The organism is Alexandriicola marinus (genome assembly GCF_004000435.1).
Lineage (GTDB): Bacteria > Pseudomonadota > Alphaproteobacteria > Rhodobacterales > Rhodobacteraceae > Alexandriicola > Alexandriicola marinus.
In genome coordinates this window covers 789,875-845,028 of record NZ_RBVZ01000001.1, presented here as the reverse complement: position 1 = coordinate 845,028, position 55,154 = coordinate 789,875, and the positions used below count along the sequence as shown (strand labels likewise).

The window sequence follows — 55,154 nt, the reverse complement described above, 5'->3', positions numbered from 1 at the left end:
GTCCCGGCGGGACGGGACAATGCTCAATCGCGCGCATGACGGACGCCGCCGCACAGGCAGTCAGCGTTGCGGCTGCATCGGCGTCGTTCAGCCCCGAGACCGCACTTTGCAGATCCGGCCAGGCGTCGCGGTCCAGCGATTTTGGCGGTATCCGGGAAAAAAAGACATGCTCGAGAAACTGGTTCAGAACATCGGCATCGACCGTTCCACGGCGCGCCAGCGCGCCGCCCGCATCATGGGCCTGCCCCAGCCGGGACTGCATCAGATCGTTCAGCGGCGCGTTCGCGGGCCCGGTATCAAAGGCCAGAAGCGCGCCATCCTCTTCGGGGCGGTCGCGACCCGGATCGACCCAGGTCAGGTTTCCGACGCCGCCCAGATTGAGAAACGCGACCGGACCCTGCGCGCCGATGCGGCGGGCCAGCGCGTGGTGATAGAAGGGCGCAAGCGGCGCCCCTTCCCCCCCCAGCTGCACATCCGCGCTCCGGAAATCCCACACGACGGGCAATTCGATCAGGTCGGCCAGAAGCGCGCCGTCTCCGGCCTGATGGGTTCCGCGACCGCGCGGATCATGGGCGAGCGTCTGTCCATGGAACCCCACCAGCGCGATATCATCGAAGGTCGAGGCCAGTTCGGCCGTGGCCAGAACGACGACCTCACCCGCCTCGATCACCGCCGGCCCGTCCCATTTGCCAAGGGCGCCACGAAGGATCGCGCGTTCCTCGTCGCTATAGGGCCGGAAGGTGCTTGGCCCGAAACTTGTAATTCCCTCGCCATCCGTCTCGATAACGGCGGCATCGACCCCGTCGAGAGAGGTGCCCGACATCGTGCCCAGAATGCGCCCTGCCTGCCCCTTGCGCATGTCTTTCAACATCCGCTTCCCCTTCCCTGCCCCGCGTCCTATAGAGTGCCCCGACCGCTGAGCAGGGGCAAGACGATGACCTACCATCCGAAATCCGAATTCATGGCCACGATCATGGAGCGCGGCTTCCTTGCCGATTGCACGGATTACCAGGCGCTGGACGAGGCGTTCCGGGCCGGTGTGGTTCCGGGCTATATCGGCTATGATGCAACCGCCAGTTCGCTTCACGTGGGCCACCTGCTGAACGTCATGTTGTTGCGCTGGTTCCAGAAGCTGGGCGGCAAGCCGATCACCCTGATGGGCGGCGGCACGACGAAGGTGGGCGATCCGTCCTTCCGCGCCGATGAGCGCCCGCTTCTGAGCAATGAACAGATCGACGCCAATATCGCGGGGATGCAGAAGGTGTTCGACCGCTACCTCGCCTATGGCGACGGGCCGAACGATGCGATCATGCTGAACAATGCCGAATGGCTGGACGGGCTCAACTACCTCGATTTCCTGCGCGATATCGGGCGGCATTTCTCGGTCAACCGGATGCTGTCGTTCGAAAGCGTGAAATCGCGACTCGACCGGGAACAATCCCTGTCCTTCCTCGAATTCAACTACATGATCCTTCAGGCCTATGACTTTCTCGAGCTGAACCGCCGCTACGGCTGCCTGTTGCAGATGGGCGGGTCGGACCAGTGGGGCAATATCGTCAACGGGATCGACCTGACGCGCCGCGTGCTCGATACCGAGATCTTCGGCTTGACCACGCCGCTTCTGACCACGTCTGACGGCCGCAAGATGGGCAAGAGCCAAGGCGGTGCGATCTGGCTCAATGGCGACATGCTGAGCCCTTATGAATTCTGGCAATTCTGGCGCAACACCACCGATGCAGATACGGGCCGGTTCCTGAAGCTCTATACAGAGTTGCCGGTCGAGGAATGCAATCGGCTGGGCGCGCTTGAAGGATCCGAGATCAACGAGGCCAAGATCATCCTTGCCAACGAGGTCACGACCCTGCTTCACGGCGCCGAGGCGGCTCAGGCGGCCGAGGCCACCGCGCGCGAAGTGTTCGAAAAGGGCGGCGTGGGCGACGATCTGCCGACACTGACCCTTTCCGCAGACGAAGTGGCGGACGGTATCTCGATCACGCAGCTCTTCGTGCGGTCGGGCCTTGCCGGCAGCGGCAAGGAGGCCAAGCGCCTGATCGCCGAGAACGGCGCACGGATGGACGACGAACCCGTCACCGACGCAGGCCTGATGGTCGATGCCGAAACGCTGGCCCGTTCGGTCAAGCTGAGTGCCGGGAAAAAACGCCATGCACTGGTGAAGCTGGGCTAGCCACGAACAATCGCCACGAAGGCAAGGACGACCCAGAACGGCAGGGACAGGCCCAGCACGATCAGTGCGGCGCCAAATGGCGTGAGCCTTGGCCCCGGGGCGCGATGGCCCAGAACGGAATGTGACGGCGGGGTCCTCTGTTGCATGGCCCCATTAACCCGCGCTTAGGTTTCCACCGAATTAATACGGGAATGTCCTTCGCACCGACCCCCATCGCCCTGACGCAATCCTCCGTCTTTGAGCAAGCGCTCTCCCCGCTGGGCCTCGAGGGGCAGCGCGAAACGCTGAGGCTGAACGGGCAGGACGTGGGCCACGCGCTCGTGCTGTCTCGCAAGGTGCCGATGCTGGGCCGGATTCGCGCGCTGGTTCGCGGGCCCGTCTGGAGTGCGGACCTGTCCGCCCCTGCCCGGCTCGAGGCCTTGCACGGCCTGGGCGGCTCCCTGCCCCATCTGATCGAGGCCGATGCGCCTGATCCGATCTTTCGAGGCGCCGGATACCGGATGGTGATGTCGCCTGGGGCGACGGGCTGGCTCGATATCGGGGCCGGCGACACCGCCCGCGACATGCCGCGCGCGCATCCGAAATGGCGCGCAAACCTCGCCCGGGCGCGGAACGCAGGGTTCAGGACAATCGCGGGCCCGTTCGGGGGTACACGCGGGCAATGGCTGCTGACGCAGGAGGCTGGGCTGCGCAAGTCGCGAGGCTACCGCTCGGTCGCGAACCCGATCAGCCGGGCGCTGGTCGCCGGCGCTCCAGATGCGCTTTGCCTGATAAGTGCGGAAACACGCGGACCGACCCCCGAAACCCTCGCCGCGATGCTCTTCGTCCGACATGGGCAGTCCGCCACCTACCTGATCGGCGCCACGACCGACGCGGGGCGCGCCGCCTGCGCCCATCACCTGTTGCTGGCAGAGGCCGCCGAAAGGCTCTCTCGCGAAGACGTCCGCTGGATCGACCTCGGCCAGATCGACACCGAGGCCAACCCCGGCCTTGCCCGGTTCAAGCTGGGCACCGGGGCGGAGCTTCATTCTCTGGGCGGAAGCTGGCTTTGCCTGCCCATCGTCGCGCGCGCACGGTTCACAGGAAAGGCTGGATCACCGATGGTCGAGCCGTTAAAGCGGTAAACCCAAAGATGCGGGCAATTGACCATGACAGATACCATTCTCGAACGCTGCACGGCCAGCGGGCTGCGCATGACCGATCAGCGCAAGACGATCGCGCAGGTGCTTGAAGATGCGGTCGATCACCCGGATGTCGAGGAACTCTATGCCCGGGCCTCGGCGATCGATCCACGCATCTCGATCGCGACGGTCTATCGCACGGTCAAGCTGTTCGAAGAATCGGGTATCCTCGAAAAGCACGAATTCGGCGACGGCCGCGCCCGATATGAGACCGCCGATCGCGACCACCACGATCACCTGATCGACATGCATTCCGGCGAGGTCATCGAATTCGTCGACCCCGAGATCGAGGCGCTTCAGGAAAAGATCGCCGAACGGCTGGGATACCGGCTCAAGGGTCACCGGCTTGAACTTTACGGCGTTCCGCTGTCGAAACGCACGAAAGACTGAACGCCCTCTCCAAGGTCGCTTCAATTCCGCCTGAGGGGTGGGTAAGGATTGGAGAACATCTTTCGAAAGTCCCTCGATGGAAAACCTCCGTGGCGCCCTGATGATGACAGCCGCGATGGCCTCGTTCGCCATCGAGGACACGTTGATCAAGTTGATGACCGGCCGCGTGCCGCCGGGCCAGATCATTTCCGTCATCGGGTTCGGCGGGGCCACTGTCCTGATCCTGTGGCTGCTGGCCACGCGCCAGCCGATCGTCGTGCCGGTGATGCGCTCCCCCGCCGCGCTCCTGAGGATGGCATTCGAGATCGGCGGGACCTTGTTCTTTGTCTCCTCGCTCGCGCTGATCCCGATCACGACGGTCTCGGCCGTGATCCAGGCGACGCCGCTGGTCGTTGCGATGGGGGGCGCGATCTTTCTGGCGCAACCGGTGGGCTGGCGACGGTGGAGCGCGATCCTCGTGGGGCTTGCCGGGGTGCTGATGATCCTGCGACCGGGCTTGGGCGAATTCCAGTCCGCGACGCTTCTGACGGTGGTGGGCATGCTGGGCCTTGCGGCGCGGGATATCGTGACCCGGGCCATCGGGCTCAGGGCATCGGGGGTTCAACTGACGCTCATGGCCTTCGTGGCGCTGGTACCGTCGGGGATGTTTCTCGCGGCCATTACCGGCACGCCGCTGGTGTTCCTCGCGTTCCGCGATGTCCTGATCCTTCTGGGCTGCGTCGTGGTGGGGCTTGCGGGCTATCTGGCCATTGTCGGCGCGACCCGGGCCGGCGACATCGCCTTCATCTCGTCGTTTCGCTATACGCGGATGGTCTTTGCCGTGATCCTCGGCGGGCTCGTCTTCGGAGAGCGGCCCGATCTGTGGACGGTGCTTGGCACGACGATCGTGATCTGCGCGGGGATTTATGTTCTGATCCGGGAACGGCGGGTCCGAGCAGCCGCTTCCCCCCCACCCGGACCCGCGTTATAGAGCGCGCGACACATGTCTTAACCCAAGGACCCGTTTTCATGAGCATCATCATCGACCTTCACGCCCGCGAGATTCTCGACAGTCGGGGCAATCCGACAGTCGAAGTCGACGTCACGCTGGAAGACGGCAGCATCGGTCGCGCAGCCGTGCCCTCGGGCGCGTCGACGGGCGTGCACGAGGCGGTGGAAAAGCGCGATGGCGACAAGAGCCGCTACAAGGGCAAGGGCGTTCTTGAGGCCGTGACATCGGTCAATGGCGAGATCGCCGAGGCCGTGATCGGGCTGGACGCGACCGAACAGGTCGAGGTCGACGAGCTGATGATCGAGCTGGACGGCACCGACAACAAGGGGCGTCTGGGCGCCAACGCGATCCTCGGCGTGTCGCTGGCCGTGGCCAAGGCGGCTGCGGATTACACGGGCCAGTCGCTCTACCGCTATGTCGGCGGCACGTCGGCCCGGGTTCTGCCGGTCCCGATGATGAACATCATCAACGGCGGCGAACATGCCGACAACCCGATCGACATCCAGGAATTCATGATCATGCCGGTCAGCGCGGACAACATTCGCGAGGCCGTTCGCATGGGCTCCGAGGTGTTCCACACACTCAAGAAAGAGCTGTCGGACGCGGGCCTTGCCACCGGCGTGGGCGACGAAGGCGGCTTTGCGCCAAACCTTTCGTCCACCCGCGACGCGCTGGATTTCATCCTGAAGTCCATCGAAAAGGCCGGCTACAAGCCCGGCGAAGACATTCACCTGGCGCTCGATTGTGCGGCGACGGAATATTTCCGCGACGGCAAGTATCACATGGCGGGCGAAGACAAGATCTTCAGCGCCGATGAGAATGTCGCCTATCTGCAGGCGCTGGTTCAGGATTATCCCATCATCTCGATCGAGGACGGCATGTCCGAGGACGACTGGGACGGCTGGCGCACGTTGACCGATGTGCTGGGCGACAAGGTTCAGCTGGTGGGCGACGATCTCTTCGTCACCAACCCCACGCGCCTCAAGCAGGGCATCGACACCGGCACCGCGAATTCGCTTCTCGTGAAGGTCAACCAGATCGGCACGCTGACCGAAACGCTCAAGGCCGTCGATATGGCGCATCGCGCGGGCTATACCTCGGTCATGTCGCATCGCTCGGGCGAGACAGAAGATGCGACCATCGCCGATCTGGCCGTCGCCACGAATTGCGGGCAGATCAAGACCGGCTCTCTTGCCCGGTCGGACCGGTTGGCGAAGTACAACCAGCTGATCCGGATCGAGGAAATGCTGGGCGCAAGCGCCGAATACGCGGGCCGCGGTATCCTCAAGTCCTGAGCCATGCCGCGCGGCATAGGGGGGTGTCCGGTCGCCGGACGCCCTTTGCTCTTTTGCTTGTGGGTCGGCACTGCCCGCACTAGCGTGCGCAGATGACAGCAGACGACATCATCAACCACCTGAACCTGTCCCCCCATCCAGAGGGCGGCTGGTATCGCCAGACCTGGAGCGGTTCGGAACAGCCCCGTCCTTCGGGAACCTGCATCTATTACCTTCTCAAGCCCGGCGAGCAGAGCCGCTGGCACAGGGTTGACGCGACCGAGATCTGGCATTTCTATGCCGGAAGCGCGCTGAAACTCAGCATTTCGCCGACCGATTCCGGACCGGCCAAGGATTACCTGCTCGGCGCTGATCTGGCCCGGGGTCAACACCCCCAGCAGATCGTGCCCGAAGGGCACTGGCAGACCGCCCGAGCGGGCGACGGGTGGAGCCTTGTGGGCTGCACCGTCAGCCCCGGCTTCCGGTTCGAGGGCTTTCAACTGGCCGACGAAGAATTCGACATTCCCCGCGCCTGACGCGGGCTGAATGAAAAAGGCCGGCCCCGAAGGACCGGCCCTTTCCTCAAATCACAGGCGCTGCGATCAGCGGCCCATCGCCCACCAACCGCGCTTTTTCGGTTTCGCCGGCTTTTCCTCGGCGGCCTCAGCCGGGGCAGCGGGCTCCGGTTCAGGCACGGCTTCGGCACCGACCGGCGCCGGTTCGGCGGCTTGCGGCTCCGCAGGGGCCTCGACGGTTTCGGGCGCCGCTGTAGCCTCAGCCGCCACGGGTTCGGCGACGGCTTCCGCGACTGCGGGTTCCTCGACCTTCTTGGCGCGTGGCTTGCGGGTCCGCTTGGGCTTGGGCGCCTCTTCGGCGGCCGGAGCTTCCTCGGTGACCGCTTCGGCGGCAGGCGCGGCTTCCTCGGCCACGGGCTCGGGCGCCTTCTTGCGCCGTGTGCGCTTGGGCTTGGGGGCGGGTTCGGCCTCTGCCTCGGCAGGCGCCTCGACCTCGGCCACGGGCTCCGCAGCGGGAGTTGCCTCGGATGACGTCTCTGCCTCGGCCGGTGCGGCCTCTTCGGCGGCGGGCGTCTCCGCCTCGTCAGCCTTGGGCTTGCGGCTGCGGCTGCGGCGACGCTTGGGCTTTTCTTCCGTGCTTTCCGCATCGGCGGGTGCCGGTTCGGTCGACGCCGGCTGTTCGGCCGCCTCTACAGAGGGTGCCTCGGCATCGGCGTCAGCCTCGCCGTCCTGCGTTGTCTCGGTATCCCCATTGGTTTCGGCACCGTTGGCACCACCCCTGCGCCTGCGCCGGCGACGGCGCTTCTTTCGGGGACGATCCTCGCCCTGCGCCTCTTCCGAGGTGGGCTGTTCGGACGCGGCCTCGACCGTGTCGTCCTCGTCCTCTTCCTCGGGCTCGATCAGGGCGGCATCGGCCGACACGACGATTTCGGACACATCCGGCACGGCCCGTGTCGCGGTCTTGAATTTCTCAAGCTTGTAGTCGGGCGAGACCAACGTGGGATCCCCCTCGACCCGAACTGCCAGTCCGAACCGCTGTTCGATCTGGGCGATATGTTCGCGCTTGAAGTTCATCAGGTAGTTCATGATGCCGAAGGGCACCTTGACCAGAACCTCGCGGGTGCGGCCACGCACGCCCTCTTCCTCGAGCTGGCGCAGAATGGCGAGCGCCACGTTGTCGTCGGAGCGCAGGAGGCCCGTGCCATGACAATGCGGGCACGGCTGGGTCGTCGCCTCGAGCATGCCCGGGCGGAGACGCTGACGGCTCATCTCGAGAAGGCCGAAGCCCGAGATCCGGCCGACCTGGATGCGGGCCCGATCGGTCTTGAGCTTGTCCTTGAAGCGCTTTTCAACAGCGGTGTTGTTGCGCCGCTCGTCCATGTCGATGAAGTCGATGACGATCAGGCCTGCCAGATCGCGCAGGCGCAACTGGCGGGCGACCTCTTCGGCGGCCTCGAGGTTGGTCTTGAGCGCGGTCTGCTCGATCGAGCCTTCCTTGGTGGCCCGACCCGAGTTCACGTCGATCGCGACCAGCGCCTCGGTGACCCCGATCACGATATAGCCGCCCGAAGGCAGTTGAACCGTCGGGTTGAACATCGCCGAGAGGTAGCTTTCGACCTGGTAGCGCGCGAAGAGCGGCAGGCTTTCGGCATAGGCTTTCACGTTCTTGGCGTGGGACGGCATGATCATTTTCATGAAGTCCTTGGCCGTCCGGTAGCCTTCGGCACCCTCGACGATCACTTCGTCGATCTCCTTGGAATAGAGATCGCGGATCGACCGTTTGATCAGATCGCCTTCCTCGTAGATCTTGGCAGGCGCGACGCTGCGCAGGGTCAGTTCACGGATCTGTTCCCACAGCCGTTGCAGATATTCGTAGTCGCGCTTGATCTCGGACTTGGTGCGCTGCGATCCGGCGGTGCGGATGATCAGGCCCGCGCCCTCGGGCACGTCCATCGAATTTGCGATTTCCTTGAGCTTCTTGCGGTCGACGGCGTTGGTGATCTTGCGGCTGATGCCGCCGCCACGCGCCGTGTTGGGCATGAGCACGCAATAGCGGCCGGCAAGCGACAGATAGGTGGTCAGCGCCGCACCCTTGTTTCCGCGCTCTTCCTTGACGACCTGCACCAGCATGATCTGCCGGACCTTGATCACTTCCTGGATCTTGTAGCGGCGCGGGCGCGGCTTGCGCACGGGGCGCACGTCTTCGCTGTCGTCGTCGTCGGCCACGGATTCGATGCCGTCGTCATCGTCCGATCCGGCCTCGTCGGCTGACTGTGTTTCATCGTCGGCTGATTTGGAACGCGACCGGCGACGGCTGCGCCGACGGGGCGCCTCGGCTTCGGCGGTCTCGGTCTCTGCCTCGGTGGTATCGCCATCCGCCCCGGCCGTTGCGTCGTCACCTTCGGCGAGGTCTTCATCGGCGGCGGGCGTCTCGACGGGGGTTTCGCTCACCAGTTCCATCGGTGACGAGCCCTCGAGCGGATCGGCTCCGTCATCACCGTCACCTTCGTCGAGGTCTATCGTTTCCATCCCGTCGACATCTGCGGTCGCCACGGCGTCCGCGCCCGTCTCGGCAGCCTTGGTCCGGCTGCGCGACCGGCGGCGGGAGCGTGACTTGGAGCCGGATTTCTCTTCCTCTTCGCTCTCGGCGGCGAGGCTTTCGGCATAGGCCTTTTCCTCGGCCAGAAGCGCCTCGCGGTCCGCGATCGGGATCTGGTAATAATCGGGATGGATTTCCGAGAATGCGAGGAACCCGTGGCGGTTGCCACCGTAATCTATGAAGGCGGCCTGAAGGGACGGTTCGACCCGTGTCACCTTTGCCAGATAGATGTTTCCTGCCAGTTGCCGCCTTGCGGCACTCTCGAAATCAAACTCCTCGACTTTGTTTCCGTCCACCACCACGACGCGGGTTTCTTCCGCGTGGGTGGCATCGATAAGCATTTTCTTCGCCATGTTTTCCGTTTGCATGACGCCGCAGGTCCTCACCCGGGGGTGCAAGAGGTGCAGGGTCATGTCTGATTGGGGCGAGAGGGTCGCGGAACGAAGTGGCGCGGCCTGTTCGGCCTGCCTCCTTACTGCTCCTGAGATGCGTTCCCTGCATCGCGTTCTTGCTCCGGCCTTCCGAACGGAAGACCAATATTTGGCCCGGCGCGATGTGAAAAGTAGCGCGCTCGAGGGCGTTCAAATGACCCAGAAGGTCAAATCAGCTGCGTATCGGGGCGCTTGTTTTTCGCTCTGATCCGCAGAGAAACTCACCGGTCCGGTCTGCTCAGCGTCGAGCAGTCGACCGTTCTTCCTACATAAGGGAGCGAAGTGGCCCCTGACAATGGGCAAATCGTCAAAGTTGCAATTTGCCTCGCGCGCCGTGACTTCAGGTCGCGGCGCAGCCCTCGAACCAGACATCGTCGTGGCCTAGAGGCTCGCAGGTGCCCGATAGAAGCCGCTCGATCCGGTTGATCCGCTCTTCGAGCGGGGGGCCGGGATTGGCCAGCTGCAAATCGGTGGGCGCGATCATCACCGCCAGAAGGGCAAGGAAATCCCTCTCGCCGATGTCGCCGGGATCCCCACCGAAATAGGCCTGTGAGGCCGGCCAGAATCCGTTGATCCCGTCCCCGTCGGGGCCCGGCCCCATGGGAACAATATCAAGATACAGCGCGAGGATCTGCGGTTTGGTCAGTTCCTGCTCGAGTGCGAGCGCAAAACCGGTCTTGCGCAGCCAGCTGATCGCGTGCTGCCGCCCTTCGAGCCCGAGCCACGACGCGACGGATTGGGTGATGGTGGCAGACCCGGCCCCGGGCGTCGTGAAATCCACGCCCACATGGGCGAGGAAAGCGGGGTCTTCGACGTCGATCAGCATCTGGCGTCGATTGACGCCAAGCCCGACCCCGCCCCTGTCGGCCTCGATCAGGGCATCGGCGCGGGCGCGCAGCGTTTCTGCGTCGGCATGGGCATCGCGAAACCCCAGCCAGCCATAGCCCAGTGCCAATGCAAGGACGAGGACCGCCAGGATCAGCAGGCGTCGGAAGAATCTCTTCATCTCAAACCGTCAGAGATAATCGGAGCGTTGAAGCCCGTATTTCGCCATTTTCTCGTTCAGGGTCCGTCGCGGAAGGCACAGCTCTTCCATGACATTGACGATCGCGCCCCGGTGGCGACGCATCGTGTTGTCGATCAGCATCCGCTCGAATGCCTCGACGAATTCCTTGAGCGGCTTGCCCTCGGTCGTCATCGCAACCTCGTTCTCGTCGCTGTCGGCCATCAACAGCGAGGCGATCGTGCCGGTGCCGCGCCGGTTCTGCAAGACAGCGCGTTCGGCCACGTTGATCAGCTGGCGCACATTGCCGGGCCACGGCGCCTGCAGAAGCTGGGCCGCCTCCTGTGCCGTGACCTCGGGCGCATCGCAGCCGTATTCGTCGGCATATTGCTCGGAAAGGCGGGTGAACAGGGTCAGGATATCCTCGCCCCGCTGGCGCAGCGGCGGGACGGTGATCCGAAGCGCGGCGAGCCTGTAGAACAGATCCGAGCGCATCTCGGTCTCGATCGTCTTACCCTCGTCCTGCAGGTTCGAGATGGCGACGATCCGGGTCTCGGACGGACTGCCCTGTTCGTTGATCGCGGTCAGAAGCCGGGCCTGAAGGGCCGCGCCCATCGCCTCGATATCCTCCAGAACCAGCGTGCCCCCGCGCGCCTCTTCCATGGCGGGCAGGCCCTGATCCTCGTCGGTCGGCCCGAACAGGCGCCGCGACAGGGTGTCGTCGTCGAAGGCCGAACAGGCCACGAGGACGAATTTCTTGGACGCCCGCGCCCCCACGGCATGAAGCGCGTGGGCGACGAGTGTCTTGCCCGTTCCGGTTTCGCCTTCGATCAGCACATGGCCGTCGGCCTGCCCCAGATCGAGGATGTCTTCCTTGAGCCGTTCCATCGCGGGGCTCGATCCGATCAGCTTGTTCATGATCGCCGAGCCGTCCGACAATTCCCGCCGAAGCGCCCGGTTATCGAGCGTGAGCCTGCGGGCCTGGGTGGCCTTCTTGGCCAGTTCGGTCATCCGGTCGGGATTGAACGGCTTTTCAAGAAAATCGAAGGCGCCGATGCGCATCGCTTCGACCGCCATAGGCACGTCGCCATGGCCGGTGATCATGATCACGGGCAGCGCGGAATCAACGCTCTTGAGCTTCTTGAGGAATTGCATCCCGTCCATGCCCGGCATCTTGATGTCGCTGACCACGATGCCCGGGTAATCGGACGACATGCCCTTGAGCGCCTCTTCGGCGCTCTCATAGGTTTCGGTATCGAATCCCGACAGTGCCAGCCACTGGCTGATCGACTGGCGCATGTCCTTTTCGTCATCGACGATGGCCACCTTCATCGACTTGCTCATCGGTCTTCTCTCCTTATTCCGCCGCGGCGACCCTGTCGCCAAGGGCGGGCAACTGCACCTCGAATACCGCGCCGCCATTCTGGCCGTTCCTTGCGGTCAGGCGACCGCCAAGGTCGTTGACGATACCCGACGAAATGGCAAGGCCCAGTCCGACGCCGTCGCCGGGGGCCTTGGTCGTGTAGAACGGCTCGAACAGCGCATCGAGGTCTTCGATGCCCGGCCCGTTGTCGCGCAATGTCAGCCGGACGGTCTCTCCCGCGGCAAGCAGGATATCGATCGCCGGCTCTTTTTCAGACTTGGTGGCGTCAAGCGCATTGCGCAACAGGTTGACGATAACCTGTTCAAGGCGAAGCCGGTCCCCCAGCACCATGGCGGGTTCGGCCGGCAGGGTCCGGGTGATCCGGACCGAGCGGGTCTTGAGCTGAGGCTCCATCATGGCCAGCGCCGCAGAGACGCAATCGCGTGCATCCATGGGCTCGAACGCCTCCGCCCCCTTGCGCGCGTAGGATTTCAGCTGCCGGGTGATCGCGCCCATCCTGTCGATCAGGTCGTCGATCCGCTGGAACGAGGACAGCGCCTCTTCGGGCCGCTTGCGCATCAACAGAAGCCGCGCCCCCGCAAGATAGGTCTTCATCGCAGCAAGCGGCTGGTTCAGTTCGTGGCTGACAGCGGCCGACATCTCGCCCAGCACCGCGAGTTTCGAGGATTGCGCGATGGTCTGTTCCGCCACTTCGAGCGTCTTTTCGACCTTTTCCCGCTCGGCGATTTCCCGCTGCAAGCGTTCGTTCAATGCGCGCAGTTCCGCCGACTCCCGCTGGAAGATCATCAGCCGAGACGCCGTTTTCCGGGAGGTCAGCCAGAACCCCCCGGCCAGCAGAATCGCAAAGCCCATGATCTCGAGCGCGAGGATGCCGTTAACCCGCTCGCGAACCGAGGCATAGGCGGTGAAACTGACGATCGTCCAGCCCTGAAACGGGATGCGCAGATCGCGGCGCAGCACGGCCTCGCCACGCAGGTAGGCGTCGATCGGAAGGGCCGTCCAGTCCTGCGTCGCCCGGATCGCGCGTTCGATGGCCGATGGGGCCGACTGGACGGCCAGAGCGCTTTCGATCGTCTGGCCGCGCCAGCGCGGCTCGGTCGCAAGGATGATCTCGCCCGCGCTGTTGGTCACCAGAACCGCGTCGGCGGTCCCGGCCCAGTTGCGCTCCAGCTTGGCGAGGTCGACCTCGACGGCAATCACGCCGAGGTTGGTTCCGCCTTCGGCAATCGCGCGGGAATAGATGAATGAAAAACCGCCCGTATCTGTCTGGGAAGACGTGAAAATCGTGGCGGACGAGCGTTGCGCGTCAAGGAAATACCGGGCCCCGCGATGGTTCTCGCCCAGCCGGTTACGATCGGTCGCGGCGACGACCCGACCGTCCTTGTCGAACAGCATGATCGAGGCGGCCCCGATCTCGTCGACGAAGGTCAGAAGCCGAAGCGTCGTCTGCGAATAATCCGACGAGGTCAGCGCGCCGATCAGTTCGGGGTCGCGCGACAGAAGCTGCGGGACGATGGAATTTCGCTGCAATTCGGACAACAGGTTGCCGGCATAGATCGTCAGGCGAACCTCGGCCCTGTTGCGGGTCGTTTCGGTGAACCTCTCGGTCAGGTAGGAATTCGTCGTGATGATGACCGCGATCGCCGTGACGCAGAACAGGGCAAGCGCAATGCGCAGGCGCCAGCGGCGCAGACCGCGCCGAATACGTCTGGAGATCGTATGCGTCGTCATGGCCCGAGATTAGGCCCCGACCCCGCCCGCGACAAGCGCGCTCAGCCAGAGACGAGCGCGCCCACAAGTCCCGCGAACAAGGCTGCGCCGTCCGTCGCGCCATGGGCAGGCTCGATCGCGCGTTCGGGATGGGGCATCATGCCCAGCACGCGCCTGTTTTCGGACAGGACGCCCGCGATATCATCGACGGACCCGTTCGGGTTCCCGACATAGCGGAAGGCAACCCGATCCTCGGCCCGCAGCGCCGCGAGCGTTTCGGCATCGGCAAAGTAATTGCCGTCGTGATGGGCGATCGGCAGGGCGATCTCGGCACCCGCCGCGTAACCCGAGGTGAAGGCCGAGGCATTGGTCTCGACCCGCAGCGGCTGAGAGCGGCAGACAAAGCGGATGGACCCGTTGCGCATCAAGGCCCCCGGCAGAAGGCCGGTTTCGGTCAGCACCTGAAACCCGTTGCAAACGCCAAGGACAAAGCCGCCCCGCCCCGCATGATCGACAACCGCACGGCAGATCGGCGATTGCGCGGCAATCGCTCCGCAACGCAGATAATCGCCGAAGGAGAACCCGCCCGGAACGGCGATCAGATCGAGCCCCGACGGAAGTTCTGCCTCCTTGTGCCAGACCATCGACACGTCGGCACCGGCCGCGCGCAACGCCACGGCCATGTCACGGTCGCAGTTCGACCCGGGAAATACGATGACGGCAGCTTTCATGTGGCGCCCTTTCGAAAGAACAGCAGTGACAGGACGATCCAGATCAGACCGGCCAGAACCCATGCAACCGCAGCGAACCCCGCAAGAGCCACCGGCATGAACCACAGGCCCTGCCAGGTGTTCATCTTGACGTTGCCCCGGTTGCCGGGGATATGCCGGATCTCGGCGGTGTCGCCAACCACCATCTTGAACGAGGAATGTGCGGATCCCACGCTGGCCCGACGTTCCTCGCCCGCATCCTGATAGGTGAAAACCGGCTCATAATTGATCTGGCCCCGGTCGAAGGGCGTCGTGCCCTCCCATTCGTAGACCTGCACAGCGGTGCCCGTCACCACATCCGAGCGCAGAACATAGACCGCGCTTGCCACGCCAAAGCCCAGTGTTGCCAAGGTGAACAGAACCGGCGCGCAAAACACGATGATCAAAAGCCGCGCCCGCCATTTCATGCCCCGGGTCAACCGGTTCACGATTTGCTGGATGATGGCGCCGCGTCCGATCATGGCGGCCTCAGGCGATTTCGACCCGGAAGCTTTCGATCACCGTATTCGCCAGGAGTTTCTCGCACATCTCGCGCACGGTGGCCTCGGCCGCGTCGCGGTCCGTCTCGGCCAGGTCCAGCTCGATCACTTTGCCCTGCCGCACCCCTTCGACGCCGCCGAACCCAAGCGCGCCAAGCGCATGGCGCACGGCCTCGCCCTGGGGATCGAGAACCCCCTGCTTCAGCATGACGTGAACCACAGCTTTCATCGGCCGACCCCCGGTTGTCCTGTCTCTTACAGATCGGGAGCGGACCTCTCGCCCCGTCCCGTCATCTTTCAATAATCCGGCAGCCGAGCTCAGTTGATGAGCGTGGGCTTGGGCCGGTGCGTCACGTTCGAAGGCAGAACGCCCAGTCGCCGCGCCACTTCCGTATAGGCATCGGTAAGCGAGCCCAGATCGCGGCGGAACACGTCCTTGTCCAGCTTGGCGCCGGTTTCGATATCCCACAGGCGGCAGCTGTCGGGGCTGATCTCGTCGGCAATGACGAGCCGCGGGAAATCGCCGTCCCAGATGCGGCCGATCTCGATCTTGAAATCGACCAGCTTTATCCCGACCCCGTGCATCACGCCGGACATGAAATCATTGACCCGAAGCGCCAGCGCCACGATGTCGTCCAGATCCTGCTGCGACGCCCAGCCGAAGGCGATGATGTATTCTTCGGGCACCAGCGGATCGCCAAGGGAATCATCCTTGTAGGAAAACTCCACGATCGGCCGGGGCAGGATCGTGCCCTCTTCGATGCCCATACGCTTGGCCATCGAGCCTGCGGCATAGTTCCGCACGATGACCTCGAGCGGGATGATCTCGACCTGGCGGATCAGCTGCTCGCGCATGTTGAGCCGGCGGATGAAATGTGTGGGAACGCCGATCGACTGCAGACCGGTCATGAAAAACTCGCTCAGGCGGTTGTTCAACACGCCCTTGCCGTCGATCACGTCTTTCTTTTCTCCGTTTCCGGCCGTTGCGTCATCCTTGAAATACTGGACGAGCGTGCCCGGTTCCGGCCCTTCGTAAAGAACCTTCGCCTTGCCTTCATAGACCTTCTTGCGACGTGCCATATGCGCTCCGATTGTCGCGGGCCCCGCGTGCCGCTCGGCGTGGCGGACGATCCCGTTTGAACGCCTCTTACGACAAGCCCCCCTTGCGGGCAAGCCATGCGAAAGGCATATCAGAGATGACAGCCTTTCAGACAGGAATCCTGCCATGACCACCTTCGACGATCGCGAGAACGCATTCGAAGCCAAATTCGCCCACGATGCAGAGATGAATTTCAAGGCCGAAGCACGGCGCAACAGGCTGGTTGGCCTCTGGGCGGCCGACCTGATGGGCAAGACGGGCGACGATGCCGATGCCTATGCGCGCGAAGTGATCCACGCCGATTTCGAAGAGGCCGGCCACGAAGACGTCGTCCGCAAACTTGTCGCCGATCTGGGCAGTCTCGCCGAAGAGGCGGTCATCCGTCAGAAAATGGACGAGTTCCTTCTGGTCGCAAAGGGCCAGATCGTCAGCGAGACCTGATCCGCAGGACCAAGGCGCGGCGGGTCAGTGCCTTCGGCGCGGGACCGCCGTCGCGGACGATTGCCCCGCGTCGTGGCGCACCACGGGTCGCATCGCTGATCCGGCATTCCCGATTTCCTTTCCACCAACAAGGTCGATTTCATGACGAATGCACTTTCCAAGATGCTCGAAACCCGCGGCTGGCTGCTTGCGGATGGCGCGACGGGAACGAACCTGTTCAACATGGGATTGATGTCGGGAGATGCCCCGGAACTCTGGAACGTCGACGAACCCGAAAAGATCAAGACGCTTTACTCCACCGCCGTCGATGCCGGAAGCGACCTGTTCCTGACCAACAGTTTCGGCGGCAATGCCTCCCGGCTCAAGCTGCACAATGCGCAGGACCGGGTGTTCGAGTTGAACCGCGTCGCCGCCGAGATCGGCCGCGAGGTGGCCGACACGGCGGGCCGCACGGTCATCGTGGCAGGCTCTGTCGGGCCGACAGGCGAGATCATGTCGCCCATGGGCACGCTGACCCATGAAAGCGCGGTCGAGATGTTTCACGAACAGGCCGAGGGGCTCAAGGCCGGTGGCGTCGATGTTCTGTGGCTCGAGACGATTTCGGCGGCAGAAGAATTCAAGGCCGCCGCGGAAGCCTTTGAAAAGGCAGACATGCCCTGGTGCGGGACGATGAGTTTCGACACCGCCGGGCGCACGATGATGGGCGTCACTTCGGCGGCCATGGTCAAGATGGTCGAAAAGCTGCCGAACCCGCCCATCGGCTTTGGCGCCAATTGCGGCACCGGCGCCTCGGACCTCTTGCGCACCGTTCTGGGCTTTGCCTCGACCGGCGTCGAACGTCCGATCATCGCCAAGGGCAATGCGGGCATCCCGAAATTCCACGACGGCCATATCCATTATGACGGAACGCCCGAGCTGATGGCCGATTATGCCGTTCTGGCCCGCGATTGCGGCGCCCGGATCATCGGCGGCTGCTGCGGCACGATGGGCGAACATCTGCGCCACATGAAAGAGGCGCTGGAAACGCGGCCCGTCGGCGAACGCCCGACGCTAGACGCGATCACCGAAGCACTTGGTCCCTTCTCCTCGGCCAGTGACGGCACCGGCGATTCCGAGCCGGCCGCCGCACCCCGTCGAGGTCGCCGCCGCCGCGCCTGACACGGCTCCGGTCGCGTGGCTTGGTTGCGGTTCCCGGGGATGGTTCGGCGGCTGCTGGCCCTGATATTCCTCGGCGTGACCCTTGGCTCTGGATACCTAGCCTACGTCCAATATTTCAAATGGCGCGGGTGTTTCAACGAATTGGGCCGCTGCCTCGACGTGGAGGCCGGCGTCGTCCATCAGGCGCAATCGGGGGTCGGCTGGCTCGCATTGACGGCCCTCGCCTTCGGGGCGTTCGTGGTCATGGCCTGGCCCATGGTCAAACCGAAGCGCTGATCCGGCGCGGGCCAGTCACGACTGCGCGCCCTGCCTCTTGAGCCGTCAGGCGGGTTTACGGGCGATGAAATCGATCAGGGCGGACTGGCCGGAATGGCCGGGGCCTTCGTCGATGATCGCGTCGTAATCGGCGCTGCGCAGGATTTCCCACCCCGCGAAGGCATCTGCCAGCAGGTCTTCGGTATACATGTTCTCGCGCTGGGGCGGTCCGCCGGTGCCGTTCTCGACCTGACGCGGCGCATATCCGTGAAGAACCAACAATCCGCCCGGGCTCACGGCGCGGGCCATATCCTCAAAGAGCGTCGCGCGCATGTCGGGGCCCACGAACTGGATGAAGATGCCGACGACAGCGTCGAACGGACGGCTCCAATCCCAGTCTTCGATGCCCGAGACGTTGAAATCCACCGCAACCCCGGCCTCCTGCGCCAGCTTGCGTGCCTTTTCGACCGCGACGCCCGAGGCATCGAAGGCCGTCACTGCATGGCCGAGCCCCGCGAGAAAGACGGAATTCCGGCCCTCGCCATCGGCCACGCACAACACACGCGAACCGGGCGGGATCACCTCGGCACGATCGGCAAGAAAGGCCGCCGGGGCCTTGCCGAAGAGGTAATCCTCACGGTCGTAGCGTTGATCCCACATGATGTGCGCCTTTCTTGCGGTTGATGGTCCAAGGTTAATTCAAAGCGGACCGGTCTGCCAGCGTCTCAGAACAGGCTCAGCTGATCGCCGGGCCGCGGCGGCACCCGGAACAGATCGGTGCGCAACGGCGCCAGCGTCCGGTCGAGCCCGTGTCTGCGGCACGCGATCGTGAACCTCTGGCGAAACAGCTGCGCCCATTCGCCTTGCCCGCGCATCCGCGTGCCGAACTCCGGGTCATACTCCCGCCCGCCATGCAATTCCCTGACGCGGCCCATGATCCGGCGCGCGCGATCGGGATAAGCCTCCTCGACCCACTCGCGAAACAGATCGGCCACCTCCCTCGGCAGGCGCAACACGATGGAACTTGCGGCGACGGCCCCTGCCCCGGCCGCACGTTCAAGGATCGGCTCGATCTCGTGATCCGTCAGCCCGGGCACCACCGGAGAGATCATCACCCGCACCGGGATACCCGCCGCGCTGAGCCGTTCGATCGAGCGCAGGCGGCGTGCGGGCGCAGGCACCCTTGGCTCCATCTTGCGCGACACCGACGGATCGAGCGTCGTGACCGAGATGCCCACCCGAACAAGACCGCGTTCCGCCATCGGCCCAAGAATGTCGATGTCACGTTCGATCAGCGTGCCCTTGGTCACGATGGCCACCGGGTGATCATGCGCGTCCAGAACAGACAGGATATCGCGCATGATGCCGCGATCCTTCTCGATCGGCTGGTAGGCGTCGGTATTGGTCCCGATGGCGATCACATCCGGCCGATAGGACGGCGCGCGCAATTCCCGCGCCAGCGCCTCGGCGGCCCCCGGCCGCGCGATCAGCCTTGTTTCGAAATCCAGCCCCGGCGAATGGCCCAGATAGGCGTGGCTCGGCCGGGCGAAGCAATAGATGCAGCCATGTTCGCAGCCCCGATAGGGATTGATCGAGCGATCGAACGACAGATCGGGCGAGGTATTGCGCGTGATCACCTTTCCGATTTTCTCATCCCGCACCTCGGTTCGGGTCGGACCGATCTCTTCCTCGAGGCCCCAGCCATCGTCGAACGCCTCGCGGACCAGCCTCTCGAACCGATTGGTCCGATTGCTGAGCGACGCGCGCCCCCGGCGCGCATCGTCCCGAAGCTTGTCAGAAACGGATGGCATGCCCCCGAAATAGAACATAACGGGAACAAGTGAAAGGCCCTCATGACGGAGGCCCGGATTTTTCATTTGATCACAGGTCGGTTGCGCGTCAGTCAGTGTCGCAATCAATCCAGACCTGCCGCGTCCTTTTGATGCATTGCAGGATGGATCAAGCGCCTTGGAGACGTGACACATGGCCGACGAAGAAGACGACATCATTCTCTCGGAACTCGACGACGAGGAACTCGTCGCGCAGATGTACGATGATCTCTATGACGGGCTGAAGGAGGAGATCGAGGAATCGGTGACCATCCTGCTCGACCGGGGATGGGCGCCCTACAGGATCCTGACAGAGGCCCTTGTTGGCGGCATGAAGATCGTGGGCGACGATTTCCGCGACGGTATCCTCTTCGTTCCCGAAGTGCTTCTGGCGGCCAACGCGATGAAGGGCGGGATGTTTATCCTCAAGCCGCTTCTGGCCGAAACCGGCGCGCCGCGCGTCGGCAAGATGGTGATCGGCACCGTCAAGGGCGACATCCACGACATCGGCAAGAACCTCGTGTCGATGATGATGGAAGGTGCAGGCTTCGAAGTTGTCGATCTGGGCATCAACAACCCGGTGGAAAACTATCTTGACGCGCTCGAGACCGAAGGCGCGGACATCCTCGGGATGTCGGCCCTTCTGACGACGACGATGCCTTACATGAAGGTCGTGATCGACACGATGGTCGAAAAGGGCATCCGCGACGATTACATCGTTCTGGTGGGCGGCGCGCCCCTGAACGAGGAATTCGGCAAGGCCATCGGCGCCGACGCCTATTGCCGCGATGCCGCCGTGGCCGTGGAAACCGCCAAGACCTTTGTTGCCCGCAAGCACAACCAGGGTGCGACGGCCTGATACCGATGCGCGATCCCCTGCGCCGGCCCCGCTCGACCGTGGGGCTGACAGATGCGCCGGAGCCGCCCGGACTTCGGGTGGTCGAGGAGCTGGGCCCGGTCATGGCCGAACGCCCGACCCAGCTTTTCGGGAGCCTTGCCAAGGTCGTCTCCGAGGTCGAGGAGGAGCTGTGCCACAAGGCCGAGGCGATGGGCGCCACGCATGTCGTCATGGTCCGGGTCGAGGTGAAATCGACGCTCTTGTCTGTTGGCGCCACGGCGCGCGGACTTGCGGTGAAGGCCGAGGTCTAGAACCTGAGGGCAGCAATGCCCATATGTTGGTCAGGAGGACCGGTCCATGCCACTTGAACGACTCGTGCTGATCATTGTCATCGTGCTTGCCGCGGCGGGCCTCACGGTCCTTCTGGCATCCTTCATCCTGTCAGCCTTCACTCTGCCGCCATGGGCCACCCTCGGCGTCGCGATTCCGGCGGCGCTTGTTCTGTACATCGTCATCCGTGCCATTGGCGAACGGCTTTCGAGCCGTGAGGACGACCACTACGACGAGATCGATCATTGATGATTATTCTGACCACCGACGCGGTGCCCGGCCGTGAGATCGTCGAACCGCTGGGCCTTGTCCGCGGCTCGTCGGTGCGGACGAAACATGTGGGCGTCGATATCATGGCCGCGCTCCGGGCGATCGTGGGCGGAGAATTGAAAAGCTATTCCTCCCTCATGGCTGGTGCGCGCGAACAGGCGATTGACCGGATGATGGAAGACGCGGCCCGGCTTGGCGCCGATGCCATCGTGGCCACGCGGCTCGAGACCGCGCAGATCATGTCGGGCGCCTCAGAGGTCGTGGCCTATGGCACGGCCGTGCGCCTTCGGTGATCCCTTCCGACGAGGACCTGACGCGCAACGGGCTTGAGGCCCGTGGCGCGGGTCGCGTTCTGATCCTGGCCTGCGGCGCGCTGGCGCGCGAGATCCTCGCGATCATCCGCGCCAACGGGATGGACCATCTCGACCTGCATTGCCTGCCCGCGATCCTGCACAATTCCCCCGACAATATCCCCGGCGCTGTCGAAGAGGCGATCGCCGCGCGGCGTGGCGCCTATGACCGGATCTTCGTGGCCTATGCCGATTGCGGCACCGGCGGGCGGCTGGCAGAGACCTGCGAACGGCTCGGGGTCGAGATGATCGAAGGCCCCCATTGCTACAGCTTTTTCGAGGGCAACGCGGAATTCGCCGCGCGCGGCGAGGTGACTGCTTTCTACCTGACCGATTTCCTGGCCCGTCAGTTCGACGCCTTCGTCTGGCAGCCGCTGGGCCTCGACCGGCACCCAGAGCTGCGCGACATGTATTTCGGAAATTACGAGAAGCTCGTCTATCAGGCGCAGACTGATGATCCGGCGCTCACCGAAAAGGCCCGCGACTGCGCAGCCCGCCTCGGCCTGTCCTTCGAGCGGCGCTTCACGGGCTATGGCGATCTGGCACCGGCCATCACCGCGCTCTGAGCTAACAGATCGCGCGTCGTCACGAGGTCTGGGACGTCAGCCTGATCCGTTCCACCATGGCGCGCACACCGTTTGACCGTTGGGCCGAGAGGTGATCGTTCAGGCCAAGCCGGCCAAGCTCGGCGCGCGCATCCACCGCCGCGACCTCCTCGGCGGGAACACCGTTGTAGAGCGCGCGCAGAACGGCGATCAGACCACGCACGATCATCGCATCGCTGTCCCCGTCGAAATGGAATCGCCCCTGCTCGATACGCGGGACCAGCCAAACCTGGCTTGCGCAGCCCTTGACCTTGGTGGCGGGCACCTTCAGCGCATCGTCGAGAGGCTCCATATCGCGGCCCATCTCGATCAGGTGGCGATAGCGATCTTCCCAATCGTCGAGAAATTCGAACGTATCCGCGATCTCTTCGAAAGCTTCGGTCGCCATGGTGTCATCCCTCCTGCTCTGTCGGGGACTTAGGGGCTTGGCCCCTAAAGGTCCAGTCGATGGGGCGGGCGTCGCGGCTTTTCACACCCGTTCAAACAGGGTAATCAGATTTCAGAATATCCAGGAGCGGACGCACCCGTGACACCAAGACCCGTTTTTTCCGCGCTCGGCGCGTTCGTCCTTCTGGCCGGCTGCGCCACGATCCAGACATCGCCCCTCAATCCGCTGAACTGGTTCGGCGGCGGCGCGGCCCCAGAGGATGTCGCGGCTTCTGATGGGGCCGAAGTGGTCTATGTCCCGCCCGCGCTTGTCCCACAGGCTGGGGAGGCGGCGCCCGATCCGCGCGTGCCGGTCGATCGTGTGCTTGCCGTGAACCTTGACCGCACGCCAGACGCGATCCTCGTGACGGCAGAGGCCCAGACCTCCGCTCCGGGCCATTTCAACGCAGCGCTGGTGCCTGCGGGGATCGAGGGGGGATACCTGATCCTCGAATTTCGCGCCGAACCGCCGTCCGCGGCGGTGGCCGGTCAGGCGCGGCTGACATCGGGTTTCGTTCTCGACGACAGGCAGCGTGCCGGTCTGAGGGGCGTGCGCGTCGTGGCCGGGCAGAATGTGATCAGCCGGTCATTCTGAGCGGTCGAGCCGCACCGTTTCGACATTGCTGCCGCGCGCCGTCAGGGCCAGTTTGCCCGCGCAAAGCTCAAGCGCCTCGGCGCCGAAGACTTCGTTCCTCCATCCCGTCAGCGCGTGACCCGACCGGTCGCCGCTGGCGATCGCGTCTAGTTCGGCCGATGTGGCGATCAGCTTCTGCGCCACGCCCTCGGCCTCGGCCCGTGCTTTCAGCAGGACACGCAACAGATCGGCCAGTGCAGGATTGACCTGCTGCTGATCCCGGCTCTTGTCGACCTTGGGCAATTTGTCGGCGGGCATCTCGACCCCGCGCCGGATCGCCTCGAGGATACCGTCCGCGATCGGCCCCTTGCGCGCCTCGCGCAGAAGAAGCCGGGACCGGCCCATATCCTTTTCATTCATCGGCTTGGTCGAGGCCAGCTCGATCAGCGCGTCATCCTTGAAGACGCGGTTGCGCGGGATATCGCGCTCCTGCGCATAGGTCTCGCGGAACCGGGCCAGTTCCTTGACCACGGCGAGGAACTTGGGCGAATTCGTCCGGGTCTTGACCCTCTGCCACGCGTCTTCGGGATCGACACGATAGGTGGCGGGATCGTTCAGAACGGCCATCTCCTCGGCGACCCAGCGGGCCCGGCCCGATTTTTCAAGCTCGGCCGCGAGGTATTCGTAGACACCCCGAAGATGCGTCACATCAGCCAAGGCATAGCGCTGTTGCGCCTCGGTCAGGGGGCGGCGGGACCAGTCGGTGAACCGGGAAGATTTGTCGATCTGGCCCTTCACGATCTTGCGCACGAGCGTCTCGTAGCCCGCCTGTTCGCCGAAGCCGCAAACCATCGCGGCCACCTGCGTATCGAACAGCGGGGCGGGGATGATCCCGCGGTCGATGAAGAAAATCTCGAGATCCTGCCGGGCTGCGTGAAACACCTTCACCACACCGGGATCGGCAAACAGATCATACATCGGCCCGAGGTCGAGACCGTTTGCCATCGGATCGATCAGCGCAGCGTTCTCGTCGCCCTTGCCGGGATAGGCCATCTGGACGAGGCAAAGCTTCGAATAATAGGTGCGTTCGCGCAGGAATTCGGTGTCGACGGTGACGTAGGGATGTTTGGCAGCCTCGGCACAGAACAGGGCGAGGTCTTCGGTCGTCGTCAACGTGCGCATCGTCTGGATATCTCTGCTCAGCCAGTAACCCTTGGCTCATACGCGGTTTTGCGGGGGATGGAAAGAATGTCCCTCGGCCGTCTGTCAGCCGACAAAGGCAGATCGGGTCACAGGTTGACGGGCGTCCTGTCGCCGGTCGCGAACCGGCGCAGGACAGCCGGATAAAGCCGGTGTTCCTGCACCAGAACCCGGGCGGCGAGCGTCTCGGGCGTATCCTCCGGCAGGACCGGCACGCGCGCCTGCCCGAGGATCGGCCCGCCGTCCAGCTCGGCCGTGACCTCGTGGATCGTGCAGCCCGCCTCCGCGTCTCCGGCGTCAAGCGCGCGCGCATGGGTGTTCAGCCCGCGATACTTCGGCAGCAGCGAGGGGTGGATGTTGAGCATCCGCCCGGCGTAATGGCCGATGAAGCGTGGCGTCAGGATACGCATGAAGCCCGCGAGACACAGAATGTCGGGGGCATGGGGCTCGATCGCGGCGATCAGGGCCTCTTCAAAGGCCTCTCGATCACCGCCGAAGTCGCGATGATCGACGACCGCCGTGGGAATGCCGCGGGCCCGCGCCTTGTCCAGCCCCCCGGCCCCGGGTCTGTTCGACAGAACAAGGCAGGGGCGTGCCGGGTGCGCCCCGGTCATGTCATCGGCCAGCGTGACCATATTGCTGCCAGATCCGGAAATCAGGATCGCGACACGGACAGGTCCGTCGCTCACCCCAGGCTCCCGCTGTAGGTGACGCCCTCGCCCGCGACGACATGGCCGAGTTCGAAGACGGTCTCGCCCGCGTCGCTCAGCAAGGCCGACAGTTCCACGGCGCGATCAGCGGCGACGACGAGGGTCATGCCGATCCCGCAATTGAATGTCTTGAGCATCTCAGCGGGCACGATCCCGCCTGTCTGCGCCATCCACCGGAAGAGCGGCGGAAGCGACCATGCATCGAGGTCGATCTCAGCGCCCAAGCCTTCGGGAAAAACCCGCGGCAGATTCTCGGTCAACCCGCCGCCCGTGATATGGGCCAGCCCATGGACACCGCCCGCGCGGATCGCCTCGAGCGCCGGTTTCACATATAGCCGCGTCGGCGCAAGAAGTGCCGCGCCCAGCGGGCCGTCACCGAAGGGCGCAGGGTCCGACCACGACAGGCCGGCCACATCCACGATCCGCCGCACGAGCGAATAGCCGTTCGAATGGACCCCGTCAGAGGCGAGGCCAAGGATCACGTCGCCTTCGACCACGCCATCGGGCAGCGCCGTGCCGCGCTCCATCGCGCCCACGGCAAATCCGGCAAGATCGAAATCGCCCGCGTCATACATGCCCGGCATCTCGGCCGTTTCGCCGCCGATCAGCGCGCAGCCCGATCGGACACAGCCCTCGGCTATGCCCTCGACGATGCGGGCGGCCTTGTCGACCTCGAGCTTTCCGGTCGCGAAGTAATCGAGAAAGAACAGAGGTTCCGCACCCTGACAGACAAGGTCATTGACGCACATCGCGACAAGGTCGATCCCCAGTCCGTCAACCTCGCCCGTGGCGATCCCGATGCGCAGCTTGGTGCCCACGCCGTCAGTCGCGGCAACCAGAACCGGGTCGACGTAGCCCGCAGCCTTGAGATCGAACAGCGCGCCGAAGCCGCCCAGCCCCGACATCGTGCCGGGGCGGTCGGTGCGTTTCGCGGCGGGTTTGATCCGGTCGACCAGCGCATTGCCCGCATCGATATCGACACCGGCCTGGGAATAGGTCAGCCCGTTTTTCCCGTCAGTCATCCGATCACCCTGCCTCACTGAGATTTCGCCGCTGCGATAGACCATCGCCGACGCGACTGCAACGCGCCACGCGAGCGCAGATCAACGACGGGGACGCGTGGTAGGCCCGGAGGGACTCGAACCCCCAACCAAACCGTTATGAGCGGTCTGCTCTAACCAATTGAGCTACAGGCCCGTTGGCTCCAACTGGCAAAGAAGGCCCGGACGGTCAAGGCAAAAGCCCAGGCTAAAGGGGTAGAACGATATCGGCGCGCAGCCCGCCATGTTGCTCGGACGTCCCGAGGCGAAGCGTGCCGCCATGGGCGCGGGCCACCTCGGCCACGATCGCAAGGCCAAGCCCCACACCCGACCCCTTGTCCTGATTGCGCGCGGGATCGAGCCGGGTGAAGGGGCGCTGCGCTTCTTCGCGGGCGTCGGGCGGGATGCCCGGCCCGTCATCCTCGACCGTGATCGTGACGGATTTCTCGCCCCGATGGATCGACACCCAGGCCTTGTCGCCATAACGCAGCGCGTTGCCGACAAGGTTTTCGACCGCCCGGCGGATTGCCATGGGCCTCAGCGCCATGGCGGGCATCGGGGTGGCATGGGGCTCGAACAGCACGGGCTCCCCTGCCCGCCTGCAATCGGCCACGATGTCGGCAAGCAATTCGGCCGGGTCCAGCTCTTCCATCAGGTCGCCCGCCTCGTCGCGCGCGAAATCGAGAAACGCATCGACCAGCCGTTGCATTTCGTCGACATCGCCGATCAGAGGCGCGGCCTCCGCATCGTCAAGCATCGACAGGCCCAGCCTGAGCCGCGTCAGAGGCGTGCGCAGATCGTGGCTTACGCCCGAAAGCATCATCGTCCGGCTTTGTGTGTGCCGTTCGATCCTTGCGCGCATGTCTAGAAACGCCATGCCCGCCGCCCGCACCTCGGCTGCGCCCGAAGGCGTGAACGGCACCAGCCGCCCGCGCCCGTAATCCGACGCCACCTCCGCCAGCTTTCGGATCGGCCGCAACTGGTTGCGCAGGAACACCGACGCGATCGCGATCATCAGCGCCCCGAGAACGACGATCATCACCAGCAATTGGTGCGGGTTCGAGGCCGAGAGGCGCAACCTCTCGAACGAAACCTGCATCGGCCCGAGCGGCATATCAAGCCACAGTTCGACCCGCCGGTCGGTGACGAGGTGAACCGCCAGAACCTCCGCCATGCCCTCTCGAAGCCGGTCGATCACGAAGCCGCCCGACAGGTCATAGACCTGTTTGAAATCACCCTCGGGCACGTCGGCCACTGGATAGATGAAGGCATATTCCAGAGGCGTCGCGATCGAAGCCGCGACCGCATTGGCCGAGGCCACATCCGGCACCGCCGAGACGCGGTCGATGATGAATCGCAGCTCGAGGATGACCATATCGGTCATCTGCCGCGTGACGCCTTCGAAATGTCGCTGCACGAAGCTGACCGAAATGATCAGAAGCAACGTCACGACCGGCAACACGAGGATCAGCAACGACCTGCCGAACAGGCCGCGCGGCAGAGATCGTTTGAGCCACCCCAACATCATGCGCTAAGGCTAGCGCCGCGAGACCACGGGGGAAAGCACGATGACCGACACCGCACCGGAACCGGGCGCGGCCACCGAGATCGAACCGGGCCTGAGGCGCGTGCTCGCTCCGAACCCGTCGCCCATGACCCATTGGGGCACGAATACCTATCTGCTGGGTTCGGGCCGCGAGATTTGCGTCGTTGACCCCGGCCCCGAGGACAGCGGCCACCTCGAGGCGATCCTCGCCGCCACGCGCGGCGCGCGGATCAGCCAGATCGTCGTCACCCATTCGCACAAGGACCATTCGCCCCTTGCCGCACGGCTGGCCGCGCATTCGGGTGCGAGCATCGCGGCATTCGGCCCGTCGGAGGCCGGGCGCAGCCCGGTGATGCAAGCCCTCGCCGCTTCGGGCTTCGCGGGCGGTGGCGAAGGGGTCGACGCGGATTTTGCGCCCGACAGGCTCCTGTCGGATGGCGAGGTGATCGCAGGGCCTGACTGGTCGCTCGAGGCGCTCCATACCCCGGGTCACATGGGCAACCACCTGTGTCTCGCCCTCGGTGACGTGATCCTGACGGGCGATCACGTGATGGGTTGGGCCAGTTCGCTGGTCTCGCCGCCCGATGGGGACGTCTCGGATTTCATGGGCTCCTGCGCGCGGCTTGCCCTGCGCCAAGCGCGCAGGCTCGCGCCCGGCCACGGCGCGCCGATCGAGGACCCGCTGGCCCGTCTCGACTGGCTGATCAGCCACAGGCGCGGACGCGAGGCACAGATCCTCGAGGCGCTCGGCGCGGGTCCCGGCCCGTTGACGGCGGATACGCTCGCGTCGCGCATCTACGCGGACATCCCGCCGCACCTGTTGCCTGCCGCCCAACGCAACGTCTTTGCGCACCTCATCGACCTCGCGGTCAAGGGCATGGTGGCCACACCCGGCGCCCTTGCACCCGACAGCCCGTTCACCCCGGTCTGACCCCCATTCCATGGCCCGGAATTTTCCGTGCAATACCCTCTGGACGCCACCAATCAGCATTGCTATATGCCGCCTCGTGTTCCGGCGTAGCTCAGCGGTAGAGCAGTTGACTGTTAATCAATTGGTCGTAGGTTCGATCCCTACCGCCGGAGCCAAAATCCCTCAGTAGATCATAGATTTACGAGACACCTTGATGAGGTGGCTCAGGGATGTTTGGCGTTCGCAGTCATTTGGCAAACCGCTCAGGATGGTTTGCGGGACTTCGGTGTTGTGACTTGGCGCAAGAGCCTTTGGCGTCTGGTTGAAGAACCACAGTCCGACGCGACCACAGCGGCTCGTGGAACCAAGGCGCCACTCTAGCCCGGCGGATCTTTTGAACCGGGCTGTCCTGTGACAGCCGGCGCGGATTCCATCAGGAGACAAAGCAAGTCCTGCGTAGTGCCGCGATCATGGACTGCTTTCGGTGCCCGAAGGTCGGCTCCAGCAGGTCATGCCCTCGCGCACGGTTTGACGGACCGCTGTCCTGCGCGCGGCATTCCACGCGATGCCGTCACGTCACGGGACAGGGCTCGACGCAGGCCGAATCCCCGCCGGCCACACCAGGCATCGACCGTCCCGAGCGCATTCACCCGCACCCGAACCAGCAGACCGAAGGGCAGGCACTTTGCAGGTCCAAGCTGCCTGAGGCGGGCCTTTTCAGGGACAAACGATCCAACTCGGGGAGCCGGACGTATACTTAAGGATATTTGAAACCTATCCAATTGCGGGAAGCCTGATGCACCACAAGATGATCCTTCTGGTCGCCGCTCTCATTGCGGTGATACCGGGTTTCAGCGCCTCCCAAAGTCGTCCGGCGGGCGTGCTGACCGACACGGTCGAGATGCGGGCGATGACTGAGACCGTCACGGTCTTCGGCCAGATCGTTGCGGTGCGGCAAAGCAACATCGCGACCCGGATCGGCGGCGTCGTGAACGAGGTTCCGGTTCAGACAGGTTCGGTGGTCGAACAGGGCGATATCATCGCCGTGATCGACACGGCCCGGCTGGCCATCGAACTGACAGGTGCCGAGGCGGAGCTCGCCATCGCGACCGCTGGTCTGGAAGTCGCGACCGCCCAGTCGGATCGGGCGCAGAAGGCATTCGAACGGGCGCGGGACCTGACGGCCAATTCCTCGATTTCTGCCGCGCAGCTAGACGATCGGGCCTCGACGCTGGCTGAGGCACAGGGCGGGCTTGCCATTGCGCAGGCACGGATCACAGCGGCCCAAAGCGCAATCGAACTTGCCCGCTACAACCTGTCGAATGCGACGGTGCTCGCGCCCTTCGACGGGATCGTCCTCGAAGTGCAGGCGCAGCCCGGCCAGTTCGCCGCGTCCGGCAGCCAGGTGGCGACGCTTCTTGATACCGGCACGATGGAGGTCGAGGCCAACGTCCCGTCCCGCTATATCCCGGCGCTGGAGGTCGGGCGCCTGGTGACAGGCCGCAATGACGCGGGCGACGCGTTGTCGATGACCCTGCGGGCCGTGCTTCCCACCGAATTTTCCGAGACCCGGACACGCCCGGTGCGCTTCACACTGACCGAGATCGAACCCTCGTTCGCAATCGGCCAGCCCGTGACCCTCGACCTGCCGATCGGCGAGGCGCGGGACGTACTGACTGTCCCCAAGGACGCCCTGATCCAGGCCCGCGGCGGATGGACGGCCTTCGTCAATGACGAGGGCAAGGCCTCGCCCCGGACCGTCACGATCGGTGCCGCATTGGGCGAGACGTTCGAAGTTCTCAGCGGCCTGGTCGAGGGGGACGAGGTCGTTGTGCGGGGCAATGAACGACTGCGGCCCGGGCAGGACATCGCCCCGATGGGCGCTGGCGGGCCGCCGGGCGGCGGACCACCGGGCGAAGGGCCCCCCCGGGTGCGGGCGGACCTCCGGGCGGAGGGCCTCCGAGCGACGTGGTCTCCGAGCGGCCCGCGTCTACGCCAGCGGCGCCGAATGCCGCCGACACGACCGCAGATGTGGAAAGGAACTAAGCCATGAATCCGATCCGCGTTGCCATCGACCGACCGATTGCCGTCGTCGCCGTGGTCATCATGGCCGTTCTCTTCGGGGCGCTCGCCCTGACGCGCATTCCGGTTCAGCTTGCGCCAGACGTCCGCAAACCGATCGTCGTGGTCGAAACGGCCTGGCCCGGCGCTGCGCCAGCCGAAGTCGAACGCGAGATCGTGAACCCGCAGGAAGACGCTTTTCGCGGGCTAGAAGGCCTCGAACGGATGACAAGCCAGTCGCGGACCGGTCGCGCGGCGGTCACGCTCGAATTCTCCATCGGGTCGGACATGGGCGACGTGCTTTTGCTGGTATCGAACCGGCTCGACCGCGTGGGCGGCTATCCCGAAGAAGCCGGCGAGCCGACGCTGAACACCTCCGGCTCCGACGATAGCCCGATTGCCTGGGTGATGGTCAGCGCGGGCGAGGGAAACACCCGGCCCATGGCGGAATACGGCGACTTTCTCGAAGATGAAATCAAGGAACGCCTCGAACGCATCGAAGGCATCTCGACCGTCAACGTCTTTGGTGGCGTCGCAAGCGAACTGCAGATCGTGATCAATCCGGACGAACTTGCCCGCTACAACATGACGATCCCGGCGGTCGTCGCCAGCCTTCGATCCGAGAACATCAGCGTCTCGGCAGGCCAGATCGACGAAGGAAAGCGCCGCTACATCGTGCGCGCCGACGGCAAGCTGAACACGATCCGCGCCATCGAAGACGTCGTGTTGCGCAGCGAAGGCCAAGGCAATTCCGGTATTCTGGGCCGGGTTCGCGTGGCGGATGTGGCCCGGGTCGAGTTTGCCTACAAGGAGAACACATCCCAGTTGCGGTTTAGGGGCGAACCGGCGCTGGCCTTCAACCTCGTGCGCGAACAGGGCGCCAACGTGATCTCGACCATGGAAGAGGTAAGAGAGGTTCTGACCGAACTCGAGGCCGGGCCGATTGCGCGCGAGAACCTTGTTCTCGAACAGATCTACGACGAGACGATCTATATCGAGGGGGCCATCGACCTTGTTGTCCAGAACATCTGGATCGGTGGCCTGCTGGCCGCGGCGGTTCTGCTGGTCTTCCTGCGCAGCCCAAGGGCCACGCTGATCATCAGCCTTGCGATCCCCGTTTCTATCGTCGCGACCTTTGTCGCCATGGCCGCGACCGGGCGCACGCTCAACGTCATATCGCTGGCCGGGATCGCCTTCGCGATCGGGATGATCGTCGATGCCGCAATCGTCGTGCTGGAGAATATCTACCGCCTGCGAGAACGGGGCATGAACCGCCGCGATGCCGCCTATCACGGTGCGAAACAGGTCTGGGGCGCGATCCTTGTCTCGGCGCTGACGACGGTCATGGTCTTCATCCCGATCCTCGTCATGGAACTCGAGGCGGGGCAGCTGTTCCGCGACATTGCCGTTGCCATTTCGGTTTCGGTCCTTCTGTCGCTGGTGGTTGCCGTCACCGTCATTCCGGCCCTTTCGAGCCGCCTTCTGGCCAGCGGCCAGACCAAGACGCTGAGTGTTCCGGGCATCGACCACATCGCCCGCGGGTTCAGCTGGCTGGTCATGCAATATGTCAAGCTGACAGTCCGGTTCCGGCTTCTTGGCCTGCTGTTCGTCTCTGTGATCGCGACCGGGGCCGCCGTTGCCGCCATCACCTTCCTGCCCAAGCTCGAATACCTGCCCGAGGGCAACCGGAACCTTGTCTTCGGCCTGTTGATCCCGCCACCGGGCTACAATCTGGCCACCACCGAAACGATCGCCGAGCGGATCGAAGACGTGGCCCGCCCCCTGTGGGAGGCCGCGCCCGCGGACCAGACCGAAGACGGCAGGCCGTCGCTGGACAGCTTTTTCTTCGTGGCTACGCCCGGCAACAGTATCCTTGCCGCGGCTGCCGTCGACGACACGCGCGTGTCAGAGGTCGTCCCACTCCTGTCGCGGCCGATCTTTGCCGAACCCGGAACATTCGGCTTCCTGACCCAGCCCTCGCTCTTCGGGCGCGGGGTCGGCGGCGGGCGCACGATCGAGCTCAATGTCACGGGCAACGAGCTTGAGGATATCCTTGCCGTCGCCGGTCAGGCCGCAGGAACGATCGCGCGGGTCTTGCCCCGCTCCGAAGGGCATCAGTTCCGGCCGATCCCGGGGCTTGAACTGGGCGCGCCCGAGGTGCGGCTGATCCCCGACAGGATGCGGCTGGCCGATGCGGGGCTGACGACACAGGCGCTGGCCTCGACGATCGACGCCTATAACGACGGCATCCGCGTGGCCGAGATCAACGTCGGCAACCGGCGGATCGATTTGACGCTCAAGGGCGACGAGACCGTCCAGAACGCGCTGCGCACACAGGACATCGGATCATTTCCCGTCGTCACCCCGTCGGGTCAGATCGTGCCGGCCTCAGAACTGGCCGAGGTCCGCGTGACCGCCGGTCCGACCGAGATCCGCCATATCGAACGGCTTCGGACAGTGACGCTTGAAGTGCGCCCTTCGGATGCCCTGCCGCTTGAGGCGGCTGTCGAATTGCTCGAAGAACAGGTGATCGCCCCCCTGGAGGAACAGGGCCTGCCACCCGGTGTCCGCCTGTCGGTCTCGGGCACGGCGGATCAGCCGTCGCAGACCTGGAACGCGATCCAGATCAACCTGATCGTGGCCCTGCTGATCGTCTTCCTCGTGATGGCGATCCTCTTCGAAAGCTTCGTTCTGCCGCTGGTCGTCCTGATCTCGGTGCCTGTCGCGGCGGCCGGAGGCGTCGGCGGGCTGGCCGTCCTGAACCTCGTGGGCAGCCAACCACTCGATATGCTGACATTGCTGGGCTTCGTGATCCTCGTGGGCATCGTGGTGAACAATGCGATCCTGATCGTGCACCAATCCCTCTTTCATCTGCGCGAAGAAGGCATGACGCCGGTCGACGCCATCGAAGAGGCCACCCGCAACCGCATCCGCCCGATCTTCATGTCGACGCTCACCTCGGTGTTCGGGATGCTGCCGCTGGTGATCTTCCCCGGCGCAGGTTCGGAATTGTATCGCGGGTTGGGCGCGGTCGTTGTCGGCGGATTGTCGATGTCGGCCTTCCTGACGCTCCTGACGGTGCCGCCCCTGCTCCGCCTGGTCCTGACGGTCACGCCGAAAGCCGCCGACGACATGGACGCCCTGCCCGCCGAGTAAGGCCGCGGCCGAACGGTCGTCGTCGCCAGGTCGGCCGGCCGGACGCGCGCCGGCCGCGGCGCGCCCTAATCGGCGAGGATCGTGCCAAGAACAGTGACACTCCCAGCGTCTGTGTCATCGATGACGAGCGCGGCGCCAACCTCGTCGGCCTCCGGCCCGAAGAAGGCCCCCTCGAGCGAACTGGTCTGCGAACCGCTCAGGTCACTGATCTGATCCGAGGCGAAGGCCGGTGTACCACCGGAGAAGGCGGCGCCCTCGATGACGGAGCCCGTCACCGTGAGCACCCCGATATCGCTGACATCGACCGGTTCCGCAAAGCCCTCCCGACGCTGCCCCGAAAGGACGTCGAGCGTCGTGGTCACGCCACCCCCATCGAAATCCGCCTCGATGGTCGCGGTGCCCGTCAGATCATAGGAGACATTGCCATCCTCGATCAAAAGCGTCGTCATGCCCGAATAGGTCACGTCTCCGAGCGTCGCGAGATCGGCCTCGTCTGTCGGGCTGCCCAGAACGCCCGGCGTCTGACCGCCGCCTGAGGTCGTCAGGACATAGATCGAGGCAAAATCGGTCGTGCCGGGCTCCAGCGTGACGATCCCGCCCTGATCAAGCGTCACTTCGGTCCCGTTGTCCGACAGGGTTCCGCTTAGCGTGCCAAGCGTCCAGACCCCCGTGTCTTCATCGACCTCACCGCTGGCCGTCACTGCCTGCCCCGCCTGCCTGTCGATCATCACGGCGGCAAGGGGGACAGCGGCCGTCACCTCAGGTTCAGGACTATCCGGGTCCGGCGGCGTCTCGGATGACGTGGATATGCATCCCGTCACCATGACCAGCGGCACGGCGGCACAAAGTCGGAGGAATTGTCTCGAGGTCATCGCAGCGCCCCTAAAGGATGATGAAGTCATTGGCGTCCAGATCGGACGTCGTGAGGCCCGCGAAGGTAATCGTCGTGCCTTGGGATGCGAAGATCGCCACGCCTCCGACGTCCGAGACAAGGGCCAGCGCGGCGGCCCCATCCTCGAAGCCAAAGCCCGACAGCTCGATCCTGTCGATACCACTCACGAAATCGGCGCCATCGGCGACAGAGAGCGCGGGATCATCATAGTCCAACGCGATCTGCCCGATCGTGTCGGAGCCGTCGCCCGTCGTGAACACGAAGGTATCGGCCCCGCCGCCACCTTCCAGCAGATCGTCGCCCGAGCCACCGTCGATCCGGTCGGCCCCAGCCACGAAATCGGAATTGTCGCCGAACAGGATGTCGTTGCCAGCGCCGCCGAAGAGGATGTCGTCATCAAAACCGCCACCCAGCAGATCATCACCCTCCCCGCCAGAGATGACGTTGGCCCCCGAAGTGGCCGACAAGACGTCATCTCCATCATCGCCCTCGATCTCCGCGCCCCCGCCGCCCTGAACGATGACGACAGGATCAGGGACAAGTCCAGCGATCTCGACGCCGATCACGCCGACCTCGACCGGGCCCGATCCGTCCAGATCGTCGATCGTCACCGTGATCGCCTCTTCGGGGGCCGCCTCGGCATCTCCGGTAAAGCTGACCGCGCCGGGCATAGCGAGGTAGCTGTTGAGCGCCTCGAGCGTGCCGGTCAGCGTGAGCGTCTGATCCGCGTCGGACAGGGCGACCGCCACACCGCCCCCCGCCTCGGCCGCCAGCGTGCCGCCGGTGGCGGCAAGCGTCACGCGCATGTCGCCCGTCGCGTCCACATCCGTGATGACCAGCGTCGACAGGTCCAGCGCCAGCGCCTCGCCCGCCACCGCCTCGACCGTCGCGNCGCGCATGTCGCCCGTCGCGTCCACATCCGTGATGACCAGCGTCGACAGGTCCAGCGCCAGCGCCTCGCCCGCCACCGCCTCGACCGTCGCGGGCAGGCCCGACGCGTCCGGCGCGCGGTTGGCGATCTCGACGCCGATCACGCCGATTTCGACCGGGCCCGATCCGTCGAGGTCGTCAATCGTCACCGTGATCGCCTCTTCGGGGGCCGCCTCGACATCCCCGGTAAAGCTGACCGCGCCGGGCAAAGCGAGGTAGCTGTTGAGCGCCTCGAGCGTGCCGGTCAGCGTCAGCGTCTGATCCGCGTCGGACAGGTCGACCGCCACACCGCCCCCCGCCCCGGCCGCGAGCGTGCCGCCCGTGGCGACCAGCGTCACGCGCATGTCGCCCGTCGCATCCACATCCGTGATGACCAGCGACGACAGGTCAAGCGCAAGCGGCTCGCCCGCCACCGCCTCCACGGCGTCAGGCAGGCCCGACGCGTCCGGCGCGCGGTTGGCGATCCCGACGCCGATCACGCCGACCTCGACCGGGCCCGATCCGTCCAGATCGTCGATCGTCACCGTGATCGCCTCTTCGGGCGCCGCCTCGGTATCCCCGGTGAAGCTGACCGCGCCGGGCATAGCGAGGTAGCTGTTGAGCGCCTCGAGCGTGCCGGTCAGTGTCAGCGTCTGATCCGCGTCGGACAGGGCGACAGCGACACCGCCCCCCGCCCCGGCCGCCAGCGTGCCGCCCGTGGCGACCAGCGTCACGCGCATGTCGCCCGTCGCATCCACATCCGTGATGACCAGCGACGACAGGTCAAGCGCAAGCGGCTCGCCCGCCACCGCCTCCACGGCGTCAGGCAGGCCCGACGCGTCCGGCGCGCGGTTGGCGATCCCGACGCCGATCACGCCGACCTCGACCGGGCCCGATCCGTCCAGATCGTCGATCGTCACCGTGATCGCCTCTTCGGGCGCCGCCTCGGTATCCCCGGTGAAGCTGACCGCGCCGGGCATAGCGAGGTAGCTGTTGAGCGCCTCGAGCGTGCCGGTCAGTGTCAGCGTCTGATCCGCGTCGGACAGGGCGACAGCGACACCGCCCCCCGCCCCGGCCGCCAGCGTGCCGCCCGTGGCGACCAGCGTCACGCGCATGTCGCCCGTCGCATCCACATCCGTGATGACCAGCGACGACAGGTCAAGCGCAAGCGGCTCGCCCGCCACCGCATCGACCGTCGCGGGCAGATCGCCCGTGGCCTCGGGCGCGTTACGGAAGCCATAGATCACATAGGCCTCGCCGGTCTCCCCGTCGGCGGCGGGCGCACCGACGATCAGGTCGTCGATCCCGTCGCCGTTGACGTCACCGGCGGCAGAGACGCTGCGTCCGGCCTGATCCCCTTCCGCGGTGCCCTGGATGATGAAACCATCGCTTGCCGAGAGGTCCGTCAGATCAACGGTGCCACGCGTGTCCCCCGTCTTGCCATAGATCACATAGGCCTCGCCCGCGTCGATGGCGCCGTCGTCGCCATAGCGCGCGCCGACGATCACGTCGTCGATACCGTCACCATTGATGTCACCGGCAGCCGCCACGCTGAGACCCGCGAGATCGCCCGCCTGATCGCCCTGAATGATGAAGCCGTCTTCGGGGGCGAGCCCTGTCAGATCGACGGTGCCGCGCGGCCCGGCCATGCCATAGATGACATAGGCCTCACCCGCATTCTCGCCGCCGTCATCGCCGCGGAACGCACCTGCGATGATGTCGTCGAACCCGTCGCCATTCACATCCCCGGCTGCGGCCACGCTCAGGCCCAGATAATCCTTCCGCTCGTCGCCGACGATGAGAAAGCCGTCTTCTTCGCTGAACGCGGCGAGATCCAGCGTGCCCCGCGTACCGGCCTGCCCGTAGACGACATAGACCTCGCCCGCATCAAGATCCGCCGTGACGCCGCGGTGCGCGCCCACGATCACGTCATCGATCCCGTCGCCGTTGATGTCGCCCCCACCCGAGACGGAGCCTGCGCGAATGGCTTCGATGCCCCGGATCAGGTAGCCTTCGCTCTCGGTCAACTGGGTGACATCGACGAGACCTCGCGCCTCGGTCTGGCCATAGATGACGTAGCTGTCGCCGGCATTGGCGCCATCGGTCGCCCCGCCCAGAGCCCCGATGATCAAATCGTCGATGCCGTCGCCGTTCACGTCACCCGCCGTCGACACGTTATAGCCGAACTGACTGAAATTCGTGGCGCCAATGACGGCAAAGCCCTGCTCTGTCGTGAGCGCGCCAAGGTCGATGTCGCCGCTGCCGCCTTCGCGGCCATAGATCACATAGGCCGTGCCCGCGTTGTTGCCGCCCTCGTCACCATTGCGCGCGCCGATGATCACGTCGTCGATGCCGTCGCCGTTTACGTCACCGGCGAAGGCGACCTTGTTTCCCGCCTTGTCGTTCGACTGATCGCCGTTCAGGACAAAGCCGTCATCGGGCGACAGGTTCGCCAGATCGATCGGACCGCGGGTTGCCTCCGCCCGGCCGTAAATGACATATGCCGCCCCTGTCCCGCCATTGGCATTCAATGCGCCCACGATGACGTCGTCGATCCCGTCGCCGTTGAAATCGCCCGCAGAGCCAACCGAATACCCCGCCTCATCGTTCAAGGCAGCGCCGGTGATCATGAACCCAAGCGCTGGATCGAGGCCGTTGGTATCGATCGTTCGCAGGGTTTCACCGGTGGCGCCGGGAAACTGGGGCACGGCGGCGCGCCATCCGTCACCGCTCAGCTGCGGCTCGGCCCCGTCCGGCTCTGCCGATGCCGGATCAGGTTCGGCCCCGGTCTGGCCGGGCCATTGCTTCCGCACGGACGGTGGATGTGCGATGATCGCCGTGTCGAGGCGCGCGCCGGCCTGGCTTGTATCGGCCTGGACGGGCAGGAGTGTCCCGACCAGTTCGGTTACCTCCGTCATCCCCTCGCCTGCCGAAACGCCGTCTCGCGACAATGCCTGCGGGGCCGTCCCCCGCGGTTCCGCGTGCAAGAATTGGTCTTCGGACAAACGCGACGGTCCGGAAATCGGCGAACTCATATCAGCAATCCAGGACAGGACAGAAATGGGCGATTTAATAATTGTTCTCAGGGTGATGACCTTCGTGCCGGCTGTCAAGTCAGCCAAGGGTCTTGCCATCGGCCCGCGAAGGCTGCGATGAACGGCCTTTGATAGTTCCGATCGAGACGAGGCCATGACAGCCAATCAAGAGCCCGCCTTTACCCTGACCACGTCGCGCGGTTTCACTGGCTGGCTCGCCTCGACGGGCGGATCGCTTGTCTTCTCGACCTATCAGGGGGGGAAGATCTTCTTTCTCGGCCTCAAGCCCGACGGCAGTCTGTCGGTCTTCGAACGAAGCTTTCCGAGGCCGATGGGCATCGCCGTCTCGACCGATGCACGCACCCTGTTCCTTGCCACGCAGGTCCAGCTCTACCGGTTCGACAACGCGCTCTTGCCCGGCGAACGGCAGGGCGATTACGACGCCGTCTACCTGCCAAACCAGACGTGGATCACCGGCGACGTCGATATCCATGACGTGGGCGTTGGTGCGGATGGACGACCCGTTTTTGCCAATACCCTGTTCAATTGCCTTGCACAGACGGCCGATGGGCACAGTTTCCGCCCGTTCTGGCGACCGCCGTTCATTTCGCGCATCGCGGCGGAGGACCGGTGTCATCTGAACGGTCTGGCGATGGAGAACGGCACGCCGCGCTATGTCACCTGTGTTTCCCGTTCGGATGTCACGGATGGATGGCGCGACAGGCGCCGCGATGGCGGCATCGTCGTCGACGTCACCGATGGCGGGATCGTCGCCGAAGGGCTGTCGATGCCGCATTCGCCGCGCCTGCATGAGGGGCGGTTGTGGCTCTTGAATTCGGGGACGGGCGAATTGGGCTGGGTCGACCCGCAGACCGGCAGCTTCACCGCCATCGCCTTCTGTCCCGGCTATGCGCGGGGCTTGAGCTTTTTCGGGAGATACGCCGTCGTGGGCCTGTCGCGTGCCCGCGAAAACCGCACCTTCGAGGGGCTCGAACTGCACGACGCACTCGCCTCTCGGGACAGCGAGGCCCGCTGCGGCCTGCTCGTTGTCGATACAATGACCGGGGATGCGACGGAATGGATCCGGATCGAGGGCATCGTCGATGAATTGTTCGACGTGGCCGCACTGCCCGGCATCCGGGCCGCGACGGCCGTGGGCATCGTCGGCCCCGAAATCGGACGCGCCATTTCCATTGCGCCTGACTGAGAGCCACCGACGAGCGCGGCTGCCCCACCTGCGACATCCACAATGAACGCCGCGCGCGGTCCTGTCGTCGCCCTTGACCGAGGTGACGCCCACGACAAGTAACCGCCACTGGGAGCGGCCCGCATCAGATCAAGACTTGGCAGACATTGGCGCACCTGAGAGGATTCGAACCTCTGGCCTCTGCCTTCGGAGGGCAGCGCTCTATCCAGCTGAGCTACAGGTGCGTTGGCAGGCTCTATAGCGGGGGCTTGGGTCCGCCGCAACGGGAAATCGGGCTTCTTCGCATGCGCCGGTGATGGACGGGCCCCGGCCTTTCGGGCCAGCTGATCAGTTCACCCGCCCCCGGCGTCCGTGCCTCTCAGCCAAACAGATCGTGACACAACTCCAGCGCGTCGATAAGCGCATCGACCTCGGCGCGGGTGTTGTACATCCCGAACGAGGCGCGGCAGGTGGCGCCCACGCCCATATGCTCCATCAGAGGCATCGCGCAATGGGTGCCTGCGCGCACCGCAACGCCCTTTTTGTCGAGCACGGTCGAGATGTCATGCGCATGGGCCGCGCCATCCAGCGTGAAGGAGAAGATCGCCCCCTTGCTGGCGGATTTCCCCTGAACCTGAAGCCAGTTCAAACCGTCGAGCCTGTCGCGGGCATAGGCGCAGAGGTCGCGCTCATGGGCGGCCACGGCCTCCATCCCCAGCCCCTCAAGATAATCGAGCGCAACACCAAGGCCGATGGTCTGGACGATGCCGGGCGTGCCGGCCTCGAACTTCATAGGCGGGTCATTCCACGTCACCTCGTCGCGGGTGACGTCGCGGATCATGTCACCGCCACCCATGAAGGGGCGCATCTCGGCCATCCGTTCAGGCCGGACATAGATCGCGCCTGAGCCCGAGGGCCCATAAAGCTTATGCCCCGTGATCGCATAGAAGTCGCAACCGAGGTCGGCGACATTGACGGGCATGTGCACCGCACTCTGGCTGCCATCGACGAGGACCGGCACGCCCTTGGCGTGCGCGCCCTCGGTGATCGTCTTCACGTCGACGACCGTGCCCAGCACGTTCGACATATGGGTGATGGCGACCAGCTTGGTCCTCGGGCCGATCGCATCGATCACCGCCTGCGGGTCCAGATCGCCATTGGCATCGACATCGACCCACTTGATCACGACGCCCTGACGTTCGCGCAGGAAATGCCACGGCACGATATTGGCGTGATGCTCCATGATCGACAGGACGATCTCGTCACCCGCCTGCATCCGGGGAGCAGCCCAGCCATAGGAGACCATGTTGATCCCCTCGGTCGTGCCGGAATTGAGGACGATCGAGTCCTCCGACGCGGCCCCAAGGAACCGGGCGATCTTGGCCCGCACGCCCTCGTATTTCTCGGTGGCGAGGTTCGACAGGTAATGCAGGCCGCGATGGACGTTGGAATATTCCTCTGCATAGGCGCGCGTCACCGCGTCGATGACCACCTGCGGCTTTTGCGCGGAGGCGCCGTTGTCGAGATAGACAAGCGGCTTGCCGTTCACCTCGCGCGACAGGATCGGGAAATCGGCGCGAACGGCTTCGACATCAAACATCTGGTAGCCCCTGACTTGCCCCCACGCCGATCAGCGTGAGGATGGGAAGAATTCCGAAAGTGATGCCGATGAAGACGAGAAACAGCGTCAGGATCGATTTCCCAACGCTGTCGAAGCCATGCAGTTCATTTGTGAACCGGATCAGGCACCACAGAAGATAGATGGTTCCGAGGATCGCGACGATCGATTCCGCCGAACCGCTGACCCATGACGCCACCGCCTGCGCGGTGCGCGCGATCAGGCCCAGAACCTCGAGCCAGACGATGACCGAAAGCGTCGCGGGAAAACTGCCCGTGCCGCCCAGCATCCGCCCCACGAAATGGAGGGCAAAGACAAGGATCACGAGCCCGGAGCCAAGGATCACCGCATAGGTCAGCGGTCCCACGACGACCGGATCGCCCCCCAATGGCAGGACAAGACCCGGGCCTTGGGTGAACGTCACCAGAAGCACGCTCAGAACCGTGGTCAGCATCAACGCGAGCCACAGGTCGCGCCGGTCGAGCCCGAGGTCGATCACGCCCCGCGCGCCTTCTGCGGGGTTGTTCAGCGTCCGCCGCAGCAGGTCGCGCAAGAGCTCTGTTTCAACTGCCATCCGCGTTCCCGCTTTCCCGAAGACCCTGCACAAGGAACAGGCCAAAGGCGCCAAGCCAGATCGCACCGACAAGCTGCGTTCCCGGCTCTGGCCCGACAAACCCCGACAACAACCCGTAAAGCAGGCCCGCGGGCGCCGCCGCAAGGAACGCCCAGAACAGCGCCAGCCGAACCTCCCACGGGGCGCTGCCCTGCGTGATCCGCGTCACCTGATGCAGCAGGAACGCGATGAAATAGAATACCAGCGGCCAGACGATCATCCAGGACAGGAATTCATAGGCCACCAGACGCGACATCTCCTGCCCTTCAAGATAAGAAATGCGGGCGAGCCGGGGCCATTGCGCGATGAAGACAAGAAAACAGCCCGCCATCAGGTAGGCGATCGCCCTGTCTTCGCGTGGCCCCATGGCCAGCAGGTTGCGCATCACGCGGCGCGGACCGCGCCAGGTGCGCATCATGTCGGTGGAAACGGCCATTACTTCCGCCGCTTGAGCCAGTTTTCCAGACGGTCGCGCAGATCATCGGCAAGGCGCTCATCCTCGATTTCGTCCAGCGCCTCGGCGAGGAAGGCCAGCGTCAGGAGGTCTGTCGCATCCTCATGCGCCACTCCGCGGGACCGCAGGTAGAACAGCGCCTCGTCGTCGATCGCGCCGGATGTCGAGCCATGCGAACAGGCCACGTCATCGGCATAGATCTCGAGTTCCGGCTTGGCGAGGAACTGGCTGTCATCATCCAGAAGCAGGGATTGGCTGATCTGGTAGCCGTCGGTCTTCTGGGCACCTTCCTTCACGAGGATCTTGCCCTGAAATACGCCCGTGGCGCCGTTGCGCAGAACCTTCTTGAAGACCTGACGGCTTTCGCAATTCACCGCGTCATGGGTGATGAAGACCGTGTCGTCGTGAAGGAAATCCGAACCGTCACCGACACAGGCGCCCGCAATATGGGCCACCGCATCATCGCCGGTCAGTTCGACCACATGTTCGTTGCGGGTCAGCCGTCCGTTGGCCGTCAGGGTGAACGACTTGTAGACAGATTCCGTGCCAAGGCGTGCAAAAGCGTGGGTATGTGCCAGCCTTTCGTGCGCGCGCCCCTGCGCCCGGACATGGTGGAACGTGCCACGATCCGCGACATCAACTTCCATCACCTTGGAGAACCGGGCGGCCGCGGGGCCGGTCTCAAGAAGCGTCAGCTCCGCCCCTTCCTCGACCCGGATCACATGATGGATCATCGCTTCCGACGCGGGCGCGCTTTGCAGATAGACCAGGGCCACCGGCTTTTCTGCCTTGGCCGTTGCCCGGATCACGATGCCCTCCTCGGCGCTTGCCGTGTTCAGCGCCGCAAGGCTGCGATCGACCGGCTTCTGCCCTGCCTCTTCGAGAACACCGAAGACAGATTTGGCCCAGTGGATATCGGTGGCGGTCGCCTCGGCCAGTGTTTCGATCTCGAGCCCGGCCATCTCGAGCGCATCGGACTGAGCGGGATCGAAAATGCCATCGACAAAGACGATGCGCAGGCGATCGACCTCGCCGAAGACGGGGCTTTCCTCCGGCAAATCCGTCGACGAGGGCACGACCTCGTCCGACAGAAGTGGCGCGGGATTGGTGAAGCGCCAGTATTCATCTCGACGCTGGGGCAGACCGGCGGCCCGCACGCGCGCCTCGGCGGCCCGGCGGGCCTCCGTTGCCCAAGTCGCGCCATCGGGCAGGATCAGCCCGTCAAGCCGCGCCTCTGCGGCCTCGATCTTTTGACGGGCAAGCGCTGCTCGCGACATCAGGCCACCTCCGCCAGAATATCGGCATAGCCATTGGTCTCGACCTCGAGCGCCAGCTCGGGCCCGCCGGTCTTGACGATGCGGCCATCGGCCATGATGTGGACGACATCGGGTTTGATGTGATCCAGAAGCCTTTGATAATGCGTGATAACCAGAAAACCACGACCTTCGTCGCGCAGCGCGTTCACGCCGTCGGAGACAAGCTTCATGGCGTCGACGTCAAGGCCCGAATCCGTCTCGTCAAGGATGCACATCCGCGGCTCGAGCATGGCCATCTGCAGGATCTCGTTGCGCTTCTTCTCGCCGCCCGAGAAGCCGACATTGACCGGACGCTTGAGCATCTCCGCATCGATCTTGAGGTCTTTCGCCCGGGCGCGCACCAGCTTGAGGAAATCGGCGGCGCTGAGTTCGTCCTGATCGCGCGCCTTGCGCTGCGCGTTCACTGCCGTGCGCAGGAACGTCATGTTGCCGACGCCGGGGATCTCGACCGGGTACTGGAACGCCAGAAACAGGCCAAGGGCCGCGCGCTCTTCGGGTTCGAGGTCCAGAAGATCGTCTCCGTCGAGCGTCGCTGTGCCGTCCGTCACCTCGTATCCGTCACGGCCCGACAGAACATAGGACAGGGTCGACTTGCCCGACCCGTTCGGGCCCATGATCGCATGAACTTCGCCGGCGTTCACCTTCAGGTCGACACCCTTGAGGATCGCCTTGTCCTCTTCTTCAAGTTTGACCTTCAAGCCTTTGATCTCAAGCATCTTTCTTTCCTTATTCCTGGCGCGTCACTGAATGCGCGCGAAAATGTCGAGGACCCAGTTCAGGTCCGCCCCGGTGATCTCCTGCGGTTCCAGATCGAACCGCGCCATCCGTCCGACCGTCTCGGCCGGGGGGCCGAACCGCTCCACAACCTGATAGGAGGGACGGCCCACGTAATCGTCGAAATAGACCGAGACCGACCGTTCGGTCCGGTAGGCCACGGCCAGAAAGCACGCAGCCCGGAAGCGCCCGTCGATCAGCACCGTGTCCGGCTGAACGAACCCCGGCTCGTCCCAGACATCGAGCGCGTATTTGTGGAACTTGGCATAATGCCCCGTCCCGCTCGGCCGCCCCCATTTGCCGGTCGGCCCCACGTCACCGTGCCGCAGGTTGACCTTCGAGGCGGGCGGGTTCGCCTTGAACCACGCATCGAGCCCCTTCATCCACTGCCAGTCGCTTTCGACCGACCAGATCGTTTTGCCGGGCATGTCGGCCGCCATCGCCGTCGACCCGCCCGAGCCGTATTCGAGGATCGTCCCGGCCTTTTCGTAGGCGGCCCGGAGATACGCCGCCTCCGCCGGAGGCAAGGTCAGCGCCGGCGCCCGGTCGAGCGTCGGGGGCGGCGCGTTGGCAACCGTCTTCATCGCGACTTCTCCGACTTTTCCCAACGCCAGAACCACGGCTCGCTCGTCCGGTTCCACGCGATGATCATGTAGACCACCAGCCCCCCGATCGTGAGCCCGCCCCAGATCAGAAGCGGGACCAGTTCAGTCGGGGCACCGTCGGGAAAAGCGCGGGGCCGAAAGACCAGCGCCAGTCCGATCACGTAGATGATCATGCCGATGGTCATCGCCCAGCCTTCCCAGGACACGGGCACAGCGCCCACGCCCAGCGACTTGGGCCGGAACCAGACCTTCCTGCTCACCCCACCGATCCCTCGAGGCTGATGGCGACAAGCTGCTGCGCCTCCATCGCGAATTCCATCGGAAGCGCCTGAAGCACCTCCTTGCAGAACCCGTTCACGACAAGGGCGACGGCCTCTTCCTCATCCATGCCACGCGACCGGCAATAGAACAACTGATCGTCATCCACCTTCGATGTGGTGGCCTCGTGTTCGACCCGGCTCGAGTTGTTCTTGACCTCGATGTAGGGCACCGTATGAGCCCCGCATTTGTCGCCGATCAGAAGGCTGTCGCACTGGGTATAGTTGCGGCTGTTCTTGGCCTTCGGGTGCATCGAGACAAGCCCGCGATAGGTATTCTGCGCGCGCCCCGCGCTGATGCCTTTCGACACGATGCGGGATTTCGTGTTCTTGCCCAGATGAACCATCTTGGTGCCGGTATCGGCCTGCTGCATGTTGTTGGTGATGGCGATCGAATAGAATTCGCCCTGGCTGTCGTCGCCGCGCAGGATGCAGGAGGGGTATTTCCACGTGACGGCCGATCCCGTCTCGACCTGTGTCCACATCACCTTGGCGCGGTCGCCCCGGCAATCGGCACGCTTGGTCACGAAGTTGTAGATGCCGCCCTTCCCGTTCTCGTCGCCCGGGAACCAGTTCTGGACCGTGGAGTATTTCACCTCCGCGTCTTCCTCGATGATGATCTCGACGACGGCGGCGTGCAGCTGGGCCGTATCCCGCTGGGGCGCGGTGCAGCCCTCGAGATAGGACACGTAAGAGCCCTTGTCGGCGATGATCAGCGTGCGTTCGAACTGGCCGGTGTTTTCCGCGTTGATCCGGAAATAGGTCGACAGCTCCATCGGGCAGCGCACGCCGGGCGGCACATAGACGAACGACCCGTCCGAAAAGACGGCCGAATTCAGCGTGGCATAGTAATTGTCCGACGGCGGCACAACGGAGCCGAGGTATTTCTTGACCAGTTCGGGATGTTCGCGGATCGCCTCGGAGATCGAGCAGAAGATCACGCCGGCCTTCTTGAGTTCGGCCTGAAACGTGGTGCCGACCGAGACGGAATCGAAGACCGCGTCGACGGCGACCTTGCGTTCTTCTTCCGGCATCTCCACCCCAGCCAGAATGGCCTGCTCCTTCAGAGGGATGCCCAGCTTCTTGTAGGTTTCCAGCAGCTTGGGGTCGACCTCGTCCAGCGACTTGGGCCGCGTCTCCATGCTCTTGGGGCGGGCATAGTAGTACTGGTCCTGAAAATCGATCTTCGGATAGGACACCATCGCCCATTCCGGCTCTTCCATCCGTTCCCAGCGGTCAAAGGCCGACAGGCGCCATTCCGTCATCCAGCCCGGCTCTTCGTTCTTGGAACTGATCAGACGCACGATATCGGGGTTCACGCCCTTGGGGGCGTAATCCATCTCGATCTCGGTTTCCCAGCCGTACTTGTATTTTCCGGAAAGCTTGGCAACCGCATCCACGGTTTCCTGATCGACACCGTCCTTCGCCGTCACTTCGTCCAACGCAGCCATGTCTTTCCCTTCTCTCTATGCGGCCCGGGCCCGGTGCCGCCGATATGTCGCAAGCCACGCTTCGCAGAAGCGGGCAATCTCGTCTTCGCCTGTCGCCGGCCCGAGGCTCACCCTGAGCGCCGATGCCGCCGATCCCTCGTCAAAGCCCATCGCGCGGAGCGCATGAGAGGCCCGGACCTTGCCGCTTGAGCAGGCGGATCCCGCGCTGACCGCGAAGCCGGCCATGTCCATCTGCATCACCTGCGTTTCGCCCTTCCATCCGGGGGTCACGAAACAGCTGGTATTCGGCAGCCGGCGAGAGGCTTTCCCGACAAAAATAGTCTCCTTAGCCTCAGCCTCAATGGTCTTTTCTAGAATATTTCTAAGTTTGGCCACTCTGTCCCATGTCCCGACCTCGAGTTCGCGCATCGCGGCCTCGGCCGCGGCGCCGAAACCCGCGATCGCGACAAGGTTCTCGGTGCCGGCGCGCCAGCCCATTTCCTGCCCGCCTCCGCGCAGAATCGGATCAGGATCGGTGCCGCGCTGCATCACCAGCGCCCCGATCCCGCGCGGGCCCCCGATCTTGTGTGCCGAGACAAAGCCCATGCCGATCCCGGACCAGGAAAAGGAAAACGGCAGTTTGCCAAAGCCCTGCGTCAGGTCCGACACGGCAAGGCCCTCGGGCAGATCCTGGATGACCCCGCTTTCGGAATTGGCAAGCTGGAGCGTGCTGCGCGCCGGATCATCCACCGTCACGCGGCCATCGCCATCGACCGGCAGGCGTTCGTCGATCCAAGAGCGGACGGCATCATGCTCGATGCCCGCACCCGCAAGCCCCCGCCCCTTGAGCGCAAGCGCCGCGGCCTCAGTCGCGCCCGAGGTAAAGACGATATCCGCCTCGCCCGCGCCAAGTGCGGCGCCGATCTGCGCGCGGGCCCGCTCCATCAGCGCCTTGGCGGCGCGACCCTCGGCATGGACGGACGACGGATTGCCGATCACGTCCATGGCCGCGATCATCGCCTCGCGCGCCTCGGGCCTGAGATGCGCCGTCGCGTTATGATCCAGATAGATCCGCGCCATCAGGCCCGCCCCGCATTTATCCGGGCCGGATCACTCATCGACGACCTCGAACAGGGACGGAACCGCAGGACAAGGTGCGAGCGTGTTCTCGGTCACGTCGGACAGGCGTGTCTGATGCAGAAAGACATAGACATGGGCCGAAAGCCCTTCCCAAAGACGATTGGTCAGGGATTGCGCCTTGGAGCCCGATGTCCCGCCCGACGCCCCGGCCCCCTTGTGCATGGCATCGACGGTCTCATCCACCGCGCCCAGAACATCGGCCACCCGGATCTCGGATGCGGGCCGCGCAAGGCGATAGCCGCCCCCCGGACCGCGCACGCTCTCGACCAGTCCGGCACGGCGCAGCTTGACGAACAACTGCTCGAGATAGGGCAACGAGATGTCCTGCCGGCGCGACACCTCGGACAACGAGACAAGCGCACCCTCCGGCTGAAGCGCCAGATCGGACAGGGCAACCATCGCATAGCGGCCTTTTGTCGACAGCTTCATCGGCGTTACTCCAAAAATGGCGGGTCCTGCGGGCGCAACCGAGCCGCCGGCAAACGCAATTCAATTGACCTCACGCAACACGCTGATTACCTACGCTGCGAGAGCCTGCCGCGGAGATCCACGGCAGATTAGAACAGTTCTAAGGTGTCTGACCATTTTCGTCAAGAAAGCGTCGACCCGAGGTTCTGACACATGAAGCCCCGGCCTCCGTCCCGCGTGGCGGTGGCCCACATGACAGGAACGCCATGCCCGAGGTGATCTTTCCCGGCCCAGAAGGCCGGCTCGAAGGCCGTTACCATCCGCAGAAGGAGCGCGACGCGCCCATCGCCATCATCCTTCATCCGCATCCGCAGTTCGGCGGCACGATGAACAACCGCGTCGTCTATAACCTGCATTACGCCTTTCTCGATCTCGGTTTCACGGTTCTTCGGTTCAACTTCCGCGGCGTCGGCCGCAGTCAGGGCGAATACGATCAGGGTGTGGGCGAGTTGAGCGATGCGGCATCTGCCCTCGACTACCTGCAATCGATGAACACCAATTCCAAGCATTGCTGGGTTGCCGGGTTCTCGTTCGGGGCGTGGATCGGGATGCAGCTGTTGATGCGCCGGCCCGAGATCACGGGCTTTGTCTCCGTCTCGCCGCCGGCGAACATGTACGATTTCTCGTTCCTTGCGCCCTGCCCGTCTTCGGGTCTGATCATCAACGGGTCCGCCGACCGCGTGGCCCCGCCTCAGGATACCGTGACGCTGGTGAACAAGCTGCACGAGCAGAAGGGTATCACCGTGACCCACGAGGTCGTCGAAGGGGCAGGCCATTTCTTCGAAGACACGCATATGGACACGATGATCAATTCGACCAAGACCTATGTCAGCCGCCGCCTGACGGAATCTTCGCGCTGAGGACGGCCGGATGGGAGTTATCGATGACCTGGCCGATCAGCTGGCGCGCGACGCGCTCAAGGCCGAGCGTCAGCTGAACGATCCCAACCTCGTCGACGAGGTGGCGAGCGTCATCCTGGCGCAATCGCAGATCATGCAAGAGGCCTTCATGACCGCGATCCGCGTGCGCCGCTCCGCGGTGGCGGGAAAGCAATACATCGAACGCAAGCTGGCCGCCGGAAAAAACGCGGGATCGGCGCCCAAACCGCCCACCATCGACAATCCCGATATCTGAGCACACAGGTTCTTTGTAAGGGTTATTGGTCATGGCCTCTCCCGTCTACGATCAGGCCGATCACTTTCTGATCCCGCTTCTCGATGGCAGCTTCGGGCTGGGTCAGGTCCTGTATCCCGCAGTCGCCGTCGATCAGGACGGGCTGTATTCCGCGCCATTGTGCATCTTTACGGCCCGCCGGATGGCCCCGGAGGTAAGCTGCATCCCGATCGCGCTGTCCGAGGTGATCTCGGTCGAATTGGTCGATCCGACCCCGCTTCGCGACGCGATCTGGCCTGTCGTCGGGTTTGAACAATTGCCACCGCTCCGGCGGGAGGCTGAATTGCGGCGGCTCTCGGATCGGGACGGGGATGCGCCGCGGGTCTGTGAGACCGGTCTGATCGAAGCCTTCGTCAACGCCTGCCACGGCCTCTACCCGTGGGATGCCTTCGGCAGCAACGCGGTCTTCGATGCGCTGCTGCGGCCCGGCGTGGCGCGCCCTGTCTGATCCGGCGCCCCCTTCGCCGCCGGCGATTGCGGCCCCCGCGGTCGAGGGCTAGGGTCGCGCGCATGACAGCCCCATCTCCCGCCACGCGGATCGCCGCGCAATTCGATTTTCTCAACGAGGCCGATCGTCTGAAGACGGTTCACCGTGCCACGACGCTATGCGACGGATCGCGGCGCGAGAATTCCGGCGAACATTCGTGGCATATCGCGCTTTATGCGCTGATCCTGTCGGAACATGCGCATAGACCGGTGAATATCGACCGGGTGATCCGGATGCTTCTTCTGCATGACCTGGTCGAGATAGACGCGGGCGACGCGCCCATTCACGGCGATCACGACCCGGCGGAACAGGTCCGGATCGAGCGGCTGGCCGCAGACCGGATCTTCGGGCTGCTTCCTGCCGATCAGGGCGCGGCCCTGCGCGCGCTTTGGGAGGAATTCGAAGCCGCCGAAACCGATGACGCGATCTTCGCCAAATCTGTCGACCGGGTGCAGCCGGTGATGGCCAACCTCGAATCCGGTGGCGGAACCTGGCCCGAATACAAGGTGACCGCGCAGCAGCTGGAAACCCGGGTCGGGGTCAAGGTCCAGCGCGGCGCGCCGGCGCTGTGGGCCGCGCTGAAGGATCGGATCGACGCCTGGTTCGCGGCCAATGACTGAAGCCGCTCGACCCAGCGCGCTGACTCGCGCCGCGTGGTCCGCGCTGGCCGACGCGCTCGACGGCCCGCCGTCGCCCGAGCGCCTGGCCGCCGCTCTCAGGCTGTTGGCCAAGTGGCGGTCGCAGATGTTGGCCAACACGGTCCGCACGCGCGATGGCGACGTCATCGGCAGCGGCCCGTTCGAGGGCATGATCTACGGCGTCGCAGCCTCGGAGGGTGGGTATGTGCCCCGCAGGCTGGGCGCCTACGAGGCGGGCCTTGCCCCCGTGATCGAAGAGATCGTCTTGGCCGAATACCCGAAGATCCTCGATATCGGCTGTGCCGAAGGCTATTACGCGGTGGGCCTTGCGCGGCGGATGCCCGAGGCGCGTATCCTTGCCCATGACAGCGACGCGCGTGCGCGCGCGCTTTGCGCCGATCTGGCGCGCGCCAACGGTGTCGAAGAGCGGATCGAGATCGGCGGCGAGATCGATCACGCCGAACTTGACGCGAGGGCCGTGCCCGGCACGCTCATCCTGTGCGACATCGAAGGGGCCGAAGGCACATTGCTCGATCCCGACGCAGCGCCCGCGCTGCGACAGTGCGATATCCTCGTCGAGGTGCACGAGACGTTCCGCCCCGGCCTCGTCACCGCCCTGTCGGGCCGCTTTGCCCGCAGCCACGACATCACACGGATCGACCGGACGCTGGTGCCCGATGCCCTGCCCGGTTGGGCCGAAACTCTCTCGGACCTCGATCGATTGCTGATGTTGTGGGAATGGCGGGCCGGTCCGACCCCGTGGCTCTGGATGAAATCGCGAAAAAGCGCCGGCTGAACCGTATACCAGTGTATACAGGCCCTTCACAGGCCGGTGAATTTGGTCTAAGAGCCGCCCCAGAAACCCGCCACATCAAAGGGGCCCCCATGACCAAGATCAAGGTAGACAACCCGGTCGTCGAACTCGACGGCGATGAAATGACCCGCATCATCTGGGATTTCATCAAGCAGAAGCTGATCCTGCCCTATCTCGACATCGACCTGCTGTATTACGACCTCGGCATCGAGGAACGCGATCGCACCGATGACCAGATCACCATCGACGCGGCCAACAAGATCAAGGAAGTGGGCGTCGGCGTCAAATGCGCGACGATCACCCCCGACGAGGCCCGGGTCGAGGAATTCGGCCTCAAGAAGATGTGGCGCAGCCCGAACGGCACGATCCGCAACATTCTCGGCGGCGTCGTGTTCCGCCAGCCAATCATCTGCTCGAACGTGCCGCGCCTCGTTCCCGGATGGACCCAGCCCATCGTGATCGGCCGCCACGCCTTTGGCGACCAGTATCGCGCAACGGACATGAAATTCCCCGGGCCGGGCAAGCTGAGCATGAAATTCGTGGGCGAGGACGGCACCGTCGTCGAGCACGAAGTATTCGACGCCCCCTCGTCGGGCGTGTTCATGTCGATGTACAACCTCGACAATTCGATCATCGATTTCGCCCGCGCCTCGATGAACTACGGGCTCAACCTCGGCTGGCCCGTCTACCTGTCGACCAAGAACACGATCCTCAAGCAATATGACGGCCGCTTCATGGAGCTGTTCCAGAAGGTCTACGAGGAAGAGTTCGAAGAGAAGTTCAAGGCAGCCGGCATCACCTATGAACACCGCCTGATCGACGACATGGTCGCCTGCGCCATGAAGTGGAACGGCGGCTTTGTCTGGGCCTGCAAGAACTATGACGGCGACGTGCAATCCGACACCGTGGCACAGGGTTTCGGCTCGCTGGGCCTGATGACTTCGCAGCTGATGACGCCCGATGGCCAGATCGTCGAGGCAGAGGCCGCCCACGGCACCGTCACCCGCCACTACCGTCAGCATCAGAAGGGCGAGGCAACCTCGACCAACTCGATCGCGTCGATCTATGCCTGGACGGGCGGGCTCAAGCACCGCGCCAAGCTCGACAGCAACGATGCGCTGATGAACTTCGCAGTGACGCTGGAAAAGGTCATCGTCGAGACGGTCGAAGCGGGCTTCATGACCAAGGACCTCGCCCTGCTGGTCGGCCCCGATCAGAAGTGGCTCACCACGATGGGCTTCCTCGAGAAGGTCGACGAGAACCTCAACAAGGCTCTGGCCGGCTGATCCGCCACAAGAACCGGCATTTCGAAGGGGCTCGCACCGCGCGGGCCCCTTTTTCTTTCGGCATGGGTGGAAATGTCAGTATTACTGCCCTATTGTCGGGGGATGAACAGTCCCGACACCGATCCCGAAACCCTGCGCCATACGACTTTGGACGACGTCCAGGGTCTGTCGCTGGGCATCTTCCTGTGCGGGCTGGGGATTCATTTCCTGACCACCGCGGGCCTGATGACGGGGCAGACCGCCGGGATCGCCGTGATCCTCAGCTATGCGATGGGCTGGTCGTTCGGTGTCACCTTCTTCGTCATCAACCTGCCGTTCTATGTGCTGGCCTATCGCAGGCTCGGCGTGGAATTCACCGTGAAGTCGCTGATCTCCGTCACGCTCCTGTCGGCGCTGAGCGAACTTCTGCCCCTTGGCATCACGATCGACGCGCTGCATCCCGGCCTCGCCGCCGTGGCCTTCGGCGCCTGTGCCGGCATCGGGCTTCTGGCCATGTTCCGGCACAACGGATCGATGGGCGGCATGGGGGTCGTGGCGCTTCTGGTTCAGGACACGACCGGATTTCGCGCGGGCTATGTCCAGCTTCTGGCCGATGCGGTGATCTTTGCGCTGGCGGCCTTGATCTTTCCGCTCGAGGCGATCCTGTGGTCGCTTCTGGGCGCTGTCATCCTGAACCTCACCATCGCGGTCAATCATCGGCGCGACCGCTATATCGCCACCTGACAAGGCCCGCCCGACCGACTAGGAGGGGCGCGTTGCACGAGGAAACCGCCCATGCCCTACCTGATCCTGCTCTTCGCCGTGATCGCCGAGACGATCGGGACGACCGCCCTGCACGCCAGCCAGCAATTCACCCGCCTCTGGCCCTCGGTCATCGTCGTTCTGGCTTATGCCATCAGCTTTTACCTGCTGTCGCTGACCTTGCGAACGATCCCCGTGGGCATCATGTATGCCATATGGTCGGGGCTCGGGATCGTGCTGATCGCGATCATCGCCTTTCTGGTTTACGGCCAGCGGTTGGACCTGCCGGCGATCATCGGGATCGGGCTGATCCTCGCGGGGATCATCACGATCCAGCTGTTTTCCGACAGCGCCCGTCACTAGGCGCGGCAACTTTCAGACTAGCCAATGCTGCGCCGCCGCGTTATGGCCCGACGCACACCCGCCTGAGGATATCCCATGGACCTGCGAAATATCGCGATCATCGCCCACGTCGACCACGGCAAGACCACGCTTGTCGACGAGCTTCTGAAACAATCCGGCGCGTTCCGGGAAAACCAGGCCGTGGCCGAACGGGCGATGGATTCCAACGATATCGAACGCGAGCGCGGGATCACGATCCTGGCCAAGGCGACCTCCGTCGAATGGAACGGGATGCGCATCAACATCGTCGACACGCCCGGCCACGCCGATTTCGGCGGCGAGGTCGAGCGGATTCTGTCGATGGTCGATGGGGTCGTCCTTCTGGTCGATGCCGCCGAAGGCCCGATGCCGCAGACAAAATTCGTTACCTCCAAGGCGCTGGCCCTCGGCCTCAAACCGATCGTCGTGCTGAACAAGGTCGACAAACCCGATGCCGAGCCCGACCGCGCGCTCGACGAAGTGTTCGATCTGTTCGCCTCGCTCGATGCGAATGACGAACAGCTCGATTTTCCGCATCTCTATGCCTCGGGCCGCGCCGGCTGGGCCGATGTCGAGCTTGATGGCCCCCGCAAGGACCTGACCGCCCTGTTCGAACTCATCGTCCGCCACGTCGATGCACCCCGCCAGCAGGCGGCGCGTGATCAGCCGTTCCGGATGCTGGCCACCACGCTGTCGGCCGACCCGTTTCTCGGTCGGATCCTGACAGGCCGCGTCGAAAGTGGCACGCTCAAGACCGGCGAGACGGTCAAAGCGCTCAGCCGCACCGGCGACCGGATCGAGCAGTTCCGTGTCTCCAAGATCCTGGCGTTTCGCGGTCTGACCCAATCGGGCATCGACCTGGCCGAGGCCGGCGATATCGTCACGCTGGCGGGCATGTCGAAGGCCACCGTGGCCGATACGATCTGCGATTTGTCCCTCGATCTGCCCCTGCCCGCGCAGCCCATCGACCCGCCGACCATCTCGGTCACCTTCGGGATCAATGACAGCCCGCTTGCCGGTCGTGATGGCAAGAAGGTACAGAGCCGCGTCATCCGTGAACGCCTGATGCGCGAGGCCGAGGTCAACGTCGCGATCAAGGTCACCGACACTCCCGGTGGCGAGGCCTTCGAGGTCGCGGGTCGCGGCGAATTGCAGATGGGCGTGCTG

The 55,154-nt window shown here is 64.4% G+C and carries 57 protein-coding genes and 3 tRNA genes (2 of these 60 running past the window's edge); 29 read left to right on the top strand and 31 right to left on the bottom strand.

Annotated features, from left to right (window positions below; all coding sequences use genetic code 11):
• Positions 1-871, bottom strand: partial view of an anhydro-N-acetylmuramic acid kinase gene (locus EP376_RS04200; protein WP_127654272.1) — the 5' portion only. Its footprint begins 242 nt before the window's first position; the window shows 871 of its 1,113 coding nt (coding positions 1-871); the start codon lies at positions 869-871; its stop codon lies beyond the left edge, outside the window.
• 63 nt (positions 872-934) lie between these two features.
• Here EP376_RS04200 and tyrS point away from each other — a divergent pair, with 63 nt between their 5' ends.
• On the top strand, positions 935-2,185 hold the full coding sequence (gene tyrS, locus EP376_RS04195; RefSeq protein ID WP_127654271.1) for a tyrosine--tRNA ligase: 1,251 nt from the start codon (positions 935-937) through the stop codon (positions 2,183-2,185).
• On the opposite strand, the gene EP376_RS22925 is transcribed toward tyrS, so the two are convergent.
• Positions 2,182-2,331 carry a hypothetical protein gene (locus EP376_RS22925; protein ID WP_164744859.1) on the bottom strand — a complete coding sequence of 50 codons (150 nt, stop codon included), beginning with the start codon at positions 2,329-2,331 and terminating at the stop codon, positions 2,182-2,184. The two genes, tyrS and EP376_RS22925, sit on opposite strands and share 4 nt — an antisense overlap.
• 45 nt (positions 2,332-2,376) lie before the next feature.
• On the opposite strand from EP376_RS22925, the gene EP376_RS04190 reads away from it, so the two are divergent.
• The 5 genes from EP376_RS04190 (at position 2,377) to EP376_RS04170 (ending at position 6,557) form a co-directional block, all read left to right on the top strand.
• Entirely contained in the window at positions 2,377-3,309 is a 933-nt protein-coding gene (locus EP376_RS04190; RefSeq protein WP_127654270.1) for a GNAT family protein, read from the top strand.
• 24 nt (positions 3,310-3,333) lie between these two features.
• Positions 3,334-3,756 (top strand): Fur family transcriptional regulator, encoded by a 423-nt coding sequence (locus EP376_RS04185; protein ID WP_127654269.1) that lies wholly within the window; start codon positions 3,334-3,336, stop codon positions 3,754-3,756.
• Between the two features lie 76 nt (positions 3,757-3,832).
• On the top strand, positions 3,833-4,726 hold the full coding sequence (locus tag EP376_RS04180) for a DMT family transporter (protein WP_127654268.1): 894 nt from the start codon (positions 3,833-3,835) through the stop codon (positions 4,724-4,726).
• 38 nt (positions 4,727-4,764) lie between these two features.
• Complete coding sequence (eno, locus tag EP376_RS04175) at positions 4,765-6,042, top strand: phosphopyruvate hydratase (protein WP_127654267.1); 1,278 nt, start codon at positions 4,765-4,767, stop codon at positions 6,040-6,042.
• Between the two features lie 92 nt (positions 6,043-6,134).
• Complete coding sequence (locus tag EP376_RS04170) at positions 6,135-6,557, top strand: cupin domain-containing protein (RefSeq protein ID WP_127654266.1); 423 nt, start codon at positions 6,135-6,137, stop codon at positions 6,555-6,557.
• Between the two features lie 66 nt (positions 6,558-6,623).
• On the opposite strand, the gene EP376_RS04165 is transcribed toward EP376_RS04170, so the two are convergent.
• From EP376_RS04165 to purC, 8 genes are all read right to left on the bottom strand, one after another.
• Positions 6,624-9,488, bottom strand: coding sequence for an Rne/Rng family ribonuclease (locus tag EP376_RS04165; protein WP_127654265.1), 2,865 nt, complete (start codon positions 9,486-9,488; stop codon positions 6,624-6,626).
• A gap of 418 nt (positions 9,489-9,906) precedes the next feature.
• Entirely contained in the window at positions 9,907-10,572 is a 666-nt protein-coding gene (locus tag EP376_RS04160) for a transglycosylase domain-containing protein (protein WP_127654264.1), read from the bottom strand.
• Between the two features lie 9 nt (positions 10,573-10,581).
• On the bottom strand, positions 10,582-11,913 hold the full coding sequence (locus tag EP376_RS04155; protein ID WP_127654263.1) for a sigma-54-dependent transcriptional regulator: 1,332 nt from the start codon (positions 11,911-11,913) through the stop codon (positions 10,582-10,584).
• A gap of 13 nt (positions 11,914-11,926) precedes the next feature.
• Positions 11,927-13,684 (bottom strand): sensor histidine kinase, encoded by a 1,758-nt coding sequence (locus EP376_RS04150; RefSeq protein WP_127654262.1) that lies wholly within the window; start codon positions 13,682-13,684, stop codon positions 11,927-11,929.
• Positions 13,685-13,725: 41 nt separating this feature from the next.
• Entirely contained in the window at positions 13,726-14,394 is a 669-nt protein-coding gene (gene purQ / locus EP376_RS04145) for a phosphoribosylformylglycinamidine synthase subunit PurQ (RefSeq protein ID WP_127654261.1), read from the bottom strand.
• Positions 14,391-14,894, bottom strand: coding sequence for a DUF3592 domain-containing protein (locus tag EP376_RS04140; RefSeq protein WP_127654260.1), 504 nt, complete (start codon positions 14,892-14,894; stop codon positions 14,391-14,393). The genes purQ and EP376_RS04140 overlap by 4 nt, the downstream gene beginning before the upstream one ends.
• A gap of 7 nt (positions 14,895-14,901) precedes the next feature.
• The gene (purS, locus tag EP376_RS04135) at positions 14,902-15,141 is read right to left on the bottom strand and encodes a phosphoribosylformylglycinamidine synthase subunit PurS (RefSeq protein WP_127654259.1); all 240 of its coding nucleotides are present in this window, start codon (positions 15,139-15,141) and stop codon (positions 14,902-14,904) included.
• Positions 15,142-15,230: 89 nt separating this feature from the next.
• The gene (gene purC / locus EP376_RS04130) at positions 15,231-15,992 is read right to left on the bottom strand and encodes a phosphoribosylaminoimidazolesuccinocarboxamide synthase (protein WP_127654258.1); all 762 of its coding nucleotides are present in this window, start codon (positions 15,990-15,992) and stop codon (positions 15,231-15,233) included.
• Positions 15,993-16,137: 145 nt separating this feature from the next.
• Here purC and EP376_RS04125 point away from each other — a divergent pair, with 145 nt between their 5' ends.
• The 3 genes from EP376_RS04125 to EP376_RS04115 all read left to right on the top strand — a co-directional run bounded on the left by EP376_RS04125 (position 16,138) and on the right by EP376_RS04115 (position 17,886).
• Positions 16,138-16,452, top strand: a complete 315-nt coding sequence (locus EP376_RS04125; RefSeq protein WP_127654257.1) for a DUF1476 domain-containing protein — start codon at positions 16,138-16,140, stop codon at positions 16,450-16,452.
• 141 nt (positions 16,453-16,593) lie between these two features.
• A complete protein-coding gene (gene bmt / locus EP376_RS04120; protein ID WP_127654256.1) occupies positions 16,594-17,610 on the top strand; it encodes a betaine--homocysteine S-methyltransferase in 1,017 nt (338 codons plus the stop codon).
• 39 nt (positions 17,611-17,649) lie between these two features.
• The gene (locus tag EP376_RS04115; protein ID WP_127654255.1) at positions 17,650-17,886 is read left to right on the top strand and encodes a hypothetical protein; all 237 of its coding nucleotides are present in this window, start codon (positions 17,650-17,652) and stop codon (positions 17,884-17,886) included.
• Positions 17,887-17,931: 45 nt separating this feature from the next.
• Here EP376_RS04115 and EP376_RS04110 read toward each other — a convergent pair whose 3' ends face one another.
• On the bottom strand, positions 17,932-18,525 hold the full coding sequence (locus EP376_RS04110) for an SAM-dependent methyltransferase (protein WP_127654254.1): 594 nt from the start codon (positions 18,523-18,525) through the stop codon (positions 17,932-17,934).
• 65 nt (positions 18,526-18,590) lie between these two features.
• On the bottom strand, positions 18,591-19,676 hold the full coding sequence (locus EP376_RS04105; protein WP_127654253.1) for a PA0069 family radical SAM protein: 1,086 nt from the start codon (positions 19,674-19,676) through the stop codon (positions 18,591-18,593).
• A gap of 172 nt (positions 19,677-19,848) precedes the next feature.
• On the opposite strand from EP376_RS04105, the gene EP376_RS04100 reads away from it, so the two are divergent.
• The 5 genes from EP376_RS04100 to EP376_RS04080 are packed head-to-tail and all read left to right on the top strand — an operon-like array spanning position 19,849 to position 22,048.
• Positions 19,849-20,553, top strand: coding sequence for a corrinoid protein (locus EP376_RS04100; RefSeq protein ID WP_127654252.1), 705 nt, complete (start codon positions 19,849-19,851; stop codon positions 20,551-20,553).
• Positions 20,554-20,558: 5 nt separating this feature from the next.
• Entirely contained in the window at positions 20,559-20,843 is a 285-nt protein-coding gene (locus tag EP376_RS04095; RefSeq protein WP_127654251.1) for a hypothetical protein, read from the top strand.
• Positions 20,844-20,889: 46 nt separating this feature from the next.
• Entirely contained in the window at positions 20,890-21,111 is a 222-nt protein-coding gene (locus EP376_RS04090) for a hypothetical protein (protein WP_127654250.1), read from the top strand.
• On the top strand, positions 21,111-21,425 hold the full coding sequence (locus EP376_RS04085) for a YbjQ family protein (RefSeq protein WP_127654249.1): 315 nt from the start codon (positions 21,111-21,113) through the stop codon (positions 21,423-21,425). Before EP376_RS04090 ends, EP376_RS04085 begins: the two co-directional genes overlap by 1 nt.
• Entirely contained in the window at positions 21,422-22,048 is a 627-nt protein-coding gene (locus EP376_RS04080; RefSeq protein WP_127654248.1) for a DUF1638 domain-containing protein, read from the top strand. Before EP376_RS04085 ends, EP376_RS04080 begins: the two co-directional genes overlap by 4 nt.
• A 19-nt stretch (positions 22,049-22,067) precedes the next feature.
• On the opposite strand, the gene EP376_RS04075 is transcribed toward EP376_RS04080, so the two are convergent.
• Positions 22,068-22,475, bottom strand: a complete 408-nt coding sequence (locus tag EP376_RS04075; protein ID WP_127654247.1) for a SufE family protein — start codon at positions 22,473-22,475, stop codon at positions 22,068-22,070.
• Positions 22,476-22,613: 138 nt separating this feature from the next.
• On the opposite strand from EP376_RS04075, the gene EP376_RS04070 reads away from it, so the two are divergent.
• Positions 22,614-23,108, top strand: coding sequence for a hypothetical protein (locus tag EP376_RS04070; protein WP_127654246.1), 495 nt, complete (start codon positions 22,614-22,616; stop codon positions 23,106-23,108).
• Here EP376_RS04070 and rnd read toward each other — a convergent pair.
• The 5 genes from rnd to EP376_RS04045 all read right to left on the bottom strand — a co-directional run bounded on the left by rnd (position 23,100) and on the right by EP376_RS04045 (position 27,565).
• A complete protein-coding gene (gene rnd, locus EP376_RS04065; RefSeq protein ID WP_127654245.1) occupies positions 23,100-24,269 on the bottom strand; it encodes a ribonuclease D in 1,170 nt (389 codons plus the stop codon). The genes EP376_RS04070 and rnd overlap by 9 nt on opposite strands.
• Before the next feature lie 107 nt (positions 24,270-24,376).
• On the bottom strand, positions 24,377-24,976 hold the full coding sequence (gene purN / locus EP376_RS04060) for a phosphoribosylglycinamide formyltransferase (RefSeq protein ID WP_127654244.1): 600 nt from the start codon (positions 24,974-24,976) through the stop codon (positions 24,377-24,379).
• A complete protein-coding gene (purM, locus tag EP376_RS04055; protein ID WP_127654243.1) occupies positions 24,973-26,019 on the bottom strand; it encodes a phosphoribosylformylglycinamidine cyclo-ligase in 1,047 nt (348 codons plus the stop codon). The genes purN and purM overlap by 4 nt, the downstream gene beginning before the upstream one ends.
• 98 nt (positions 26,020-26,117) lie before the next feature.
• Positions 26,118-26,194, bottom strand: a tRNA-Ile gene (locus tag EP376_RS04050).
• Between the two features lie 51 nt (positions 26,195-26,245).
• Positions 26,246-27,565, bottom strand: a complete 1,320-nt coding sequence (locus tag EP376_RS04045; protein WP_127654242.1) for an ATP-binding protein — start codon at positions 27,563-27,565, stop codon at positions 26,246-26,248.
• 40 nt (positions 27,566-27,605) lie between these two features.
• On the opposite strand from EP376_RS04045, the gene EP376_RS04040 reads away from it, so the two are divergent.
• The 4 genes from EP376_RS04040 (at position 27,606) to EP376_RS04025 (ending at position 33,710) form a co-directional block, all read left to right on the top strand.
• Positions 27,606-28,514, top strand: coding sequence for an MBL fold metallo-hydrolase (locus EP376_RS04040; RefSeq protein ID WP_127654241.1), 909 nt, complete (start codon positions 27,606-27,608; stop codon positions 28,512-28,514).
• A gap of 80 nt (positions 28,515-28,594) precedes the next feature.
• Positions 28,595-28,669: transfer RNA gene (locus EP376_RS04035), tRNA-Asn, on the top strand.
• 620 nt (positions 28,670-29,289) lie between these two features.
• Entirely contained in the window at positions 29,290-30,546 is a 1,257-nt protein-coding gene (locus EP376_RS04030; protein ID WP_127654240.1) for an efflux RND transporter periplasmic adaptor subunit, read from the top strand.
• Positions 30,543-33,710 carry an efflux RND transporter permease subunit gene (locus EP376_RS04025; RefSeq protein ID WP_127654239.1) on the top strand — a complete coding sequence of 1,056 codons (3,168 nt, stop codon included), beginning with the start codon at positions 30,543-30,545 and terminating at the stop codon, positions 33,708-33,710. Before EP376_RS04030 ends, EP376_RS04025 begins: the two co-directional genes overlap by 4 nt.
• A gap of 65 nt (positions 33,711-33,775) precedes the next feature.
• On the opposite strand, the gene EP376_RS04020 is transcribed toward EP376_RS04025, so the two are convergent.
• Entirely contained in the window at positions 33,776-34,582 is an 807-nt protein-coding gene (locus EP376_RS04020; RefSeq protein ID WP_127654238.1) for a HupA family protein, read from the bottom strand.
• Between the two features lie 10 nt (positions 34,583-34,592).
• Positions 34,593-38,141 (bottom strand): beta strand repeat-containing protein, encoded by a 3,549-nt coding sequence (locus tag EP376_RS04015; protein WP_476723737.1) that lies wholly within the window; start codon positions 38,139-38,141, stop codon positions 34,593-34,595.
• 559 nt (positions 38,142-38,700) lie between these two features.
• Between EP376_RS04015 and EP376_RS04010 the strand changes: the two genes are divergently transcribed.
• Positions 38,701-39,753 (top strand): TIGR03032 family protein, encoded by a 1,053-nt coding sequence (locus EP376_RS04010; protein WP_127654236.1) that lies wholly within the window; start codon positions 38,701-38,703, stop codon positions 39,751-39,753.
• Between the two features lie 147 nt (positions 39,754-39,900).
• On the opposite strand, the gene EP376_RS04005 is transcribed toward EP376_RS04010, so the two are convergent.
• The 11 genes from EP376_RS04005 to iscR all read right to left on the bottom strand — a co-directional run bounded on the left by EP376_RS04005 (position 39,901) and on the right by iscR (position 48,428).
• Positions 39,901-39,977, bottom strand: a tRNA-Arg gene (locus EP376_RS04005).
• 134 nt (positions 39,978-40,111) lie between these two features.
• On the bottom strand, positions 40,112-41,332 hold the full coding sequence (locus EP376_RS04000; RefSeq protein WP_127654235.1) for a cysteine desulfurase: 1,221 nt from the start codon (positions 41,330-41,332) through the stop codon (positions 40,112-40,114).
• Positions 41,325-41,924, bottom strand: coding sequence for a Yip1 family protein (locus EP376_RS03995; RefSeq protein WP_127654234.1), 600 nt, complete (start codon positions 41,922-41,924; stop codon positions 41,325-41,327). The genes EP376_RS04000 and EP376_RS03995 overlap by 8 nt, the downstream gene beginning before the upstream one ends.
• Positions 41,914-42,399, bottom strand: coding sequence for a hypothetical protein (locus EP376_RS03990; protein WP_127654233.1), 486 nt, complete (start codon positions 42,397-42,399; stop codon positions 41,914-41,916). Before EP376_RS03990 ends, EP376_RS03995 begins: the two co-directional genes overlap by 11 nt.
• Entirely contained in the window at positions 42,399-43,694 is a 1,296-nt protein-coding gene (locus EP376_RS03985; protein WP_127654232.1) for a SufB/SufD family protein, read from the bottom strand. The genes EP376_RS03990 and EP376_RS03985 overlap by 1 nt, the downstream gene beginning before the upstream one ends.
• Positions 43,694-44,449 (bottom strand): Fe-S cluster assembly ATPase SufC, encoded by a 756-nt coding sequence (gene sufC / locus EP376_RS03980; RefSeq protein ID WP_127654231.1) that lies wholly within the window; start codon positions 44,447-44,449, stop codon positions 43,694-43,696. The genes EP376_RS03985 and sufC overlap by 1 nt, the downstream gene beginning before the upstream one ends.
• 24 nt (positions 44,450-44,473) lie before the next feature.
• Positions 44,474-45,091, bottom strand: a complete 618-nt coding sequence (locus EP376_RS03975; protein ID WP_127654230.1) for a hypothetical protein — start codon at positions 45,089-45,091, stop codon at positions 44,474-44,476.
• Positions 45,088-45,372, bottom strand: a complete 285-nt coding sequence (locus tag EP376_RS03970) for a hypothetical protein (protein WP_127654229.1) — start codon at positions 45,370-45,372, stop codon at positions 45,088-45,090. Before EP376_RS03970 ends, EP376_RS03975 begins: the two co-directional genes overlap by 4 nt.
• Positions 45,369-46,880, bottom strand: coding sequence for a Fe-S cluster assembly protein SufB (gene sufB / locus EP376_RS03965; protein WP_127654228.1), 1,512 nt, complete (start codon positions 46,878-46,880; stop codon positions 45,369-45,371). The genes EP376_RS03970 and sufB overlap by 4 nt, the downstream gene beginning before the upstream one ends.
• Before the next feature lie 15 nt (positions 46,881-46,895).
• Positions 46,896-47,939 carry a cysteine desulfurase family protein gene (locus EP376_RS03960; protein WP_127654227.1) on the bottom strand — a complete coding sequence of 348 codons (1,044 nt, stop codon included), beginning with the start codon at positions 47,937-47,939 and terminating at the stop codon, positions 46,896-46,898.
• A 30-nt stretch (positions 47,940-47,969) separates the two neighbouring features.
• Entirely contained in the window at positions 47,970-48,428 is a 459-nt protein-coding gene (gene iscR / locus EP376_RS03955; RefSeq protein WP_127654226.1) for a Fe-S cluster assembly transcriptional regulator IscR, read from the bottom strand.
• 245 nt (positions 48,429-48,673) lie between these two features.
• Here iscR and EP376_RS03950 point away from each other — a divergent pair, with 245 nt between their 5' ends.
• From EP376_RS03950 to typA, 9 genes are all read left to right on the top strand, one after another.
• On the top strand, positions 48,674-49,327 hold the full coding sequence (locus EP376_RS03950; RefSeq protein WP_127654225.1) for an alpha/beta hydrolase: 654 nt from the start codon (positions 48,674-48,676) through the stop codon (positions 49,325-49,327).
• A 10-nt stretch (positions 49,328-49,337) separates the two neighbouring features.
• Positions 49,338-49,601, top strand: a complete 264-nt coding sequence (locus EP376_RS03945; RefSeq protein WP_127654224.1) for a hypothetical protein — start codon at positions 49,338-49,340, stop codon at positions 49,599-49,601.
• A gap of 31 nt (positions 49,602-49,632) precedes the next feature.
• A complete protein-coding gene (locus tag EP376_RS03940) occupies positions 49,633-50,088 on the top strand; it encodes a hypothetical protein (RefSeq protein WP_127654223.1) in 456 nt (151 codons plus the stop codon).
• A gap of 62 nt (positions 50,089-50,150) precedes the next feature.
• Positions 50,151-50,747: an HD domain-containing protein gene (locus EP376_RS03935; RefSeq protein WP_127654222.1), complete on the top strand. Its 597-nt coding sequence runs from the start codon at positions 50,151-50,153 to the stop codon at positions 50,745-50,747.
• Positions 50,740-51,561, top strand: coding sequence for a class I SAM-dependent methyltransferase (locus EP376_RS03930; protein ID WP_127654221.1), 822 nt, complete (start codon positions 50,740-50,742; stop codon positions 51,559-51,561). Before EP376_RS03935 ends, EP376_RS03930 begins: the two co-directional genes overlap by 8 nt.
• Before the next feature lie 89 nt (positions 51,562-51,650).
• Positions 51,651-52,865 (top strand): NADP-dependent isocitrate dehydrogenase, encoded by a 1,215-nt coding sequence (locus tag EP376_RS03925; RefSeq protein ID WP_127654220.1) that lies wholly within the window; start codon positions 51,651-51,653, stop codon positions 52,863-52,865.
• A 102-nt stretch (positions 52,866-52,967) separates the two neighbouring features.
• Positions 52,968-53,588 (top strand): YitT family protein, encoded by a 621-nt coding sequence (locus EP376_RS03920; protein ID WP_127654219.1) that lies wholly within the window; start codon positions 52,968-52,970, stop codon positions 53,586-53,588.
• Positions 53,589-53,639: 51 nt separating this feature from the next.
• Positions 53,640-53,969: an SMR family transporter gene (locus tag EP376_RS03915; RefSeq protein ID WP_127654218.1), complete on the top strand. Its 330-nt coding sequence runs from the start codon at positions 53,640-53,642 to the stop codon at positions 53,967-53,969.
• Between the two features lie 75 nt (positions 53,970-54,044).
• Positions 54,045-55,154 carry the 5' portion of a translational GTPase TypA gene (gene typA, locus EP376_RS03910; RefSeq protein ID WP_127654217.1) on the top strand. 711 nt of this gene lie beyond the right edge of the window, so only the first 1,110 of its 1,821 coding nucleotides appear in the window; the start codon lies at positions 54,045-54,047; its stop codon lies off the right edge, out of view.

What these genes read in the sequence shown, in the direction of transcription:
- tyrS (WP_127654271.1), top strand. Translation starts at nt 935, where the DNA reads ATGACCTACCATCCGAAATCCGAATTCATGGCCACGATCATGGAGCGC.
- EP376_RS22925 (WP_164744859.1), bottom strand. Translation starts at nt 2,331, where the DNA reads ATGCAACAGAGGACCCCGCCGTCACATTCCGTTCTGGGCCATCGCGCC.
- EP376_RS04190 (WP_127654270.1), top strand. Translation starts at nt 2,377, where the DNA reads ATGTCCTTCGCACCGACCCCCATCGCCCTGACGCAATCCTCCGTCTTT.
- EP376_RS04185 (WP_127654269.1), top strand. Translation starts at nt 3,334, where the DNA reads ATGACAGATACCATTCTCGAACGCTGCACGGCCAGCGGGCTGCGCATG.
- EP376_RS04180 (WP_127654268.1), top strand. Translation starts at nt 3,833, where the DNA reads ATGGAAAACCTCCGTGGCGCCCTGATGATGACAGCCGCGATGGCCTCG.
- eno (WP_127654267.1), top strand. Translation starts at nt 4,765, where the DNA reads ATGAGCATCATCATCGACCTTCACGCCCGCGAGATTCTCGACAGTCGG.
- EP376_RS04170 (WP_127654266.1), top strand. Translation starts at nt 6,135, where the DNA reads ATGACAGCAGACGACATCATCAACCACCTGAACCTGTCCCCCCATCCA.
- EP376_RS04165 (WP_127654265.1), bottom strand. Translation starts at nt 9,488, where the DNA reads ATGGCGAAGAAAATGCTTATCGATGCCACCCACGCGGAAGAAACCCGC.
- EP376_RS04160 (WP_127654264.1), bottom strand. Translation starts at nt 10,572, where the DNA reads ATGAAGAGATTCTTCCGACGCCTGCTGATCCTGGCGGTCCTCGTCCTT.
- EP376_RS04155 (WP_127654263.1), bottom strand. Translation starts at nt 11,913, where the DNA reads ATGAGCAAGTCGATGAAGGTGGCCATCGTCGATGACGAAAAGGACATG.
- EP376_RS04150 (WP_127654262.1), bottom strand. Translation starts at nt 13,684, where the DNA reads ATGACGACGCATACGATCTCCAGACGTATTCGGCGCGGTCTGCGCCGC.
- purQ (WP_127654261.1), bottom strand. Translation starts at nt 14,394, where the DNA reads ATGAAAGCTGCCGTCATCGTATTTCCCGGGTCGAACTGCGACCGTGAC.
- EP376_RS04140 (WP_127654260.1), bottom strand. Translation starts at nt 14,894, where the DNA reads ATGATCGGACGCGGCGCCATCATCCAGCAAATCGTGAACCGGTTGACC.
- purS (WP_127654259.1), bottom strand. Translation starts at nt 15,141, where the DNA reads ATGAAAGCTGTGGTTCACGTCATGCTGAAGCAGGGGGTTCTCGATCCC.
- purC (WP_127654258.1), bottom strand. Translation starts at nt 15,992, where the DNA reads ATGGCACGTCGCAAGAAGGTCTATGAAGGCAAGGCGAAGGTTCTTTAC.
- EP376_RS04125 (WP_127654257.1), top strand. Translation starts at nt 16,138, where the DNA reads ATGACCACCTTCGACGATCGCGAGAACGCATTCGAAGCCAAATTCGCC.
- bmt (WP_127654256.1), top strand. Translation starts at nt 16,594, where the DNA reads ATGACGAATGCACTTTCCAAGATGCTCGAAACCCGCGGCTGGCTGCTT.
- EP376_RS04115 (WP_127654255.1), top strand. Translation starts at nt 17,650, where the DNA reads ATGGTTCGGCGGCTGCTGGCCCTGATATTCCTCGGCGTGACCCTTGGC.
- EP376_RS04110 (WP_127654254.1), bottom strand. Translation starts at nt 18,525, where the DNA reads ATGTGGGATCAACGCTACGACCGTGAGGATTACCTCTTCGGCAAGGCC.
- EP376_RS04105 (WP_127654253.1), bottom strand. Translation starts at nt 19,676, where the DNA reads ATGCCATCCGTTTCTGACAAGCTTCGGGACGATGCGCGCCGGGGGCGC.
- EP376_RS04100 (WP_127654252.1), top strand. Translation starts at nt 19,849, where the DNA reads ATGGCCGACGAAGAAGACGACATCATTCTCTCGGAACTCGACGACGAG.
- EP376_RS04095 (WP_127654251.1), top strand. Translation starts at nt 20,559, where the DNA reads ATGCGCGATCCCCTGCGCCGGCCCCGCTCGACCGTGGGGCTGACAGAT.
- EP376_RS04090 (WP_127654250.1), top strand. Translation starts at nt 20,890, where the DNA reads ATGCCACTTGAACGACTCGTGCTGATCATTGTCATCGTGCTTGCCGCG.
- EP376_RS04085 (WP_127654249.1), top strand. Translation starts at nt 21,111, where the DNA reads ATGATTATTCTGACCACCGACGCGGTGCCCGGCCGTGAGATCGTCGAA.
- EP376_RS04075 (WP_127654247.1), bottom strand. Translation starts at nt 22,475, where the DNA reads ATGGCGACCGAAGCTTTCGAAGAGATCGCGGATACGTTCGAATTTCTC.
- rnd (WP_127654245.1), bottom strand. Translation starts at nt 24,269, where the DNA reads ATGCGCACGTTGACGACGACCGAAGACCTCGCCCTGTTCTGTGCCGAG.
- purM (WP_127654243.1), bottom strand. Translation starts at nt 26,019, where the DNA reads ATGACTGACGGGAAAAACGGGCTGACCTATTCCCAGGCCGGTGTCGAT.
- EP376_RS04045 (WP_127654242.1), bottom strand. Translation starts at nt 27,565, where the DNA reads ATGATGTTGGGGTGGCTCAAACGATCTCTGCCGCGCGGCCTGTTCGGC.
- EP376_RS04040 (WP_127654241.1), top strand. Translation starts at nt 27,606, where the DNA reads ATGACCGACACCGCACCGGAACCGGGCGCGGCCACCGAGATCGAACCG.
- EP376_RS04030 (WP_127654240.1), top strand. Translation starts at nt 29,290, where the DNA reads ATGCACCACAAGATGATCCTTCTGGTCGCCGCTCTCATTGCGGTGATA.
- EP376_RS04025 (WP_127654239.1), top strand. Translation starts at nt 30,543, where the DNA reads ATGAATCCGATCCGCGTTGCCATCGACCGACCGATTGCCGTCGTCGCC.
- EP376_RS04020 (WP_127654238.1), bottom strand. Translation starts at nt 34,582, where the DNA reads ATGACCTCGAGACAATTCCTCCGACTTTGTGCCGCCGTGCCGCTGGTC.
- EP376_RS04010 (WP_127654236.1), top strand. Translation starts at nt 38,701, where the DNA reads ATGACAGCCAATCAAGAGCCCGCCTTTACCCTGACCACGTCGCGCGGT.
- EP376_RS04000 (WP_127654235.1), bottom strand. Translation starts at nt 41,332, where the DNA reads ATGTTTGATGTCGAAGCCGTTCGCGCCGATTTCCCGATCCTGTCGCGC.
- EP376_RS03995 (WP_127654234.1), bottom strand. Translation starts at nt 41,924, where the DNA reads ATGGCAGTTGAAACAGAGCTCTTGCGCGACCTGCTGCGGCGGACGCTG.
- EP376_RS03990 (WP_127654233.1), bottom strand. Translation starts at nt 42,399, where the DNA reads ATGGCCGTTTCCACCGACATGATGCGCACCTGGCGCGGTCCGCGCCGC.
- EP376_RS03985 (WP_127654232.1), bottom strand. Translation starts at nt 43,694, where the DNA reads ATGTCGCGAGCAGCGCTTGCCCGTCAAAAGATCGAGGCCGCAGAGGCG.
- sufC (WP_127654231.1), bottom strand. Translation starts at nt 44,449, where the DNA reads ATGCTTGAGATCAAAGGCTTGAAGGTCAAACTTGAAGAAGAGGACAAG.
- EP376_RS03975 (WP_127654230.1), bottom strand. Translation starts at nt 45,091, where the DNA reads ATGAAGACGGTTGCCAACGCGCCGCCCCCGACGCTCGACCGGGCGCCG.
- sufB (WP_127654228.1), bottom strand. Translation starts at nt 46,880, where the DNA reads ATGGCTGCGTTGGACGAAGTGACGGCGAAGGACGGTGTCGATCAGGAA.
- EP376_RS03960 (WP_127654227.1), bottom strand. Translation starts at nt 47,939, where the DNA reads ATGGCGCGGATCTATCTGGATCATAACGCGACGGCGCATCTCAGGCCC.
- iscR (WP_127654226.1), bottom strand. Translation starts at nt 48,428, where the DNA reads ATGAAGCTGTCGACAAAAGGCCGCTATGCGATGGTTGCCCTGTCCGAT.
- EP376_RS03950 (WP_127654225.1), top strand. Translation starts at nt 48,674, where the DNA reads ATGCCCGAGGTGATCTTTCCCGGCCCAGAAGGCCGGCTCGAAGGCCGT.
- EP376_RS03945 (WP_127654224.1), top strand. Translation starts at nt 49,338, where the DNA reads ATGGGAGTTATCGATGACCTGGCCGATCAGCTGGCGCGCGACGCGCTC.
- EP376_RS03940 (WP_127654223.1), top strand. Translation starts at nt 49,633, where the DNA reads ATGGCCTCTCCCGTCTACGATCAGGCCGATCACTTTCTGATCCCGCTT.
- EP376_RS03935 (WP_127654222.1), top strand. Translation starts at nt 50,151, where the DNA reads ATGACAGCCCCATCTCCCGCCACGCGGATCGCCGCGCAATTCGATTTT.
- EP376_RS03930 (WP_127654221.1), top strand. Translation starts at nt 50,740, where the DNA reads ATGACTGAAGCCGCTCGACCCAGCGCGCTGACTCGCGCCGCGTGGTCC.
- EP376_RS03925 (WP_127654220.1), top strand. Translation starts at nt 51,651, where the DNA reads ATGACCAAGATCAAGGTAGACAACCCGGTCGTCGAACTCGACGGCGAT.
- EP376_RS03920 (WP_127654219.1), top strand. Translation starts at nt 52,968, where the DNA reads ATGAACAGTCCCGACACCGATCCCGAAACCCTGCGCCATACGACTTTG.
- EP376_RS03915 (WP_127654218.1), top strand. Translation starts at nt 53,640, where the DNA reads ATGCCCTACCTGATCCTGCTCTTCGCCGTGATCGCCGAGACGATCGGG.